The 57,671-nt window shown below is 73.1% G+C and carries 51 protein-coding genes (2 of these 51 running past the window's edge); 35 read left to right on the top strand and 16 right to left on the bottom strand.

Annotated elements, in window-relative coordinates; all coding sequences use genetic code 11:
* Positions 1–296 carry the 5' end (the start) of a magnesium and cobalt transport protein CorA gene (locus tag ACFY04_RS11145; protein WP_314243711.1) on the bottom strand. Its footprint begins 820 nt before the window's first position, so 296 of the gene's 1,116 nt are visible here — the first part of the coding sequence; its start codon is at positions 294–296; the stop codon falls past the left edge of the window.
* 395 nt (positions 297–691) lie between these two features.
* Between ACFY04_RS11145 and ACFY04_RS11140 the strand changes: the two genes are divergently transcribed.
* The 4 genes from ACFY04_RS11140 (at position 692) to ACFY04_RS11125 (ending at position 3,595) form a co-directional block, all read left to right on the top strand.
* A complete protein-coding gene (locus tag ACFY04_RS11140; RefSeq protein WP_389115718.1) occupies positions 692–1,276 on the top strand; it encodes a suppressor of fused domain protein in 585 nt (194 codons plus the stop codon).
* A gap of 60 nt (positions 1,277–1,336) precedes the next feature.
* The gene (locus ACFY04_RS11135; RefSeq protein WP_389115716.1) at positions 1,337–1,981 is read left to right on the top strand and encodes a DUF6758 family protein; all 645 of its coding nucleotides are present in this window, start codon (positions 1,337–1,339) and stop codon (positions 1,979–1,981) included.
* 69 nt (positions 1,982–2,050) lie between these two features.
* Positions 2,051–2,914 carry a PHP domain-containing protein gene (locus tag ACFY04_RS11130; RefSeq protein WP_389115715.1) on the top strand — a complete coding sequence of 288 codons (864 nt, stop codon included), beginning with the start codon at positions 2,051–2,053 and terminating at the stop codon, positions 2,912–2,914.
* A 75-nt stretch (positions 2,915–2,989) separates the two neighbouring features.
* On the top strand, positions 2,990–3,595 hold the full coding sequence (locus ACFY04_RS11125) for a MarC family protein (protein WP_389115713.1): 606 nt from the start codon (positions 2,990–2,992) through the stop codon (positions 3,593–3,595).
* A gap of 99 nt (positions 3,596–3,694) precedes the next feature.
* On the opposite strand, the gene ACFY04_RS11120 is transcribed toward ACFY04_RS11125, so the two are convergent.
* From ACFY04_RS11120 to ACFY04_RS11110, 3 genes are all read right to left on the bottom strand, one after another.
* On the bottom strand, positions 3,695–3,847 hold the full coding sequence (locus ACFY04_RS11120; RefSeq protein ID WP_167745535.1) for a hypothetical protein: 153 nt from the start codon (positions 3,845–3,847) through the stop codon (positions 3,695–3,697).
* Between the two features lie 97 nt (positions 3,848–3,944).
* A complete protein-coding gene (locus ACFY04_RS11115; protein ID WP_389115712.1) occupies positions 3,945–4,802 on the bottom strand; it encodes an alpha/beta fold hydrolase in 858 nt (285 codons plus the stop codon).
* A gap of 106 nt (positions 4,803–4,908) precedes the next feature.
* Positions 4,909–6,885 carry a DEAD/DEAH box helicase gene (locus tag ACFY04_RS11110; protein WP_389116027.1) on the bottom strand — a complete coding sequence of 659 codons (1,977 nt, stop codon included), beginning with the start codon at positions 6,883–6,885 and terminating at the stop codon, positions 4,909–4,911.
* A gap of 471 nt (positions 6,886–7,356) precedes the next feature.
* Between ACFY04_RS11110 and ACFY04_RS11105 the strand changes: the two genes are divergently transcribed.
* Positions 7,357–8,115 carry a ferritin-like fold-containing protein gene (locus ACFY04_RS11105; RefSeq protein WP_301366632.1) on the top strand — a complete coding sequence of 253 codons (759 nt, stop codon included), beginning with the start codon at positions 7,357–7,359 and terminating at the stop codon, positions 8,113–8,115.
* Between the two features lie 117 nt (positions 8,116–8,232).
* Here the strand turns inward: ACFY04_RS11105 and ACFY04_RS11100 are convergent, their stop codons facing one another.
* From ACFY04_RS11100 to ACFY04_RS11085, 4 genes are all read right to left on the bottom strand, one after another.
* Complete coding sequence (locus ACFY04_RS11100; protein ID WP_190620551.1) at positions 8,233–8,535, bottom strand: hypothetical protein; 303 nt, start codon at positions 8,533–8,535, stop codon at positions 8,233–8,235.
* A gap of 109 nt (positions 8,536–8,644) precedes the next feature.
* The gene (locus tag ACFY04_RS11095) at positions 8,645–8,872 is read right to left on the bottom strand and encodes a DUF3107 domain-containing protein (RefSeq protein WP_030011334.1); all 228 of its coding nucleotides are present in this window, start codon (positions 8,870–8,872) and stop codon (positions 8,645–8,647) included.
* A gap of 144 nt (positions 8,873–9,016) precedes the next feature.
* A complete protein-coding gene (locus tag ACFY04_RS11090) occupies positions 9,017–9,655 on the bottom strand; it encodes a TetR/AcrR family transcriptional regulator (protein ID WP_030011335.1) in 639 nt (212 codons plus the stop codon).
* A gap of 172 nt (positions 9,656–9,827) precedes the next feature.
* Entirely contained in the window at positions 9,828–10,043 is a 216-nt protein-coding gene (locus tag ACFY04_RS11085) for a hypothetical protein (RefSeq protein ID WP_389115708.1), read from the bottom strand.
* 133 nt (positions 10,044–10,176) lie between these two features.
* Between ACFY04_RS11085 and ACFY04_RS11080 the strand changes: the two genes are divergently transcribed.
* The 12 genes from ACFY04_RS11080 to moeZ all read left to right on the top strand — a co-directional run bounded on the left by ACFY04_RS11080 (position 10,177) and on the right by moeZ (position 24,606).
* Entirely contained in the window at positions 10,177–11,172 is a 996-nt protein-coding gene (locus ACFY04_RS11080) for an alpha/beta fold hydrolase (RefSeq protein ID WP_389115707.1), read from the top strand.
* A gap of 5 nt (positions 11,173–11,177) precedes the next feature.
* Positions 11,178–12,608, top strand: coding sequence for a DUF3152 domain-containing protein (locus ACFY04_RS11075; RefSeq protein WP_389115706.1), 1,431 nt, complete (start codon positions 11,178–11,180; stop codon positions 12,606–12,608).
* 81 nt (positions 12,609–12,689) lie between these two features.
* Positions 12,690–12,785: an Ms4533A family Cys-rich leader peptide gene (locus tag ACFY04_RS11070; protein ID WP_314243733.1), complete on the top strand. Its 96-nt coding sequence runs from the start codon at positions 12,690–12,692 to the stop codon at positions 12,783–12,785.
* Between the two features lie 172 nt (positions 12,786–12,957).
* Positions 12,958–14,715 (top strand): ABC transporter substrate-binding protein, encoded by a 1,758-nt coding sequence (locus ACFY04_RS11065; RefSeq protein WP_389115704.1) that lies wholly within the window; start codon positions 12,958–12,960, stop codon positions 14,713–14,715.
* Complete coding sequence (locus ACFY04_RS11060; RefSeq protein WP_389115703.1) at positions 14,712–15,710, top strand: ABC transporter permease; 999 nt, start codon at positions 14,712–14,714, stop codon at positions 15,708–15,710. The genes ACFY04_RS11065 and ACFY04_RS11060 overlap by 4 nt, the downstream gene beginning before the upstream one ends.
* Positions 15,707–16,699 carry an ABC transporter permease gene (locus tag ACFY04_RS11055; protein ID WP_389115702.1) on the top strand — a complete coding sequence of 331 codons (993 nt, stop codon included), beginning with the start codon at positions 15,707–15,709 and terminating at the stop codon, positions 16,697–16,699. The genes ACFY04_RS11060 and ACFY04_RS11055 overlap by 4 nt, the downstream gene beginning before the upstream one ends.
* The gene (locus tag ACFY04_RS11050; protein WP_389115701.1) at positions 16,696–18,435 is read left to right on the top strand and encodes a dipeptide ABC transporter ATP-binding protein; all 1,740 of its coding nucleotides are present in this window, start codon (positions 16,696–16,698) and stop codon (positions 18,433–18,435) included. The genes ACFY04_RS11055 and ACFY04_RS11050 overlap by 4 nt, the downstream gene beginning before the upstream one ends.
* A gap of 245 nt (positions 18,436–18,680) precedes the next feature.
* Complete coding sequence (gene pelF / locus ACFY04_RS11045) at positions 18,681–20,300, top strand: GT4 family glycosyltransferase PelF (protein ID WP_389115700.1); 1,620 nt, start codon at positions 18,681–18,683, stop codon at positions 20,298–20,300.
* Positions 20,301–20,551: 251 nt separating this feature from the next.
* Positions 20,552–21,454: a hypothetical protein gene (locus tag ACFY04_RS11040; RefSeq protein WP_389115699.1), complete on the top strand. Its 903-nt coding sequence runs from the start codon at positions 20,552–20,554 to the stop codon at positions 21,452–21,454.
* Between the two features lie 135 nt (positions 21,455–21,589).
* Positions 21,590–22,600 (top strand): NAD-dependent epimerase/dehydratase, encoded by a 1,011-nt coding sequence (locus ACFY04_RS11035; RefSeq protein WP_389115698.1) that lies wholly within the window; start codon positions 21,590–21,592, stop codon positions 22,598–22,600.
* Entirely contained in the window at positions 22,588–23,343 is a 756-nt protein-coding gene (locus ACFY04_RS11030) for a spherulation-specific family 4 protein (RefSeq protein ID WP_389115697.1), read from the top strand. The genes ACFY04_RS11035 and ACFY04_RS11030 overlap by 13 nt, the downstream gene beginning before the upstream one ends.
* Before the next feature lie 84 nt (positions 23,344–23,427).
* Positions 23,428–24,606, top strand: a complete 1,179-nt coding sequence (gene moeZ, locus ACFY04_RS11025; protein WP_030011110.1) for an adenylyltransferase/sulfurtransferase MoeZ — start codon at positions 23,428–23,430, stop codon at positions 24,604–24,606.
* Between the two features lie 104 nt (positions 24,607–24,710).
* Here the strand turns inward: moeZ and ACFY04_RS11020 are convergent, their stop codons facing one another.
* From ACFY04_RS11020 to ACFY04_RS11010, 3 genes are all read right to left on the bottom strand, one after another.
* Positions 24,711–26,303 (bottom strand): alpha/beta hydrolase, encoded by a 1,593-nt coding sequence (locus ACFY04_RS11020; protein ID WP_389115695.1) that lies wholly within the window; start codon positions 26,301–26,303, stop codon positions 24,711–24,713.
* Between the two features lie 73 nt (positions 26,304–26,376).
* Complete coding sequence (locus ACFY04_RS11015; RefSeq protein ID WP_389115694.1) at positions 26,377–27,636, bottom strand: SUKH-4 family immunity protein; 1,260 nt, start codon at positions 27,634–27,636, stop codon at positions 26,377–26,379.
* Positions 27,637–27,833: 197 nt separating this feature from the next.
* Entirely contained in the window at positions 27,834–30,794 is a 2,961-nt protein-coding gene (locus ACFY04_RS11010) for a YbhN family protein (RefSeq protein WP_389115692.1), read from the bottom strand.
* Between the two features lie 119 nt (positions 30,795–30,913).
* On the opposite strand from ACFY04_RS11010, the gene ACFY04_RS11005 reads away from it, so the two are divergent.
* From ACFY04_RS11005 to nudC, 5 genes are all read left to right on the top strand, one after another.
* On the top strand, positions 30,914–31,276 hold the full coding sequence (locus ACFY04_RS11005; RefSeq protein WP_373040959.1) for an MGMT family protein: 363 nt from the start codon (positions 30,914–30,916) through the stop codon (positions 31,274–31,276).
* A 195-nt stretch (positions 31,277–31,471) separates the two neighbouring features.
* Positions 31,472–35,005, top strand: a complete 3,534-nt coding sequence (locus ACFY04_RS11000) for an ATP-dependent helicase (protein ID WP_389115691.1) — start codon at positions 31,472–31,474, stop codon at positions 35,003–35,005.
* Between the two features lie 98 nt (positions 35,006–35,103).
* Complete coding sequence (locus ACFY04_RS10995) at positions 35,104–38,676, top strand: UvrD-helicase domain-containing protein (RefSeq protein WP_389115690.1); 3,573 nt, start codon at positions 35,104–35,106, stop codon at positions 38,674–38,676.
* 9 nt (positions 38,677–38,685) lie between these two features.
* Positions 38,686–40,092, top strand: coding sequence for a dipeptidase (locus ACFY04_RS10990; RefSeq protein WP_389115688.1), 1,407 nt, complete (start codon positions 38,686–38,688; stop codon positions 40,090–40,092).
* 54 nt (positions 40,093–40,146) lie between these two features.
* Positions 40,147–41,103, top strand: a complete 957-nt coding sequence (nudC, locus tag ACFY04_RS10985) for an NAD(+) diphosphatase (RefSeq protein WP_189732695.1) — start codon at positions 40,147–40,149, stop codon at positions 41,101–41,103.
* Positions 41,104–41,197: 94 nt separating this feature from the next.
* Here nudC and ACFY04_RS10980 read toward each other — a convergent pair whose 3' ends face one another.
* The gene (locus ACFY04_RS10980; protein ID WP_329379483.1) at positions 41,198–41,458 is read right to left on the bottom strand and encodes a mycoredoxin; all 261 of its coding nucleotides are present in this window, start codon (positions 41,456–41,458) and stop codon (positions 41,198–41,200) included.
* Between the two features lie 170 nt (positions 41,459–41,628).
* On the opposite strand from ACFY04_RS10980, the gene ACFY04_RS10975 reads away from it, so the two are divergent.
* From ACFY04_RS10975 to ACFY04_RS10955, 5 genes are all read left to right on the top strand, one after another.
* Complete coding sequence (locus ACFY04_RS10975) at positions 41,629–43,803, top strand: ATP-dependent DNA helicase UvrD2 (RefSeq protein ID WP_389115685.1); 2,175 nt, start codon at positions 41,629–41,631, stop codon at positions 43,801–43,803.
* 179 nt (positions 43,804–43,982) lie between these two features.
* Positions 43,983–44,294, top strand: a complete 312-nt coding sequence (locus tag ACFY04_RS10970; RefSeq protein ID WP_389116025.1) for a hypothetical protein — start codon at positions 43,983–43,985, stop codon at positions 44,292–44,294.
* Positions 44,295–44,473: 179 nt separating this feature from the next.
* On the top strand, positions 44,474–44,845 hold the full coding sequence (locus tag ACFY04_RS10965; RefSeq protein ID WP_314243770.1) for a WhiB family transcriptional regulator: 372 nt from the start codon (positions 44,474–44,476) through the stop codon (positions 44,843–44,845).
* Complete coding sequence (locus tag ACFY04_RS10960; protein WP_150259124.1) at positions 44,842–45,171, top strand: hypothetical protein; 330 nt, start codon at positions 44,842–44,844, stop codon at positions 45,169–45,171. Before ACFY04_RS10965 ends, ACFY04_RS10960 begins: the two co-directional genes overlap by 4 nt.
* Before the next feature lie 100 nt (positions 45,172–45,271).
* Positions 45,272–45,478 (top strand): hypothetical protein, encoded by a 207-nt coding sequence (locus tag ACFY04_RS10955; RefSeq protein WP_314243774.1) that lies wholly within the window; start codon positions 45,272–45,274, stop codon positions 45,476–45,478.
* Between the two features lie 13 nt (positions 45,479–45,491).
* Here the strand turns inward: ACFY04_RS10955 and ACFY04_RS10950 are convergent, their stop codons facing one another.
* Together ACFY04_RS10950 and ACFY04_RS10945 are read right to left on the bottom strand one after the other, a co-directional pair.
* Positions 45,492–46,820, bottom strand: a complete 1,329-nt coding sequence (locus ACFY04_RS10950; protein WP_389115683.1) for an ABC1 kinase family protein — start codon at positions 46,818–46,820, stop codon at positions 45,492–45,494.
* Between the two features lie 72 nt (positions 46,821–46,892).
* On the bottom strand, positions 46,893–48,026 hold the full coding sequence (locus ACFY04_RS10945) for a ThiF family adenylyltransferase (RefSeq protein WP_389115682.1): 1,134 nt from the start codon (positions 48,024–48,026) through the stop codon (positions 46,893–46,895).
* Positions 48,027–48,151: 125 nt separating this feature from the next.
* On the opposite strand from ACFY04_RS10945, the gene ACFY04_RS10940 reads away from it, so the two are divergent.
* From ACFY04_RS10940 to ACFY04_RS10925, 4 genes are all read left to right on the top strand, one after another.
* Positions 48,152–48,790: a M48 family metallopeptidase gene (locus ACFY04_RS10940; RefSeq protein WP_389115681.1), complete on the top strand. Its 639-nt coding sequence runs from the start codon at positions 48,152–48,154 to the stop codon at positions 48,788–48,790.
* A 137-nt stretch (positions 48,791–48,927) separates the two neighbouring features.
* A complete protein-coding gene (locus tag ACFY04_RS10935; RefSeq protein ID WP_389115678.1) occupies positions 48,928–50,565 on the top strand; it encodes a TerD family protein in 1,638 nt (545 codons plus the stop codon).
* Between the two features lie 20 nt (positions 50,566–50,585).
* Positions 50,586–51,266: an AIM24 family protein gene (locus ACFY04_RS10930; protein WP_389116023.1), complete on the top strand. Its 681-nt coding sequence runs from the start codon at positions 50,586–50,588 to the stop codon at positions 51,264–51,266.
* A gap of 17 nt (positions 51,267–51,283) precedes the next feature.
* Entirely contained in the window at positions 51,284–52,039 is a 756-nt protein-coding gene (locus ACFY04_RS10925; protein ID WP_150259129.1) for an AIM24 family protein, read from the top strand.
* Positions 52,040–52,131: 92 nt separating this feature from the next.
* On the opposite strand, the gene ACFY04_RS10920 is transcribed toward ACFY04_RS10925, so the two are convergent.
* Together ACFY04_RS10920 and ACFY04_RS10915 are read right to left on the bottom strand one after the other, a co-directional pair.
* A complete protein-coding gene (locus ACFY04_RS10920) occupies positions 52,132–52,662 on the bottom strand; it encodes an NUDIX hydrolase (protein ID WP_389115676.1) in 531 nt (176 codons plus the stop codon).
* The gene (locus ACFY04_RS10915; RefSeq protein ID WP_389115675.1) at positions 52,659–54,065 is read right to left on the bottom strand and encodes a zinc-dependent metalloprotease; all 1,407 of its coding nucleotides are present in this window, start codon (positions 54,063–54,065) and stop codon (positions 52,659–52,661) included. Before ACFY04_RS10915 ends, ACFY04_RS10920 begins: the two co-directional genes overlap by 4 nt.
* A gap of 192 nt (positions 54,066–54,257) precedes the next feature.
* Here ACFY04_RS10915 and ACFY04_RS10910 point away from each other — a divergent pair, with 192 nt between their 5' ends.
* The 4 genes from ACFY04_RS10910 to ACFY04_RS10895 form a co-directional block, all read left to right on the top strand.
* A complete protein-coding gene (locus ACFY04_RS10910; protein ID WP_301366578.1) occupies positions 54,258–55,424 on the top strand; it encodes an SDR family oxidoreductase in 1,167 nt (388 codons plus the stop codon).
* Positions 55,425–55,568: 144 nt separating this feature from the next.
* The gene (locus ACFY04_RS10905) at positions 55,569–56,030 is read left to right on the top strand and encodes a molybdenum cofactor biosynthesis protein MoaE (protein ID WP_030010759.1); all 462 of its coding nucleotides are present in this window, start codon (positions 55,569–55,571) and stop codon (positions 56,028–56,030) included.
* A 291-nt stretch (positions 56,031–56,321) separates the two neighbouring features.
* On the top strand, positions 56,322–56,537 hold the full coding sequence (locus tag ACFY04_RS10900) for a hypothetical protein (protein ID WP_030010758.1): 216 nt from the start codon (positions 56,322–56,324) through the stop codon (positions 56,535–56,537).
* Between the two features lie 144 nt (positions 56,538–56,681).
* On the top strand, positions 56,682–57,671 hold the 5' portion of the coding sequence (locus tag ACFY04_RS10895; RefSeq protein WP_389115673.1) for a PDZ domain-containing protein. It continues 96 nt past the right edge of the window; the window shows 990 of its 1,086 coding nt (coding positions 1–990); its start codon is at positions 56,682–56,684; its stop codon lies beyond the right edge, outside the window.

The raw sequence follows: 57,671 nt of genomic DNA, 5'->3' as shown, positions 1-57,671 counted from the left end.
TCCTCCACGGCCAGCGGGTGCAGCCCGAAGGTCGCGGCGATCCCCGCGAACTCGGCCTCCGTCGGCTCGTGCAGGCCGATCCAGGCGAACCCGCCGTCCTCGCGGACCCGGCGGATCGCCTCACGGGGCGTCAGACACGCCGGACCCAGCATCCGCCGCCCGTCGCGGTACACGGCGCAGTCGACCACCGCGCTGCTCGCCGACGGGTCGCGGGTGGTGTCGTAGCCGGGCTGTACGGGGGTGGCCCTGCGCAGGGCCGGGCGAACGGCCGCACGGAGGTAGGGCAGCATCGACATGGCAGGCTCCTTCTCGCGCACGGCTGCGGACCGTACGGGTGGGAGACCCTCCACCGCAGGCGGGCGGGCAGGCCCGGGCAGGGGGGAGGGAACAGGACGGAGGACAAACGTTCTGCCGTCGCTCTTCTACTGATCAGCGGATCAGATGGATCGAGCAGATCAAAGGGGGCGGGATGCGCCCGTCACAGAAGTGGAAGAGCGATTGGTACTGCACGATCGACTTCGGTCCACCGCAGCCCCACCTCCTCCGGCCGGTCCCCCGTGAGGGACGTCCTGTTGCCGGGGCACTGAAACACCGCTTCTGCGTGCGGCCCCGAACAGCTGTCAACACTATCAGCCGACGGATGGTCAAGACCCGCCCTTTACCCGCCTGATACGAGTTCTATGCTCGCTTCATGGCAGAAATTCTGGCCCTCGTGGAGGCCCGGCTGCGCACGGCGTTCGGTGAACCCGACGCACGCGCCGCCGTCACCTTCCTGGGCACCGACCGCATCGAGGTACTCCGTTTCGCCGAGGGCGACCTCGTGCGGTACGCGACCCTCGGGATGTCCGCGCACCCGATGACCGATCCGACCGCCGTGGTCGCCGACCCCGTACGGGGCCCGCGCGCCGAGCTCGTGCTGACCGTACGGGCAGGGCTGGCCGCCACCGACAAACTCCTGCGGCCGCTCGCGGTGCTGGCCGCGTCCCCCCAGGTCGAGGGGCTGATCGTGGCCCCAGGGGCCTCGCTGGACGTGGGCGAACCGCTCTGGGACGGGGCCCCCTTCAGCTCGGTCCTCGTGGCGGAAGCGGGCGGTCTGGTCGAGGACCTGGAGCTCGACGAGCCCATGGACCCGGTGCAGTTCCTGCCCCTGCTGCCGATGACGGCGAACGAGGCCGCCTGGAAGCGCGTGCACGGAGCGGCCGCCCTCCAGGAACGCTGGCTCGCGCGCGGAACGGACCTGCGGGACCCTTTGCGCAGCGCTGTCGCACTGGACTGAGGGCCCGGACGGGTGAGCGTGCCTTGACTGGGGGCCGGGCGGGGAGGAGCGTGGCATCTTATGAGGGGTGAACCAAGTTGCCCGAAGTGCGGTGGCCGGGTCAGGGCGCCCGGACTCTTCTCCGACTCCTGGCAGTGCGCGGTGCACGGCGCTGTCCACCCCCTGCAACCCGTCATCCCGCCGAGCGTCGAGGGCCTGAACGTGATGGTGCACCGGGCGCGGGTGCCGGTGTGGATGCCGTGGCCGCTGCCGGTGGGGTGGCTGTTCACGGGGGTCGCGTCCGCCGGTGACGACCGCAGCGGCGGCCGGGCGACGGCGGTGGCCTGTTCCGGCCCCGGCCCGCTGGGCGGGATCGGCGAGCTGCTGCTGATCGCGGAGGAGCTGGGTGTGGGCCTCGGCGCGCGGTACGCGGGCATCGACGGCGTCGACCCCGGCTCGTCCATCGACGTATCGGCGCCGCCCCACGCCAAGGTGGTCGCGGCGGGCCGCCCGACACCGCTGTGGCACGTGGCCGGCGGCCCCGACGACCGGGCCGTCTTCGCCGGCGAGGCGTGCGGCCTGTGGCTCTGGGCGATCGTCTGGCCGGAGCAGTCCGGCCTGCTGATGTACGACGAGCTCGTCCTCACCGACCTGCGCGACGCGGGAGCCGAGGTCGAGCTCGTTCCGTGCGGGGCCCTGAGCCCCCGCATCCTGGGCCCCGCCTGAGGCCGAGGGGGGTCCGCGGCCCGGTTATCCTGGAGTGTCCCCCGTACGTACGACCCATGGAGTCAGGCTGTGCGCATCGACCTGCACGCCCACTCCACGGCCTCCGACGGTACGGACACCCCCGCCGAGCTCGTGCGCAATGCCGCCGGTGCCGGGCTGGACGTGGTGGCGCTGACCGACCACGACACCGTGCGCGGATACGGCGAGGCCCTCGCGGCCCTGCCCGCCGGACTGACGCTGGTGACCGGGGCCGAACTGTCCTGCCGGCTCGACGGGGTCGGCGTGCACATGCTCGCGTACCTCTTCGACCCCGAGGAGCCCGAGCTGGCCCGCGAGCGGGAGCTCGTCCGCGACGACCGCACCCCGCGCGCCCGGACCATGATCGGCAAGCTCCAGGACCTCGGCGTCGGCGTCACCTGGGAGCAGGTGGCCAGGATCGCCGGTGACGGTTCGGTCGGGCGGCCGCACATCGCCACCGCCCTCGTCGAGCTGGGCGTCGTACCCACCGTCTCGGACGCCTTCACGCCCGACTGGCTCGCCGACGGCGGCCGCGCGTACGCCGGGAAGCACGAGCTCGACCCGTTCGAGGCCGTGCGCCTGGTCAAGGCGGCCGGCGGGGTCACCGTCCTCGCGCACCCCGCCGCCGTCAAGCGCGGCCGGTGCGTCTCCGAGTCCGTGATAGCCGAACTGGCGACCGCGGGCCTGGACGGCATCGAGGTGGACCACATGGACCACGACGCCGGCACCCGCACGCGGATGCGCGGCCTGGCGGCCGGCCTCGGCCTGCTGGCCACGGGGTCCAGCGACTACCACGGCAGCCGCAAGACCTGCCGTCTCGGGGAGTACACGACCGACCCCGAGATCTACGGCGAGATCACGCGCCGTGCCACGGGGGCCTTCCCGGTGCCGGGCGCCGGCGGACGCGAGCGCTGACCGGCCGGATCCGGCCCGCTCCACCCGTCCCACACTTCTTCTTCGCGACACCCCTCTCTTCTGCAAGGCATCACTGTGTTTGATTTCGCCGTCTTCGGATCCCTTTTCCTCACCCTTTTTGTGATTATGGACCCCCCGGGGATCACGCCGATCTTCCTCGCCCTGACCTCCGGCCGCCCCGTCAAGGTGCAGCGCCGTATGGCCTGGCAGGCCGTCTGCGTGGCCTTCGGCGTCATCGCGGTCTTCGGTGTCTGCGGCCAGCAGATCCTGGACTACCTGCACGTCTCCGTCCCGGCGCTGATGATCGCCGGTGGTCTGCTGCTCCTGCTCATCGCGCTGGACCTGCTCACCGGCAAGAACGACGAGCCGAAGCAGACCAAGGACGTGAACGTGGCCCTGGTCCCGCTGGGCATGCCGCTGCTGGCCGGGCCCGGCGCGATCGTGTCCGTGATCCTGGCCGTCCAGAAGGTCGACGGCCCCGCCGGGCAGGTCTCGGTCTGGGCCGCGATCGTGGCCATGCACGTCGTGCTGTGGATCACCATGCGCTACTCGCTGGTGATCATCCGGGTGATCAAGGACGGCGGCGTCGTCCTCGTCACCCGCCTCGCCGGCATGATGCTCTCGGCGATCGCCGTCCAGCAGATCATCAACGGCGTGCTCCAGGTGATCGACGGAGCCTGAGGCCCCGCCGCGCCCCCTGCCTGCCGCACGCGGCCGGCTCATGCGAACGCCCCCGCACCGGGACCGGTGCGGGGGCGCGAACGTTTTTCGTGCGATGCGTCAGCAGGACGCACTCTCGGCCGGTCGGATCAGGATGCGCTGGCCGACGGCTGCGGCCTGCTGCACGATCCGGTTGACGGAGGCCGCGTCGACGACGGTGCTGTCCACGGCGGACCCGTCGACGTCGTCCAGGCGCAGAATCTCGAAGCGCATGGGGCTTCTCCCTTCGTCAGTGTTTCTCCTTGCACTGGTCCAACGAAGTGTAGGCCGCAATAATTCCCTACGCTAAGGAAATTTTTTCACTGGCTAACTACACGCCGGTGCAGGAGTCCCAGAACGCGGCCAGCTCGCGCGCCGTCGTGGCCGGGTCCTCGGCGTTCGGGGAGTGATCCGTCCCCGGCACGATCACCCGCCGCGCACCCAGGCGCCGGGCCGTCTCGTCCAGCAGCGGCACCGGCCAGGCCTGGTCCACGGCCCCGGACAGGACCAGCTTCGGCAGGTCGACGCTGCTCAGCTCCGCCACCCGGTCCGGCTCGGAGATCAGCGTCCGGCCGGTGACGATCAGCTGCTCGGGGACGGTGGCCAGCCACCGCTCGCGCAGGAAGTGCGCGAGCTCGGGGGAGTCCGCGGCCGCGTCCTCGGGATCGTGGGCCCGCATCGCCGCCCAGATCCCGGGCATGTCGTCGCCCATCGCCTCCAGTGCGGCGACCAGCAGCTTCGTCCGGGCCTGCTGGTCCTCGGAGATCGCGGCCGGCCCGCTGCTCATCAGGGTGAGGGAGGCGAAGGGCGAGGGGTCGCGCAGCACGGCGGCGCGGGAGATCAGCCCGCCGAGCGAGTGGCCGACCAGGTGCACGCGGTCCTCGCCCAGCGCGCGGACCTGCGCGAGGACGTCCCGCGCCAGCTCCTCCAGGGCGTACGGGGCCTCCTCGCGCGGGCCCGGGGTCTCGTGCTGGCCGCGGCCGTCCACGGCGACGACCCGGTACCCGGCGGCCGCCAGCGGCTCCAGGAGGCCGATGAAGTCCTCCTTGCTGCCCGTGAAGCCGGGGACCAGCAGGGCGGTGCCGCGTACGGGCTCACCGGCCTCGTGCACGGCGAAGGACCCGCGCTCGGTGGTGAGGAGGTACGCGCGGGCGGCGGAGGGCGGCGTGAGACGCGGCGGCTTGCTCATGGCCCGAGGTTACCGGCCCGTACGGTGCCCGGCACGGCCCGGGCAGGCCGATGGCCCCGGCCCCTGGGAAGGGGGCCGGGGCCATCGGCGGGGTGCTGCGTGAGGCTTACGCCTCCGGCGCGGCCGCGACCTTGCGGGTGCGGGTGCGCTTCGGCTTGACCGGGGCCTCCTCGGCCACGGCGGCGGCCTCGGCGGCGACCGGAGCGGCCTCCGCGACCTTGCGGGTGCGGGTCCGCTTCGGTTTGACCGGAGCCTCCTCCGCCACCGCGACGGCCTCGGCGGCGACCGGAGCGGCCTCCGCCACGGCGGCGACCGGAGCCGCCTCCGCGACCTTGCGGGTACGGGTCCGCTTCGGCTTGACCGGAGCCTCCTCGGCGGGAACCTCGGCGACCGGGGTCACCGCGGCGGCCGGGGCAGCCTTGCGGGTGCGACGGGCCCGGACGGGCTCGACCAGCGGCGGCATCTGGAAGTCCGGCTCCGGCTCGGCCGGGACGACCTTGCGGGTACGGACGCGCTTCGGCCTGGCCGGAGCCTCCTCGGCGACCGGGGTCACCGGGGTCACCGGGGCGGCCTCGGCGACCGGAGCCGGGGTGACCGGCGCGGCCTCGACGACCGGTGCGGCCACGGGGGCCTGGACCGGTACCGCGGCCACACGGGTGCGGCGGCGGCGCGGACGGCGCGACTCGTCGGCGGCCGGGGCGGCCGGAGCCGCGGGGGCCTCGGGAGCCTGGGCCGGGGTCACCGCGGCGGTGGCCTCGGCGCCCTCGGCGAGCTCCGTCCCGCCCCGGGTACGGCGGCGCTGGCGCGGCGTACGGGTACGGGCCGGACGCTCCTCGGTCACCACGGCGGCGGCCGCCGGACCGGAGCGGCCGCCACGGCCACCGCGGCCGCCGGTCTCGCCCAGGTCCTCCAGGTTCTCGGCCTTCAGGCCGGCCCGCGTGCGCTCGGCGCGCGGCAGGATGCCCTTGGTGCCGGCCGGGATGTTCATCTGCTCGAACAGGTGCGGGGACGTGGAGTACGTCTCCACCGGGTCGTGGAAGTCCAGCTCCAGCGCCTTGTTGATCAGCTGCCAGCGCGGGATGTCGTCCCAGTCGACCAGGGTGACGGCGATGCCCTTGTTGCCCGCGCGGCCGGTGCGGCCCACACGGTGCAGGAAGGTCTTCTCGTCCTCCGGCGTCTGGTAATTGATGACGTGGGTCACACCCTCGACATCGATACCGCGCGCGGCGACGTCGGTGCACACCAGCACGTCGACCTTGCCGTTGCGGAACGCGCGCAGCGCCTGCTCGCGCGCACCCTGGCCCAGGTCGCCGTGGACGGCGCCGGACGCGAAGCCGCGCTTCTCCAGCTGCTCGGCGATGTCGGCCGCCGTGCGCTTGGTACGGCAGAAGATCATGGCCAGGCCACGGCCCTCGGCCTGCAGGATGCGGGAGACGAGCTCCGGCTTGTCCATGTTGTGCGCACGGAAGACGTGCTGCGTGATGTTGGCGACGGTCGCGCCCTCGCCGTCCTCGGAGACGGCGCGGATGTGGGTCGGCTGCGTCATGTAGCGGCGGGCCAGGCCGATGACCGCACCCGGCATGGTCGCCGAGAACAGCATCGTCTGACGCTTCGCGGGCAGGTACGCCATGATCTTCTCGACGTCGGGCAGGAAGCCCAGGTCGAGCATCTCGTCGGCCTCGTCCAGGACGAGGGCCTTGACGCGCGAGAGGTCGAGCTTCTTCTGCCCGGCCAGGTCGAGCAGGCGGCCCGGGGTGCCGACGATCACGTCGACGCCCTTCTTGAGCGCCTCGACCTGGGGCTCGTACGCGCGGCCGCCGTATATGGCGAGGACGCGGACGTTGCGGACCTTGCCCGCGGTCAGGAGGTCGTTGGTGACCTGGGTGCACAGCTCGCGGGTCGGAACCACCACGAGGGCCTGCGGGGCGTCGGTCAGCTGCGCGGGGGTGGCGCGGCCGGCCTCGACGTCCGCGGGGACGACGACCCGCTCCAGCAGGGGAAGGCCGAAACCGAGCGTCTTGCCGGTTCCGGTCTTGGCCTGGCCGATGACGTCCGTGCCGGAAAGGGCGACGGGGAGGGTCATCTCCTGGATCGGGAAGGGGGACACGATGCCGACGGCCTCAAGGGCCTCGGCCGTCTCGGGGAAAATCCCGAGGTCTCGGAACGTAGTCAGGGTGCTGCCTCTTCTGTGAGACGCGGCGCGAGGCGGCGAGGGGGGTCGTACCGTGCCGTGCTTGCAGTACTGCTACGTACGAAGCTGCGCGGGACCACTAGCCTTCGCTCAAGCGCATCTGCCGCTGAGGGGGCCCCTCGTGGTAGGCGGTACGCATGAACGTACGCACCGCACCGAGGGCGGTCGGTTGGAGCCGATCGGGCCACCGACCGGGCATCCTCATTCGGATGGCCCGCCGAGTATTCGGCAGGCGCATTACCACTGTACCCCGGAATCGCGCAGGTGTGTCGGGTGAATTCACCGGGTAGGCGCGTTTAGCTGGACAGGCAAGGAACCGGCGTGGTGACTTGGAGGGCCATTCGGCGGGCTATTCTGCGGAGCATGTCGACCGTAGAAAACGCCTCGCCCGCCGACGACAGCGCCCCCACCGAAGCCGTGGGCATCGCCTCCCAGGACTGGGCCGCCGCCTCTGCCTCGCCGCAGTACCGGGCCGCCGTCGTGGACCTGCTCGGCGCGCTCGCCTACGGAGAGCTCGCGGCCTTCGAGCGCCTGGCGGAGGACGCGAAGCTCGCGCCCACCCTGGACGACAAGGCCGAGCTCGCCGCGATGGCCTCCGCCGAGTTCCACCACTTCGAGCGGCTGCGGGACCGGCTCGCGGCGATCGAGGTCGAGCCCACCGCCGCCATGGAGCCCTTCGCGAAGGGCGTCGACGACTTCCACCGCCAGACCGCGCCGTCGGACTGGCTGGAGGGCCTGGTCAAGGCCTACGTCGGCGACTCCATCGCCAGTGACTTCTACCGTGAGGTCGCCTCCCACCTGGACACCGACACCCGCGCCCTCGTGCTCGGTGTGCTCGACGACACCGGCCACGGCAACTTCGCCGTCGAGAAGGTCCGCGCGGCGATCGAGGCGGACCCGCGCTGCGGCGGCCGGCTCGCGCTGTGGGCCCGCCGGCTGATGGGCGAGGCCCTCTCGCAGGCCCAGCGCGTGGTCGCCGAGCGCGACGCGCTCTCGACCATGCTGGTCGGCGGCGTCGACGGAATGGCGGCCGGCTTCGACCTGGCGGCCGTCGGCGAGATGTTCACCCGCATCACCAAGGCGCACACCAAGCGGATGGCGGCCCTCGGCCTCGCCGCCTGACCGCACGGCGGCCGCGAGGCTCCGTACCGCTCCACACGTCGGCCCCGGCGCGCACACCGCGCGCCGGGGCCGACGTACGTGGTTCAGGGGTCAGGGGTCAGGGTTCAGGGGTCGGGGTCAGCCCCGCGACGGGAGTGAAAACGGAGTCCTGTGGGACGGCCTGCGGGGCCCTGCGGCCGGACGGAGCAGCAGGGACAGGACCACGGCCGACACCAGCACCGCGCCGATGAGCGTCGCCGTCAGGGTGTTGTGCCCGGGCCCCAGCGCGAAGTGGGTGAGATACGCCCCGAACAGCGCCCCCAGCACCCCGCTGACCAGTACCACTGTGCGGGAAGGCAACCGGCGCGTGAGCACCCGGGCGGCTGTCGCGGACAGGGCGAGGCCCAGGAGTGCGGAGCCGAGCACTTCCATCAGCAGCATGAGGTCTCTCCCATACGTCAGGGCAAACCGGGTCACTGCGGTCCTACCCGAAGCGGAAGACACAGAAACGGCCCGGCGGGATCAACCGCCGGGCCGTTTCCAACAGTTCTCAGAGCGCGCCGAAACCGACCTTGCGCACGCTCGGCTCGCCCAGGTCGACATACGACAGGCGGTCGGACGGCACCAGGACCTTGCGGCCCTTGTTGTCGGTGAGGCTCAGCAGCGGCGCGGTGCCGGACAGAGCGGCGGTGACGATGCTCTCCAGCTCCTCGGCGCTCAGGTCGCTCTCCAGCACGATCTCCCGGGGTGCGTGCTGCACGCCGATCTTGACCTCCACGGCTTTGTCCCTCCGACGATCCGGTTCGCGCGATCAGCCGCGCCGTACGCGGTCCACATTAGCCCGATGAGGGGACGCGGACCGCGCAGAGCGGACACGCTCGCAGCGAACAGCGGCCGATGAGGGCCCGCGGAAGCCGGTTCCTCAGGACTCCGTGCCGTGCAGCGGGAAGCCGGCGATACCGCGCCAGGCGAGCGAGGTGAGCAGGCCGACCGCCGTCTCGCGGGCGACCGGGCTCTCGCTGGAGAGCCAGTAGCGGGCCACGACCTGCGAGACCCCGCCCAGGCCCACGGCCAGCAGCATCGACTCGTCCTTGGACAGGCCGGTGTCCTCGGCGATGACGTCGGAGATGGCCTCGGCGCACTGCAGCGAGACGCGGTCGACGCGCTCGCGCACCGCCGGCTCGTTCGTGAGGTCGGACTCGAAGACCAGCCGGAAGGCGCCGCCCTCCTCCTCCACGTACGCGAAGTAGGCGTCCATCGTGGCCGCCACGCGCAGCTTGTTGTCCGTCGTCGACGCGAGTGCGGTACGCACGGCCAGCAGCAGGGCCTCGCAGTGCTGGTCCAGCAGGGCCAGGTACAGGTCGAGCTTGCCGGGGAAGTGCTGGTACAGCACCGGCTTGCTCACGCCGGCCCGCTCGGCGATGTCGTCCATGGCCGCCGCGTGATACCCCTGCGCGACGAAAACCTCCTGGGCCGCGCCCAGCAGCTGGTTGCGCCGGGCTCGGCGCGGCAGTCGCGTGCCCCGCGGACGCGCTGCCTCGGTCTGCTCGATGGCTGTCACGCCGCCTCCCACTTTCTCTAAGAACACAGTGCGCTCTGCGCCGCGCCGCCATCGTACTTTTCGGTAACCGAATCTGGAGGGTTCAAGCCGAGTTTTCTCGCGGTACGGACGGCCCGGAGGCGCTGGTCAGCGGTTTGATCAGCGGTTTGGTCGGTGCTCGGTCAGCTGCGGGTCAGCGGTAGTCGTCCTCGTCCAGCGGCACCACCCGCGCCTGCTCGACGGCATCGCCGTCCGTGACCCCCTCCACCGCGCGCTCGGTGATCGGGTCGTCCTCGTCCGGCCGGAGGTCGGCCAGCTGCTCCGCCACATCCGCCTCGGGCGCCTCAGGATCGAGGGATTCCGGAAACTGCTCCCGGAAGGTGTCCGGCTCCGCAGGGTCGACAGTCATGCCGCTCCCCTCGCTTCCTTGTGCTCACTTACGAGCCTAGGAGGATCGCGGATGCACCGCTATATGGATCCGGCCTGTGTCTGTGACGGCGAACACAACAAGAGGAACGTGATCGTCTCGTAACATTGCCCGCATGTCTTCGACCGAGCTGCCGGGCGTACGGTCCACCGCCGAGCTGTCCTCCCAGACGGGAGCCGTTCGGGTGGCCGAAGGGGAGCAGCTGCGCACCGCCGTGCTGCCCGGCCTGGAACTGGCCGTCCGGGTCCGTCCGCCCCTGCGCACCGGGCTGCCACCCGCCCTGTTCGTGCACGGACTCGGCGGTTCCTCGCAGAACTGGTCGGAGCTGATGGCGCAGCTGGCCGACACCGTCGACGGCGAGGCCCTCGACCTGCCGGGCTTCGGCTGGTCCCCACCACCCGCCGACCGGGACTACTCCGTCACCGCCTTCGCCCGCGCCGTCATCCGGCACCTCGACGCCGCCGGGCGCGGCCCGGTCCACCTGGTCGGGAACTCCCTCGGCGGAGCCGTCTCCACCCGCGTCGCGGCCGTCCGGCCCGACCTGGTGCGCACCCTGACCCTGGTCTCGCCCGCCCTGCCCGAGCTGCGGGTGCAGAAGTCGGCCGTGCCGACCGCGCTGCTCGCCGTGCCCGGGATGGCCGCGCTCTTCAACCGGCTGACGCAGGGGCTCAGTGCCGAGCAGCGCACCCGCGGGGTGACGGAGCTCTGTTACGGAGACCCCTCCCGGGTGACACCCGAGGGATTCCGCAACGCCGTGGAGGAGATGGAGCGGCGGATGGCCCTGCCGTACTTCTGGGAGGCCATGACGCGCTCCTCGCGCGGCATCGTCGACGCCTACACCCTCGGTGGCCAGCACGGACTGTGGCGGCAGGCGCAGCGGGTTCTCGCGCCCTCGCTGCTGGTCTACGGTGGCCGGGACCAACTGGTCTCGTACCGTATGGCGCACAGGGCGGCCGCGGCCTTCCGCGGTTCGCGGCTGCTGTGCATGCCCGAGGCAGGACACGTGGCGATGATGGAGTACCCCGAGGCGGTGGCCGCCGCGTTCCGGGAGCTGCTGAGCGACACCGGAACGGGCGAGAGTGACCGATATACCGAAGACGGCAGAGGCTGAGGACCGTGGGACGACATAGTCGCAAGGGCCCTGCCCCGGCTCCGGCTCCGGCCGCCGCTCCGGCACCCGTCCGGCCGCAGCCGGAGCCCCTGCCGTACGAGGAACCGCCCGCCGCGTCCTGGCCCGAACCGACCGTCACCCACCAGGGGTACGTGTCCCAGGACCGGTCGTTCGCCGACGCGCGGACCGGGGGCCACCCCCAGCAGTACGAGTCCGGCGGCGCCTGGGGGGCCCGCCCCGACTCCGTGTACGGGGACTGGCACGGGGTGCGGCGCCCGCGCGACGCCGCCGCCACCGCGCCGGCCGCTCCGCCGCCCGCCGCCCGCCTGGACTCCGACACCCCGGCCTTCGGCACCCCCGCGGTGGGCTTTCCGCAGGTCACCCTGGTGCCGCCGGCGGCTTTCGACCTCGGCCCCGACTCCGACCCCGTCACCTCCACCGGTTCGCACCGCCGGGTGCCCGGGCCGCGCAAGCCGGTCGACCCGGTCGGTCCCGTCGCTCCCGTGGCTGCGCCGGATCCGTTCGATCCGGCCGATCCGTTCGATCCGGCCGATCCGGTGGATCCGGTGGATCCCGCCCCGGAGCCGTCCGGGTCCGGCCGCGGTCTGAAGGTCCGTACGTACACCGGCATGGCCGCCGTGGCCGTCACCACCGTCCTCGCCGTCGTCGTCGCCGGCCAGGTGACCTCCGACGGGGACGGCGCCAAGTCGGGCGCGCAGGCCGCCTCCGACGGCAGCCGGACCGACGCGGCCGCCTCCCGCTCGGACGGCCGCGCGACGCCTCCGGCGGCGGCCGCGCCCGCGGCGCCGTCCGCCGCCGCGCCCGCGCCGGAGCTGACCTACGAGCAGAAGATGGCCCAGCAGCTTCCGATCGACGCGAAACTCGCCGGGCCCGGGACCTTCGACACCGTGCCCGGTGTGGCCAAGGCCCCCGGCAAGGGCAAGCTCGTGCGCTACCGGGTCGACGTCGAGCAGGGCCTCGGCCTGGACCCGCAGCTCTTCGCCGAGGCCGTCCACCGCACCCTCAACGACCCGCGCAGCTGGGCCCACAACGGCGAAAAGACCTTCGAGCGGGTACCGGGCGGCGAGGCGGACTTCGTGATCACCCTGGCCAGTCCCGGGACCACCGGGGTCTGGTGCGCCAAGTCCGATCTGGACACCACCGTCGACAACGTCTCCTGCGACTCCGCGCGCACCGAGCGGGTGATGATCAACGCGTTCCGCTGGGCGCAGGGCTCCGCGACCTACGGACCGGACCAGATGTTCATCTACCGGCAGATGCTCATCAACCACGAGGTCGGACACCGGCTCGGACACGACCACGTGAACTGCCGCACACCCGGCGCGCTCGCGCCGATCATGCAGCAGCAGACCAAGTCCCTCAACATCAACGGCATCGAGTGCAAGCCCAACCCCTGGGTGTTCCCCGGAGGTTGACCGACGGACCGGATTCCCGCCCGGCGGCCGGGCGGGGATCCGCGTTGACAATCCGTCCGATCATCGGCAATCGTTCTCCGCATGTCGCACCACCACACCATGACCGCGAGCGCCGCCATTGAGCTGGCGCTGCTTGGTGTGACCGCGCACAGCGTGGCCGACATCTTCTGTCGCTGACGCCGACCCGCAAGCGCCGCGACACTTTTCGAGTTCCTTCGCCGCGCCCGGGTGCACGTACGCCCGCAGGCGCGGCTTCCTCGTGTTCCGGTACCCCATCGGTACCGCTGTCGACCGCTGCCCCTCGCGTGGCCCTTCCGCCCTTCCTTCACGCCGAGAGGTCTTCACACCCATGTCTTCCGCCGGACCCGACCGTCATCTCATAGCGCGCCGTGCGGCCGCCGTCACCGTCAGCCTCGTCCTGGCCGGGGGCGCCGTGGCCTGCGGCCCCAAGGACGGTGCGGACAAGGCCGGTTCGGGCGACAAGCCGGGCGCCGCGGGCGCGCCGCAGAAGGGCGGCACCCTGACCGTCCTCAACTCCGAGCCGCAGAGCGACTTCGACCCGGCCCGGCTCTACACCTCGGGCGGCGGAAACGTTCCCTCGCTGGTCTTCCGCACGCTGACCACCCGCAACCGCGAGGACGGCCCGGCCGGCACCAAGGTCGTCCCCGACCTGGCCACCGACACCGGAAAGCCCAACGCCGACGCCACCGAGTGGACGTACACGCTCAAGGACGGGCTGAAGTACGAGGACGGCACCCCGATCACCACCGCCGACGTCAAGTACGGCATCGAGCGGTCCTTCGCCGCCGAGCTGTCGGGCGGCGCCCCGTACCTGCGGGACTGGCTGGTCGGCGGGGAGACGTACGAGGGCCCGTACAAGGACGGCGGCAAGGGCCTCGACTCGATCGTCGTGCCCGACCCGAAGACGATCGTCTTCAAACTCCGCAAGCCCGAGGGCGAGTTCCCCTTCGTCGCCACGCAGACGCAGTTCGCGCCCGTCCCCAAGGCCAAGGACACCGGGGTCAAGTACGAGGAGCACCCCGTCTCCTCCGGCCCGTACAAGGTCGTCAAGAACGACAACGACGGCGAGCACCTCACCCTGGAGCGCAACGAGCACTGGGACAGGAAGACCGACGAGGAGCGCAAGGCCTACCCGGACAAGATCGACGTCCGCGCCGGTCTGGACGCCGCCGTCATCAACCAGCGCCTGGCCACCAGCTCCGGCCCCGACGCCGCCGCCGTCACCACCGACACCAACCTCGGCCCGGCGGAGCTCGCCCAGATCGGCGACTCCGCCGACAAGAACGAATTGGCCGCACGCGTCGGCACCGGCCACTTCGGCTACATCAACTACCTGGCCTTCAACCCGAAGGTGGCCCCCTTCGACAACCCGAAGGTGCGCCAGGCCATCTCCCACGCGATCAACCGCACCAGCGTGATCAACGCCGCCGGCGGATCCGCGCTGGCCGAACCGGCCACCACCTTCCTGCCCGAGCGCGAGGCCTTCGGCTTCACCCCGTACGACCACTTCCCGGCGGGCAGGACCGGCGACGCGGCCAAGGCCAGGCAGCTGCTGGCGGAAGCGGGCTTCCCCGACGGCATCACCGTCACCCTGACCCACTCCACCGCGCAGAACCGCCAGACCAGCCCCGAGGTCGCCACCGCCGTGCAGCAGGCCCTCGCCGCCGCCGGGATCACCGTCAAGCTGGAGGGCCTGGAGAACAACGCCTTCAACGAGAAGCGCTGGGACGCCAAGAACACCCCCGGGTTCTTCCTCTCCCGCTGGGGCGCCGACTGGCCCTCCGGCGGCCCCTTCCTCGCGCCGATCTTCGACGGCCGGCAGATCGTGACCAACGGCTCCAACTACAACCACGCCCAGCTGAACGACCCGGCCGTGAACGCCGAGATCGACGAGATCGCCAAGCTGACCGACCTCGCGGCGGCCGGCAAGCGCTGGGGCGCACTCGACAAGAAGATCGGTGAGCAGGCCCTGGACGTGCCGCTCTTCCACCCGGTCTACAAGCGGCTCGTCGGCAAGGACATCAAGAACGTCGTGATCAGCGACTGGACCGGCGTCCTCGACATCTCGCAGGTCTCCGTCAAGTGAGCGTCGCCCTCAAGCAGCAGGCGCAGCAGCAGCCGCCGCCCGCGCCCGGGGCCCTCGCCCCGGGCGCGGGCACCGCGCGCCAGGTCTGGCGGCGCCTGCGCCGCCGGCCCGCGGCCCTCGCGGCCGCCGGGGTCATCGCCCTGCTCGTCCTCCTCGCCCTGGCCGCACCGCTGGTCGCCCAGCTCACCGGCCAGGACCCGAACGCGTACCACGACGACCTCGTGGACTCCGCGCGCGGCGGGGTACCGCTCGGCTCCTTCGGCGGGATCTCCGCCGACCACTGGCTCGGCGTCGAGCCGGGCACCGGCCGCGACCTGCTCACCCGGCTGCTGTACGGGGCGCGGATCTCGCTGCTCGTGGCCCTGGGCGCCGTCGTCGTGCAAACGCTCGTCGGGGTGGGCGTCGGACTCGCCGCCGCGCTCGGCGGCCGGTTCGCGGGCCAGCTCATCGGCCGGTTCACGGACGTGATGATTGCGCTGCCGATGCTGGTGATCGGTATCGCCCTCACCGCCGTCGTCCCGCCCGACTTCCCGCGGCCGCTGCTGCTGATCCTCATCATCGGACTGCTCGACTGGGGCGGCACCGCCCGGATGGTGCGCGCCCAGGCGCTCGCCCTGCGCGGTCTCGACTTCGTCGACGCCGCCCGCCTTTCGGGCAGGGGCACGCTCGGCATCGCCCGCCGCGAACTGCTGCCCTCGCTGGCCGCGCCCGTCATCACCTTCGCCGCGATCAAGGTGCCCACCGCCATCGTGGCCGAGGCCTCGCTGTCCTTCCTCGGCGTCGGCGTGAAGCCGCCCACGCCCTCCTGGGGGCAGATGCTCTCCAGCGCGCAGACCTGGTTCCGCGCCGACCCGGCCTACGTCCTGCTCCCCGCCGGGCTGCTCTTCGTCACCGTGCTCGCCTCCACCGTGCTGGGCGACGCCGTCCGCACGGCCCTCGACCCGCGCGAAGGTTCCCGCCTGCGGGTCGGCACCAGAAAGGAGCGCACCGCGTGACCGGCTTCGTGCTCAAACGGACCGGCGGCGCACTGCTCGTGCTGCTCACCCTGTCCGTCGTCGTCTACGCCCTCTTCTACCTCGCCCCCGGTGACCCGGCCCGCCTCGCCTGCGGAGAACGCTGCAACCCGGCGCAGATCGCCCAGGTCCGCGAACAGCTCGGGCTGAACGAGTCCGCCACCGCCCAGTACCTGCACTTCCTCCAGGGGCTGCTGGCCGGCCGGGACTACTCCGGCGGCGCCGGGCTGGTCCTGCACTGCGACGCGCCCTGCCTGGGGTTCTCGTACCAGAACGACCAGCAGGTCACCGGGCTGATCCTGGACCGGCTGCCCGCCACCCTGTCGCTGGCGCTGGGCGCGCTGGTGATCTGGCTGGTGGTCGGCGTCGGCACCGGACTGCTGTCCGCGCTGCGCCGCGGCGGAATCACCGAGCGGGCCCTGACCGTCCTGACCCTCGCCGGGACCGGCACCCCCGTCTTCATCCTGGGGCTGCTGCTGCTCATGACCGTCTGCGCCTACCTTCAGTGGCTGCCGTTCCCGACGTACGTGCCGCTGACCGAGGACCCCGAGCAGTGGGCCTGGAACCTGCTCCTGCCATGGGTGACCCTCGGCTTTTTCGAGAGCGCCAAGTACGCCCGCCTCACGCGCAGTTCGACCCTGGAGACGCTCGCCGAGGACCACATCCGGACCTTCCGCGCCTACGGGGTGGGGGAGCGGGCCGTGGTCACACGGCACGCGGTGCGCGGCGCCGTGGCCCCCGTGATCGCGCTCAGCGCCGTGGACTTCGGCACGATGATCGGCGGCGCGGTGCTGACGGAGTCGCTGTTCGGCATCCCCGGCCTCGGCAAGACCCTCATCGACGGGGTACGGGTCGTGGACCTGCCCGTCGTCGTCGGAGTCGTCCTCACGATCGGCACGGCCGTGGTCCTCGCGGGCGCGATCGCCGACCTGCTGTACGCCGCCGCGGACCGAAGGGTGACCCTCGCATGACGCACTCACTGGTGGAGGTCACCGGCCTCGTCGTCGACTTCCCGGTCGGCGGGGCGGGGGAGTACGTACGGGCCGTCGACGGGGTCTCGTTCACCCTGGAGGCGGGCCACGCCCTCGGCGTCGTGGGCGAGTCCGGCAGCGGCAAGTCCACCGTGGCCGCGGCCCTGCTCGGACTGCACCGCGGTACGGGCGCCCGCCTCGGCGGCACCGTCCGGGTCGGCGGCACGGACGTGGCCACGGCATCCGCGGCCGAACTGCGCCGGCTGCGCGGCGGGACCGCCGCCATGGTCTTCCAGGACCCGCTGAGCTCACTGGACCCGTACTACGCCATCGGCGACCAGATCGCCGAGGTCCACCGGATCCACGCGGACGTCTCCCGGCGGGCCGCCCGGGCCCGCGCCGTCGAGGTGCTCGACCGGGTGGGCATCCCGGACGCGGTACGCCGCTCCCGCGCGCGGCCGCACGAGTTCAGCGGCGGCATGCGGCAACGGGCCCTCATCGCCATGGCGTTGGCGTGCGAGCCGCGGCTGCTGATCGCCGACGAGCCGACCACCGCGCTGGACGTCACCGTGCAGGCCCAGATCCTCGACCTGCTGCACGGGCTGCGCGAGGAGCGCGGGCTCGGGCTGCTGCTGGTCACCCACGACGTGGGGGTGGCGGCGGAGAGCGTGGACGAGGTGCTGGTCATGCGGGCCGGCTCCGCCGTCGAGCGGGGTCCGGCGGCTTCCGTGCTGGCCGCACCGGCGGAGCCGTACACCAAGGCCCTGCTGGCGGCGGTACCGAGGCTGGACGGGCCGCGCCCCGTCCGGGGGGCCGCGGGTGAGCAGGCGCGGCGCCGTTCCCGGGGCTCCGCCCCGGACCCCGCGCCTCCAACGCCGGCGGGGCCGGATCTGCCCCCGGCGGGGCAGGACTCGGCCCCGGCGGGGCTGGAGGCGGGGCTCGAAGTGCCGCCCGTCGTCGAAGCCTTTTCCCTGCGGCGGGAGTTCGGGCGGGGACGGCGCAAGGTCGCCGCCGTCGCCGGGGTGTCCCTCGCCGTGCACGCCGGGGAGACCCTCGGGATCGTCGGCGAGAGCGGCTCCGGCAAGAGCACGCTCGGGCGGATGCTCGTCGGACTGCTGGAGCCCGGCTCCGGGCAGGTGCGCCGGGACGGCGTCCCGGTCACCGGCATCGCGAGCGGTGTGCAGATGGTCTTCCAGGACCCGGTGTCCTCCCTCAACCCGCGCCGTTCCGCCGGCGAGTCCGTCGCCGATCCGCTGCGTGCGGCGGGGGAGCGCGACGAGGCGGCCGTCCGCGCCCGGGTGGAGGAACTGCTGCTGCGCGTCGGGCTGGAGGCCGAGCACTACGACCGCTACCCGCACGAGTTCAGCGGCGGCCAGCGCCAGCGGGTGGGCATCGCCCGGGCGCTCGCTCCCCGGCCACGGCTGATCGTCTGCGACGAACCGGTCTCCGCCCTCGACGTGACGACCCAGGCGCAGGTCACCGCCCTGCTGGCGGAGCTCCAGCGGGAGCTGGGCATCGCGCTGGTCTTCATCGCGCACGACCTGGCGGTGGTCCGGCAGGTCAGCGACCGGGTGGCCGTCATGCGGGCCGGGGAGATCGTCGAGGAGGGCCCGGTGGACGAGGTCTACGACCGCCCGGCCCACCCCTACACCCGGCAGCTGCTGGCCGCCGTACCGGCCCTGGATCCCGCGCTGGCTGCCGGTCGCCGCAGGACGCGGCAGGAGGTCTTCGCGTAGCCGGGTGCCGGCCGGCAGCGGTCCGGGGACCGGACCGGGGAGCTGTCCCGTCCGGGCCGGTTCCGAGGCTGTACTTCTAGCGTGCTCGAACGCGAACCGTACGGGAAAGTTACGACTCTTCACCCCTTCCGGTGGCGCGACGGACAACCGTCCGTCGCGCCTTCGGCATATCCGCTTGAGTTCTCCCGCGGCGGGTCGCCTGACCGAACGGCGACCGCCTGAACGGGAGATCGGGGGTGCCACTCGTGCGGATCGGACTGCTCACGGAAGGTGGTTATCCGTATGCGACGGGAGAGGCGAGGCTGTGGTGCGACCGGCTCGTGCGCGGGCTCCCGCAGCACGAGTTCGAGATCTACGCACTGAGCCGCAGCGCCGAGCAGGAACGCGCCCGGGTGCCACTGCCCGAGCACGTCACCCGGGTCCGGACGGCCCCCCTGTGGGCCCCCGCCGACGACGGGCGGACCTACTCCCGGCGGGAGCGCCGCCGGTTCGTGGACTGCTTCAAGCAGCTGGTCCACGGGATCTGCGCCGGAGAGGCGGAGCCCTTCGCGGCCGGGCTGTACGGGCTCGCCGGACTCGCCCGCGAACAGGGCGGGATGTACGCGGCCCTGCGCTCCGAGTCCGCGGTGCGGGCCCTGGAGTCCGCCTGCCGGGCGCCGGGCGCCGCACGGACCGTGCAGGCCGCGCAGGTGGCCGACCTGCTGGAGTTCGCGGACGAGCTGGAGGTGATGCTGCGGCCGTTGTCCCTCGACTGGTACGGGGAGAACGCCCAGGCCGGGGGCGGTCTCGGCGAGGCCGACATCTGCCACGCGGCCGCGGGCGGCGTGGCCGCGCTCCCCGGACTCCTGGCCAAACGCTTCTTCGGGGTCCCGCTGCTGGTCACCGAGTACGGGGTCCAGCTCCGGGCCCACTACCTGTCCCAGCTCGGCACCCGCGGCGAACCGGAGACCCGCCCCGCCGTACGGGCCCTGCTCGCGGCCTTCCAGCTGCGGCTGGCCACCGAGATCTACGCCCGGGCCGACTTCCTGACCCCCGGGAACGCGCACGCCCGGCGCTGGCAGGAGCGGTGCGGGGCCACCCGGGAACGGCTGCGGACCGTCTATCCCGGGATGGAGGCGGACCGATTCGCCACCGTCGGCGAGGCCCCGGACCGCGGGGACCCCGACACCCTGGTGTGGGTCGGCCGGATAGAGCCCGCCAAGGACCTCATCGCCCTGCTGCACGCCTTCGCCGAGGTCCGCCGGGCCGCGCCCGGCACCCGGCTGCGGATCTTCGCCACGGCCACGGCCCCCGGCTACCTCGCCGACTGCCGCTCCCTGGCCGCCCAGCTCTTCCCCGACGAGGCCGCCGACTCGGTCACGGTCGGGGAGAACCCGGTCACCTTCGAGGAGATCGGCGGACCCGACGCCCCCACCACGGCCGAGGCGTACGGCGCCGGGCGCGTCGTCGTCCTGTCCTCCGTGATCGAGGGCTTCCCGGTCACCCTCGCCGAGGCGATGCTCTGCGGGCGCGCCACCGTCTCCACCGACGTGGGCGCGGTCTGCGAGGTCATCGGGGGCACCGGGCTCGTCGTCCCGCCGCGCAATCCGCGGGCGCTCGCCGAGGCCTGCCTGTCCCTGCTGCAGGACCCCGAGCGGGCGCAGCGGCTCGGCGCCGCCGCCCGGGCGCGGGCCCTGGAACTCTTCACCGTCGAGCAGAACGTGGCCGCCTTCCAGGAGATCTATCTGCGGCTGCTGGCCAAGGGCTCCGAGCGGCCGGACGGCGAGATCCCCTTCGCCCGGCCCCCGGAGGCGCGGGTGCCCGGCCACTGGACCAGCCCGACGTGGGCTCCCGCCCCGGAGCCGTCCTCGGAGGCCGCCGTATGACCCCCGTAGACCCCCGAGTCACCGCCCCGCCGAATTCAGCCCCGCCGCAGGCATCTTCAGCGGCTCCGCCCAATCCAGCCTCGCCCGCAGCACATTCAGCCCCGCCGGCGTTTGAGGCGCGGGGGTCCGGGGGCAGCGCCCCTGGCAACGGCGCCGCGCCGGACCGTGCACCAGAGGCCGGCATCACACCTGCGGCGCCGCTGCCAGGGCTACGCACCGGACCCCGCGCCGCAAACGCAGGCGAGGCTGGAATGGCCCCCGGCGGGGCTGAACCGGCGGGCGGCGGGACGGCGGCGCGGCCGGCTCGGCGTCGGGCCGGCGGGGACCCCGTCAAGGCACTGCTGCACCGGCACCGGGAGCTGTGCGAGCGTGCCGTGGACCCGCTGGAGATCGCCGCCGGGCTGGAAGCCCACGGCATCACCGACCGCACCGCCGCGCGGTTCCGGCACCGGGACGTCTTCTCGCTCGCCGAGGAGCTGTACGCGCGCAGCCCCCACGAGGAGGTCACCGCCGCCGCGCCCATCCTGGTCCCGGCCGGCCCCGGCGCCTTCCGCGGCTTCGGCTACGCGCTGCTGCCCGGCGCCCTCGCCTGCGCCGCGGCCGCCGCCGGGCAGGCGTGGGCCGGGGCCGCCGCCGTGGCCGCCGTCGCCGCCGCCCTGGTGTGGCCCGGCCGGGCCGCCGGGGGCCGGTTCCCCTACGTGGCGCACGTGCTGGCGGCGGCCGTCGCCGGCTGGGCCGTGCACCGGCACGGCACCGCCCTCGCCGTCGGCCTCGCGCTGACCGTCGTCCCCGGGCACCTGGCCGCCGTCGCCTTCGCCGCCGGGGCGCGGGCCCGGCTCGACGGGAGCCGCGCACTGGAGGACTTCGCGGACCGGGCGCGTCCGCTGCTGCTGGTGGCCGTCGGCCTGTTCACCGGCGCCGCCGCCGCGGCCGCCGTGCTCGCCGGAACGCCGCTCCCGGTGGCCGTGCCCCTCGCGCTGCTGCTCTTCCTGACCCGGCTCCTGCTGCGGCACGGAGCCCACCGCGCACCCGTCGGCGCGGCCCTCGCCCTCGCCCTGGTCCCCGTCCCGGCGGCGGCCCTCGCCGCCGCGGCCGGACTCCTCGTACACGCCGTGCTCGCCCTGGCCCGCGCCTCCGCGCATGCGCGGCCCTGACGTCCCCGGGACGTCCCCAGACCTTCGGAGCCGACGCCGAGGCGCTTCATCCGTACCCCGCCCCACCCATCCGTCCGTCCGTCCGCAAGGAGAAACCGACATGACCGGCCAGCCAACCAACCAAGGGGTCACGCGATGAGGGTGCTGCTGATCGGAGCCAACGGATACCTCGGCCGCTACGTCGCCGACCGGCTGCTCGCCGACCCCGCCGTCCAGCTCACCGCGCTCGGCCGCGGCGACGACGCCGACGTCCGCTTCGACCTCGCCACCGGCAGCCCCGGCGCGCTCACCCGCTTCCTCGACGCCGTCCACCCGGGCGTCGTCATCAACTGCGCCGGAGCCACCCGGGGCGGGGCCCGGGAACTCACCCGGCACAACACCGTCGCCGTCGCGACGATCTGCGAGTCGCTGCGCCGCAGCGGCTGCGGGGCCCGGCTGGTGCAGCTCGGCTGCGCCGCCGAGTACGGGCCCAGTCAGCCCGGATCGTCCACGGCCGAGGACGCCGTGCCGAGACCGGGTGGGCCGTACGGGGTGAGCAAACTGGCCGCCACCGAGCTGGTCCTGGGCTCCGGGCTGGACGCCGTCGTGCTGCGGATCTTCTCGCCCGTCGGCCCCGGCACCCCCGCCGGATCCCCGCTCGGCCGGCTCGCCGAGGCCATGCGCCGCGCGATGCAGGCGGGCGACGGTGAGCTGAAGCTCAGCGGGCTCGGCGTGCAGCGCGACTTCGTCGACGTACGGGACGTGGCGCGGGCCGTGCACGCCGCCTCGCTGTCCGCCGCCCAGGGCGTGGTCAACATCGGCACCGGCCGCGCGGTCCGGCTGCGCGATGCGGCCGCGGTCCTGGCCCGGGTCGCCGGGTACGGGGGCGCCCTGCACGAGCTGGACGTCCCGCACGGCGGACCCCAGCAGATGCACGGGCATCCCGGCCGCCCGTCCGGACTGGCCGCCATCGGCTCCCCCCGCTCCGAGGCCACCGCCGAACAGATGGCCGCCGCGGCCCCCCAGCCGTACCCCTACCCGGACGGCTGCGGAGCCTGGCAGCAGGCGGACGTCCGTACCGCCCGGGACCGGCTCGGCTGGCGGCCCCGGATCAACCTGGAGGAATCCCTCGCGGACATCTGGATGGAGGCGGCGTGCCGCATCTGACGACGCCGCCGGGGGCGGTGACCGCCGCCGCGACCGAGGCCGGCCGCCTCGGCCTCGGCATCCCCGGCTACGCGCACCCGCTGCTCGCCCCCGTCGAGTGGGCCGAGCTGACCCGCCCCGGCACCCCGCTGCACTGGGCCGTGCTCAACGTCGCGGACGGCCCGGGCGGGCGGCCCGACCCGCACTGCACGGAAGCGGCCGCGAAGCTGCGCCGCGCGGGCGGCATGATCCTCGGACATCTCGCGATGCGGGACGGATCGCGGTCCTTCGGGGAGCTGGTCTCCGACGCCCACCGCTTCCGCGACTGGTACGGGGTCGGCGGTTTCTACCTGGCCGGGGCCCCGGCCGGCAAGGCGGAACTGGCCTCGGTGAGGCGGGTCGTGGACTCCCTGCGGGGCCTCAGTGCGGACCTGCGGATCGTGCTGGGGCACGGTACGCACCCCTGCGAGGGCTATGCGGAGATCGCCGACCAGCTGGTCACCTTCTCCGGATCCTGGGCCGACTACCGCTGGTCGCAGGTGGCGGAGTGGACGGCGGACCATCCGGCGGAGCGGTTCTGCCACCTCGTCCACGGGGTGCCGCGCGCGCACCTGGAGGAGGCGATGCGGATCGCCCGCTGGCAGGGGGCGGGCACGATCTGGTTCACCGACCGGCTCGGGACGCGCGGCAGCGACCCCTGGGCCTCAATGCCCGCGTACTGGGACGAAATCGTCTCAAGGATCGGGACAGGTGTCTTGGAATGAAGACGGGCGTGGCAGTGTTACTGGGAGAACAACCATCAGTTTGCTCCCTGCACCTGCGGGGATGCTCCCATCTTCGGAGTGCCCGTGTCGCTGCCACCGCTGGTCGAGCCAGCAGCTGAGCTCACCGTTGACGAGGTCCGTCGGTATTCGCGGCACCTGATCATCCCGGATGTCGGGATGGACGGCCAGAAGCGCCTGAAGAACGCCAAGGTGCTGGCCGTGGGTGCCGGCGGTCTCGGTTCGCCCGCCCTCATGTACCTCGCCGCGGCCGGTGTCGGCACGCTGGGCATCGTGGAGTTCGACGAGGTCGACGAGTCGAACCTGCAGCGCCAGATCATCCACAGCCAGGCGGACATCGGCCGTTCCAAGGCCGAGTCGGCCCGCGACAGCGTGCTGGGCATCAACCCGTACGTGAACGTGGTCCTTCACGAAGAGCGGCTCGAAGCCGAGAACGTGATGGAGATCTTCAGCCAGTACGACCTCATCGTCGACGGCACGGACAACTTCGCCACGCGCTACCTGGTGAACGACGCCTGCGTGCTGCTGAACAAGCCGTACGTGTGGGGCTCGATCTACCGCTTCGACGGCCAGGCCTCGGTCTTCTGGTCCGAGCACGGTCCGTGCTACCGCTGCCTCTACCCGGAGCCCCCGCCGCCGGGCATGGTCCCGAGCTGCGCCGAGGGCGGCGTACTGGGCGTGCTCTGCGCGTCCATCGGGTCGATCCAGGTCACCGAGGCCATCAAGGTCCTCACGGGTGTCGGCGAGCCGCTGGTCGGCCGGCTGATGATCTACGACGCCCTGGAGATGCAGTACCGCCAGGTCAAGGTCCGCAAGGACCCCGACTGCGCGGTCTGCGGTCCGAACGCGACCGTCACCGAGCTCATCGACTACGAGGCCTTCTGCGGCGTCGTGTCGGAGGAGGCCCAGGAGGCGGCCGCCGGTTCGACGATCACTCCCAAGCAGCTCAAGGAGTGGATCGACACCGACGAGCCCATCGAGATCATCGACGTCCGTGAGATCAACGAGTACGAGATCGTCTCGATCCCCGGCGCGAAGCTGATCCCCAAGGGCGAGTTCCTGATGGGCACCGCCCTCCAGGACCTGCCGCAGGACAAGCGGATCGTCCTGCACTGCAAGACGGGTGTCCGCAGTGCGGAAGTCCTCGCGGTCCTGAAGTCCGCGGGCTTCGCGGACGCGGTGCACGTCGGCGGCGGCGTGATCGGCTGGGTCCACCAGATCGAGCCCGAGAAGCCGGTCTACTAGGCCGGTCCACCGGGCCGGTCCGCCAGGTCCGCCAGCAGTGGTCCGAAGGGGCCGTACCCCGCGAACGGGGCACGGCCCCTTCGGCGTTCGTCCTGCGGACCGGATCAGGCGGCCGACGACTCCGGCGCCTCGGGCGGCGGCGTCGGGTCCGGTGCCGCGGTGCAGACGGTGCCCGCGGCCGGCGCCTTGCCGTCCAGCAGGTAGGTGTCGACCGCCTTCTGCACGCACGGGTCGCCGCTGTTGTACGCGCCGTGCCCCTCGCCCTTGTAGGTGAGCTCCACGCCCACGCCCGGACCGAGCCGCTCCACCATGTTGCGGGCGCCCTCGTACGGGGTGGCCGGGTCGCCGGTGTTGCCGATCACCAGGATCGGGTCGGAGCCCGGCGCCGAGACGTCGGGGGTCTCCCAGGTGCCGGGGACCGGCCAGCCGGTGCAGGACATCATGGCCCAGCCGAGGAGGTCCCCGAAGACCGGCGAGGCGGCGCGGAACTCCGCGAGCTTGGCCTTGGTCTGCTCCAGGGTGTAGCGCTCCTTGTCGTCCACGCAGTTGATGGCGGTGTTGGCCGCGCCGATGTTGCTGTAACGCCCTTGCTGGTCACGGCCGTTGAGCGCGTCGGACAGGGCCATCAGCAGCTGCCCCTGACCGCCCTCCGCCTCGTCGAGGCCCTGTTCCAGCAGCGGCCACAGCTCCTTCGAGTACAGGGCCTGCGCGATGCCGTTGGTCGCCTGGTTCTCGGTGAGCAGCCGCCCCCCGATGCCCGGGATGGGCTTGGCGGCCAGCGCCTTCTGCAACTTGATGACGCCGGCCTCGATCTCCTTGGGCGTGCTGCCCTGGAGCCGGCACTCGTCGCCGCGGTCCACGCAGTCCTGGGCGAAGTTGCCGAGCGCGAGCTGGAAGCCCTTCGCCTGGCCCAGGGCGCTCTCCTCGGCGGTCTTGGTCGGGTCCACGACGGCGTCGAAGACGGCCCGGCCGACGTTCTTGGGGAAGAGGTGGGCGTAGACCCCGCCGAGCTCGGTGCCGTAGGAGATGCCGAAGTAGTTCAGCTTCTCGTCGCCGAGGGCCTGGCGGATGCGGTCCAGGTCGCGGGCGGCGTTCTCGGTGCCGACGTGGGGGAGCAGTTCGGCGGAGTTCTTCTCGCAGGCCTCCTGGTACTTGCGGATGTTCTCGATGAAGGCCTTCTCCTCCTCCGGGGTCTCGGGGGAGGAGTCCTCGCCGAAGTACTGGTCCAGCTGCTTGTCGTTCTGGCACAGGACCGGATCGCTGCCGCCCACCCCGCGCGGGTCGAAGCTCACCAGGTCGTACCGGGCGCGCAGGGCCTCGTACTCCTTCGAGGCGCCCGGCAGCGTGCTGATCCCGGAGCCGCCGGGGCCGCCGAAGTTGAAGACCAGCGAGCCCAGCCGGTTCTTCTGGTCCCGTGCCTTGGCCCGGATCAGGGCGATCGGGATCGTCTCGCCCTCGGGCTTCGCGTAGTCGAGCGGGACGTCGAGCGTGGCGCACTGCCAGTCCTTGGGAGGGGCCTGACCACCGCCCTGCGCGGCGGTCGGGGCCTCGCAGTCGCCCCATTTCAGGGGCTTGACCTCCGGGGTGCCGTCGGCCGTCGTCTTCTTCCCGTCGCCGTCGCCGGAACAGGCGGCCGTGGCGAGCAGCCCGGCGGCGAGCGTGGCGGCGGCGGTGACCCGCCAGGCGTGTGTCGGCATGCCTCCATCCTGTGCGCCCCGTGCCGACCCCGCCCGCGCGCTGACCCGAACGGGGGGCGCGCCCGCCCGCAGGTCAGTAGCCGTACACGCTCAGCTCCGTGATCGCGGCGAACAGGTGCTCCCAGGTCTCGGCGGAGGGGGAGCCGGAGGCCAGCGCAGCGGAGTCCAGGGCCCACATCGCCTCGCGGAACGCCCCGATGCCGTCCTCGGCCGGGTACGGGGACCAGCAGGCGCCCATGTACCGGCGTATGCCGTCGAGGAGTCCGACGAAGGACGCCACGTCCCGGGCCAGCGGGATGACGGACTCCTGGTACATGTACACCGCCCCGGAGCCGCGGTGGACGCCCACCAGGCCCGGGTCCGTGTACCCGAAGCCGAAGGTCCCGAGGTGCAGGAGGTCCTCGTCGCCCGCCCCCGGGGCCGACGCGGTCAGCGGCCGCAGCAACTCCGGGGCGACGTCGAACGAGCTGACGCCCGCGGCCCAGTGGCGCGGCAGCCCGACCCCGCTGAGGAACTCCCGGGTGGCCGGGTGCTCCAGCGCGTCCGGGAGCTCGTCGCGGGGGATACGGGTGACCCACGCGTCGCCGAAGGTCCGGGCGAGCCCGGCCGCGGTGAGCGGCCCTGAGCCGCGCGTGCCCGGGCGGAACCACGGGGTGTCCTCGGCGGATTCCCAGGAGGAGGTGTCGGCGCCGCCCCGGGGCCGGCCGGCGAGCGCGGCGGCGTTCTCCTCCACCACCACGACCCCGCGGGCCTCCGCGTACAGGTAGCGGCCGCCGCCGAGCACGGCCGGCTCCTCCCAGGTGCCGGGGCAGTGCAGGGCCCAGCCCTCTTCCTCCGCGTCGAACAGCCAAGGGCCGTCCGGCTCCTCCGTCTTCCGCTCCACGGCCGCACCGCCGGCCGGTGCGGGCAGCCGGCGTCCCGTCTCCAGGTCGAACCAGGCGTCCTCGCACCACAGGGCCCACACCTTCACGGCCGCGCCCCCGTCGAGGTCGTACACCTCGGCGGTGTGGTCCCCGCTGAGGTTCGGCTCCGCCACGTAGGCGCCGACGGGCCGCCACCAGGCCCACACCGTCCGCCAGGGCAGCCCCGGTTCGGCCTCGGCGACGCGGGCGGCGTAGGCGTGGTGCCCGAGCACGGTCGCGGCGAAGTGCAGCCAGGAGGCGAACTCCGCCCGCCCCACGTCGGCCCGCCCGAAGACGGCCTCGGCCTGCGTGAACACCTCCCGCCCGATGCCCCCTTCACCGGTGGCCCCACCCCGCAGGGCCGCCCGGTCCGCGCGCAGCACCGCGGCCGGATCGTCGAACGGGCAACGGCGGTCCTGGTCTTCACTCATGGACGCATGCTGCCACCCGCCTCGGACATTGCCCCCGCCGGCCGGAACCTCCAGCCACGCCGGCGTGTGAGGCGCGGGCGCGAAGCGCCGTAGCGGGTACGGGAGCGACCCGGTGCCGCAGCCGTCGGCCGGTGCCGAATCCGCCGGCCGGTGCCGCAGCCGTCGGCCGGTGCCGAATCCGCCGGCCGGGCCGGAGGCTAGATGGCTTCCTTGCGGGTCAGGAAGTTGAACGAGATCCACCCCGGCAGCACCGGCAGCCAGAAGGTCATCAGGCGGAACAGCAGCACCGCCGAGATCGCGACCTCCTTCTCCAGACCCGCCGCGATCAGCCCGAGGGTCAGCGTGGTCTCCACCGCGCCCATGCCGCCCGGCGTCGGCGCCGCCGACCCCAGCGCGTTGCCCGCCAGGAACACCACCGCGATGCTCGCGTAGCTGATGGCCTCGCCGCCCCCGAACGCGCGGATCGACGCGTCCAGGCACATCACGAAGCAGCCCGTCAGCAGCAGCATCCCGCCGATGCCGGTCACCAGCTTCTTCGGCCGCTGGAGCACGTCCAGCATGCGCGGCACCACGCCCGCGAACAGCGCCCGTACCCGCGTCACCACGAACTTCCGCATGAACGGGACGGCCGTCACCACCAGCACCAGTACGGCCACCGTCAGCAGACCCGCGATGACCGCCCGGGACGGGGTCATCTCCGGGGTCTTCTCGGTCCCGGTCAGATAGCCGAAGGACAGCAGCAGCACGATGTGGCTGGCCAGCCCGAACAGCTGGGAGGCGCCCACGCTCGCGACCGCCAGCCCCGGCCGGACCCCCGCCCGCTGCAGGAACCGCGTGTTCAGCGCGACACCGCCGACGGCCGCCGGGGCCACCAGCTTCACGAACGACCCGGCCACCTGCGCGACCACCGTCCGCAGGAACGGCACCCGCTCCGGGACGAAGCCCAGCAGGCTCATCGCCGCCGCGAAGTACGTCAGCGCCGAGAAGGCGAGCGCCGCCCCGACCCAGCCCCACTGCGCCTCGCCGATGATGGTCGCGAAGTCCACGTGGGCGAGCTGCGTGAGCAGGAAGTACGCACCGAACGCGCCCGCGATGAACGAGACCAGCGTGCGCGGCCGGATCCGCTCCAGCCGGGCCGGCTCCACCGGCGCCTGCGGCCGGATCAGCAGCACCTGGTGGCGGATCTGGGTCAGCAGATCCTCCTCGCGGGCCCCGTCCAGCGCATCCTCCAGGGCCTTCTTCTCGGCCTTGCGGTCGGCGGCGGCCGACGCGGAGACCGGGGTCGCGGAGGCAGCGGACTCCGCCTCGCGCGCCGCCTTCGCCGCCCGCGAGGACTCCAGTACGGCCTCCCGCTGCCGCTCCGCCCGCTCCCGGGCCAGCTTGCGCAGCGTCGCCCGGGTGGAACGGCTCAGCGCGATCGGCTGGAGCAGCGGCAGACAGTCCGCCACCGCGTCCGGGCCGAGCACCGACACGGCCGAGGCCACCGCGCGCTCGGCGCCGACCCGCAGGCCGACCGTGGTCAGCAGCTGGGCGATGTCCATCCTGAGCACCAGGTCGCCGGCGGCGATCTCGCCGCCGCGCAGGTCGGTGAGGATGACGTTGCCGGAACGATCCACCACAAGGGCGTCACCGGTGAGCCGGCGGTGCGCGATCCGCCGCGACTGGAGGGCCCGTACCTGCTTCCACGTGTGGTGGATCAGCTCGTCGGTGATCTCCTCGTCGGCGAGCGCGTCGAGGGCCCGGACGTCCAGGTGCTCGTACACGAGCATCACCGCGTCCGGACCGAGCTCGGAGGTGGCGATCAGCTTCGGCGCGTTCGCCCCGGCCGCGATGGCCGCGTACGCGAGGAGCGCCTCCTGCTCCAGCGCCTGGCGCAGCGACTGCAGGCTGCGCCCGGTGGTGATGCCGCGCAGGGTGAGCCGACGCCAGACCCGGTAGAAGAAGCCGTGGGCCTGCTGCTCGCGGTCGACGATCGTGACGTCGAGCGGCGGCCCGTCCTCCAGGGTCACGTGGTAGCGGCGGCCCCGGTCGTTGGCCTCGGAGGGCTCGGGGCCCTCGGGCATCTCCGCGCGCATCGCGCTGACCGGCTGGAAGCCGACCCGGCGCAGTCCGGCGAGGAGGTGCTGCCCGGTGGGGCGCACGTTGGGCGAGCCGACGGCGTACAGGGTGCCGTAGGCGACGCTCCAGCCGATCAGCACGGTGAGGATGATCGAGAAGGGGGTGGTGTACCCGTTGACCAGCATGGCCAGGGCGTTGAGCAGCAGGACCACCCACAGGGCGACCCGCCAGTGGGGTCTGCGGGTCATCCCGACCGCGGTCATGTACGCGATGACGGGCGCGAGGTAGCCGTGGACCGGGTCGGTCAGGGTCCCGCCGGCCGCGGGGCGGGTGAGGGCGTCCTGGATGGTGTCGGGGGCGGCCTGCGAGACCCACAGGTCGGTGGCGAGGGTGACGCCGTGCGCGAGGACGGCCGCGAGCACGCCGTCGGCGATGCGCAGCCCGTCGCGTTTGATCAGCCGCTCGATGGCGAAGGCGACGGGCAGCAGCAGCACCGCGATGCTGGACACCAGCGCGGCGACCTTGATCAGCAGGGCGGGCGCCTGGCCGGTGCCCTTGCTGATGTCCTCCTCCAGGCCGACGGTGGTGCCGTGGGCGAAGGCGGCGATGGCGAGGAGGACGGCGATGCCGAGGATGCCGACGAGCAGGCGTACGAGGTCGGACGGACGGTGCACGCGGGCGGCGAGCAGCGGTTCGTCGACCTCGACCCGGTCGGCGTCCGTGGCGGTGTGACCGTGCGGGCCCGCGGCGGACGCGGTGGCCTTGGCCCTGGTCGCCTTGGCTTCGACGGCCTCGGCTTCGGCAGCCTCGGCTTCGACCGCCTTGGCTTCGCCGGCCTCGGTCTGGCCGGGCTTGGTCTGGCCGGGCTTGGTCTGGCCGGGCTTGGCCTCGCCGGGCTTGGCCCCGCCCGCCTCGGCCTTGCCTGTGCGGTCGGTCCGGCCGTCGGGGCGCGGGGGCTCCGGACGGGGCTCGGGGACGGGTTCGGGGCGGGCGGCGCGGCCGTCGTCAGGGCGTGCGCCGTCATCGGTCGCCGCGCCGTCCGGAGGGCTCACACCCTGCTCCTTCGTCGTCACATCCGTCTCTTCTTGATCACGTATCACCAGTCACCGCCCGGAAGATGGTGGCACGGACCGACGGGCCAGCGGGGCATCAGGGTGCGCGCCGGTGCGGAAGCGAGACTTCCGCCGGAGCGCGGCCGACGTACTGCACCATGTGCTGAATGAGTGAGGAGCTGCCCGCGTACGCGGAGCGCGTACTGGAGGTGGCCGAGCGTATTCCGCCCGGCCGGGTGATGACATACGGGGACGTCGCCGAGTGGCTCGGCGAGGGAGGACCGCGCCAAGTCGGGCGTGTCATGGCCCTGTACGGGGGAGCCGTGCCCTGGTGGCGCGTGGTGCGGGCGGACGGCCTGCCGCTGCCCGGCCACGAGGTGCGCGCCCTGGAGCACTACCGGACGGAGGCCACCCCGCTGCGCCTGACGGCGGGCGGCGAGCCGCGGCTGGACATGCGCCGGGCGCGCTGGGACGGGTCCCCCGGACAGGATGGCGGACAGGACGGCACGCGCGACGAGGCTCACATCTGACAGCTTCGGCCATGCGCGGCCCGGACGGGCGATCGGGCGACGGCCCGAACGCCCGTCCGGGGTACCCGGGGGGACTGCGCGGCGTCGGCCGGTTGCCGTAGCGTTGCCTCTTCGGCTTCCGCGGCGGCTTCCGCGCGGCCAGCCGGCACGGCAACACCGCCACACCCCGCAGACCCACCAGGACCGGCACCCCACGTGATCACCTCTTCCTCCGACCGCACCGAACGGCGGCGTACGCGGACCCCCGACGCGTACCGCCTCGTGCGCACCGGGCCGGAACGGGTGGATCCCCCTGTGCTGGACGCAGCGCAGCGTGCGGTGGTTGACCACACCGGCGGACCACTGCTGGTCCTCGCCGGACCGGGCACCGGGAAGACGACCACGCTGGTCGAAGCCGTCACCGCCCGGGTGGAAGCGGGCACCGACCCCGCCCGGATCCTCATCCTCACCTTCAGCCGCAAGGCGGCGGTGGAGCTGCGCGACCGGGCCGCCCTGCGCCTCGGCGGCGCGCGCGCTCCCCAGGCCACCACCTTCCACTCCTTCTGCTACGGACTCGTCCGCGCCCACCAGGACACCGACCTCTTCGCCGACCCGCTGCGGCTGCTGTCCGGCCCCGAGCAGGACGTGATGGTCCGCACCCTCCTGGAGGGCCAGCGCCGCATCCGCTCCATCCGCTGGCCGGACGACCTGCGGGCCGCGCTGACCACGCGCGGGTTCGCCGACGAGGTCCGGGCGGTGCTCGCCCGCGCCCGCGAACTGGGCCTGGGGCCGCAGGCCCTCTCCTCGTTCGCCGACCGCATCGGCCGCCCGGACTGGAAGGCGGCGGCGGCCTTCCTCTCCGAGTACCTCGACGTCCTCGACATGCAGGGCACGCTGGACTACGCGGAACTCCTGCACCGGGCGGTGCTCCTCGCGGAACGCACGCCGTCGCTCGCCTCCGCCTACGACGCGATCTTCGTCGACGAGTACCAGGACACGGACGCCTCGCAGCTGCGGCTGCTGCGCGCCCTGACCGGCCCGGGCGGCACGCTGGTCGCCTTCGGCGATCCCGACCAGTCGATCTACGCCTTCCGCGGCGCCGACATCAACAACGTCCTGGACTTCGACTCGGCCTTCCCCGGCGCGCGGGTCAGGGCCCTCACCGTCGGCCGCCGCTCCGGCGCGGCCCTGCTGGCGGCCACCCGGCTGCTCACCACCCGGATGCCGGTCCCGCGGCTGCCGGCCGACGCGGTCCGCGCCCACCGGAATCTCGCGCCGGTGCGGGAGGGCGGGCGGGTGGAGGTCTTCACGTACCCGACGGCGGGCGCCGAGCTGGACAACATCGCCGACATCCTGCGGCGTGCCCACCTGGAGGACGGGGTGCCCTGGCAGGACATGGCCGTCCTGGTCCGCGCGGGCGGCCGCACCCTCCCGGCGATGCGCCGCGCCCTGATCTCGGCGGGAGTCCCGGTCGAGATGGACGGCGCGGACACCCCCCTGCGCCACGAACCGGCGGTCTCCCCCCTCCTGACGGCCCTCCGCGTCTCGGCCGCCTCGGCCACCACCGACCCCGTCGCTGCCGAATCCACCGAAGCGGACCCGGCGCGACCTGCTGCCGCCGTGCCATCGGGCGACGAGACCGCGGGCGACCCTGCGCTGCCCCTTGCCGCCGATGCGGCGCAGCCCGACGGCCCGGCATCGTCCGACGCCGCGGTCGAGCCGGGTCCTGGCGACCGGGTCGGGGAGCTCGTTCGCACTGTCGGGGCGGGTGGGCGGGAGACATCCTCCGCCGGAGGCGACGCCGACGCCGACCCCGACCCCGACGCCGTCGAAGCGGGCCCGGGGCCGAGCCCCGGGGACTTTGCCGACCCCGCCGGAGGCGTCACCGTCGAGGCCGCCCTCACCCTGCTCGCCTCCCCCCTCGGCGGGATGGACGCCGCCGACCTGCGGCGGCTCGGCCGCGCCCTGCGTGACGAGGAGCGCGCCGCAGGCGTCAAGGTGCCCGCGCCCTCCGACGTACTGCTCGCCCGCGCCCTCGCCGAGCCGGAACGGCTCACCGCGCACGACCCCGCCTACGCCCGCGGCGCGCAACGCCTCGGCCTGCTCCTGCGCAAGGCCCGCGAGCTGCTCCAGGGCGGCGGCACCGCCGAGGAGGCCCTCTGGGTCCTCTGGGACGGCACCCCCTGGCCGCAGCGGCTGGAGCGCAGCGCCCGCCGCGGTGGCGCGGCCGGCCGCAACGCCGACCGCGACCTCGACGCGGTCTGCGCCCTCTTCGACACCGCCGCCCGCGCCGAGGAACGCACCGGCGGCCGCGGCGCGCTCAACTTCCTCGAACAACTGGAGGCGGAGGACATCGCCGCCGACACGTTGACGGCCCGCGCCACCCGCTCCGACGCCGTCCGGCTGATGACGGCCCACCGTTCCAAGGGACTGGAGTGGTCGCTCGTCGTCGTCGCCGGCGTCCAGGAGGGCCTGTGGCCCGACCTCCGCCGCCGCGGCTCCCTCCTGGAGGCCGACCGCATCGGCCGCGACGGCCTCGCCGAGCCCCTCACCCCCGGCGCCCTGCTCGCCGAGGAGCGCCGGCTCTTCTACGTAGCCGCCACCCGCGCCCGCGACCGTCTCGTCGTCACCGCCGTCAAGGCGCCCGCCGACGACGGTGACCAGCCCTCCCGCTTCCTCACCGAGCTCGGCGTCCCCCCGCGCGACGTCACCGGCCGCCCCCGCCGCCCCCTCGCAGTCGCCGCGCTCGTCGCCGAGCTGCGCGCCACCACCGTCGACCCCGACGCCTCGCCCGCCCTGCGCGACGCGGCCGCCCGCCGCCTCGCCCGCCTCGCCGCGCTCACCGACGACGAGGACCGCCCCCTGGTCCCCGCCGCGCACCCGCAGCGCTGGTGGGGCCTGTACGAGCCCACCCGCAGCAGCGTCCCCCTCCGCGACCGGGACCGGCCCGTCGCCCTGTCCGGCAGCGCCCTGGAGCAGCTCGCCAACACCTGCTCCCTCCAGTGGTTCCTCGGCCGCGAGGTCAAGGCCGACACCCCCTCCACCGCCGCCCAGGGCTTCGGCAACGTCGTCCACGTCCTCGCCGACGAGGTCGCCTCCGGCCGCACCCCCGCCGACCTGGCCGTCCTCATGGAACGCCTCGACTCGGTGTGGGACGCCCTCGCCTTCGACGCCCCCTGGAAGTCCCGCCAGGAGAAGGACAACGCCCGCGCCGCCCTGGAGCGCTTCCTGCGCTGGCACACCACCGACCGCGGCGGCCGCGAGGCCGTGGCCACGGAGCACGAGTTCGACGTCACACTCGAAGCCGGTGAGGTCGCCGTCCGCATCCGGGGTTCCATGGACCGGGTCGAATCGGACCCGCAGGGGCGGGCGTACGTCGTCGACTTCAAGACCGGCAGGTCGGCGCCCACCAGGGACGAGGTCGCCCGCCACCCCCAGCTCGCCGTCTACCAGCTCGCCGTGCGCGAGGGCGCCGTCGACGAGGTCTTCGACGGCCTGCGCCCCGAGCCCGGCGGCGCCGAGCTCGTCCAGCTCCGCCAGGGCGCCGCGATCCGCGAGGGCGGCGACGCGGTGCCCAAGGTGCAGGCCCAGCAGCCGCTCGACGGGGAGTGGGTCGGCGATCTGCTGGCCACCGCCGCGGGCCGGGTCCTGGACGAGCGGTTCGCGCCCGCCGCGGGCCGCCACTGCGACCACTGCTCCTTCCGCAGCTCGTGCAGCGCCCGCCCGGAGGGCCGCCAGACGGTCGAGTGAGCCCGGCGACCGGAGCCGGGCGGCAGGAGCCGGGCGGCAGGAGCAGGCGGCAGGAGCAGGCGGTCGGGGCTGTCGGTGGGGGCGGCTAGCCTTTTTACGTGCCCGCGCGTCCGCCCGCCCTCTCCGACCCCGAGCAGCTCAAGGAGCTCCTCGGGATCCCTTTCACGCCCGAGCAGATGGCCTGTGTCACCGCCCCGCCCGCCCCGCAGGTCGTCGTCGCGGGCGCCGGCTCCGGCAAGACCACCGTCATGGCCGCCCGCGTCGTCTGGCTCGTCGGTACGGGCGCGGTCGCGCCCGAGCAGGTGCTCGGCCTGACCTTCACCAACAAGGCCGCCGGTGAACTGTCCGAGCGCGTACGCAAGGCCCTCGCGCGGGCCGGCATCACCGACCCGGACCCCTCCCCGGCCGACGCGGAAGCGGTCGGCGGCGAGCCCCGCATCTCCACCTACCATGCCTTCGCCGGACAGCTCCTGAAGGACCACGGCCTGCGCATCGGCCTGGAGCCCAGCTCCCGGCTGCTCGCCGACGCCACCCGCTTCCAGCTCGCCGCGAAGGTGCTGCGCGAGGCCCCCGGCCCGTACCCCTCGCTCACCAAATCGGTCCCCGACCTGGTCGGCGACCTCCTCGCGCTCGACGGAGAACTCTCCGAGCACCTGGTCGAGCCCGAACAGCTGCGCCTCCACGACACCGAACTGCTCGGTGTCCTCGCCGGCACCAAGCTCACCAACGAAGACCTCCGCAAGGTCCCGGAGGCCGTGCGCGGCCGCCTCGAACTGCTGGAACTGGTCGCCCGCTACCGCGCCGCCAAACGCTCCCGCGACCTCTTCGACTTCAGCGACCAGATAGCCCTCTCCGCGCAGCTCGCCACCACCCGGCCCGAGGTGGGGGCGCTGCTGCGCGAGGAGTTCCGGGTGGTCCTGCTCGACGAGTACCAGGACACCTCCGTCGCACAGCGGCTGCTGCTGTCCGGCCTCTTCGGCGCGGGCTCCGGCCACGCCGTGACCGCCGTCGGCGACCCCTGCCAGGCGATCTACGGCTGGCGCGGGGCCTCCGTCGCCAACCTCGACGACTTCCCGGAACACTTCCCGCACGCCGACGGAAGCCCCGCCACCCGGCTCTCCCTCAGCGAGAACCGGCGCAGCGGCGGCCGCCTGCTCGACCTGGCCAACGGACTCGCCGCCCCGCTGCGCGCCATGCACGAGGGCGTGGAGGCGCTGCGCCCGGCGCCGGGGGCGGAGGCCGCCGGGCAGGTCCGCTGCGCCCTGCTGGAGACCCACGGGCAGGAGCTCGACTGGCTCGCCGACTCCGTCGCCCACCTGGTCCGCACCGGGACGGAGCCGCGCGAGATCGCCGTACTGTGCCGCTCCGCCGGGGACTTCGCGCAGATCCAGGCCGTGCTGGTGGACCGGGACGTCCCGGTGGAGGTCGTCGGCCTCTCCGGGCTGCTGCACCTGCCCGAGGTCGCCGACCTCGTCGCCGTCTGCGAGGTCCTCCAGGACCCGGGTGCCAACGCCTCCCTCGTCCGGCTCCTGATCGGCCCGCGCTGGCGGATCGGCGCGCGCGACCTGGCCCTGCTGGGCCGCCGGGCGCGGCTCCTGGTCAGCCGCGCGCCCGCCGGGTCCGACCCGGACGAACGGCTCGCGGCGGCCGTGGAGGGCGTGGACCCGGCGGAGATCGTGTCGCTGGCCGACGCCCTGGAGACCTTCCTCGACGGCGCCGGACAGGCCCCGGACGACCTCCCCTTCTCGGCGGAGGCCCGGATCCGCTTCGCGCACCTCGCCCAGGAACTGCGCGACCTGCGGCGCTCCCTCGCCGACCCGCTGATGGACGTCCTGCACCGGGTGCTGACCGCCACCGGCCTGGAGGTGGAGCTGTCGGCCTCCCCGCACGCGCTGGCGGCCCGCCGCCGCGAGACCCTGTCGAACTTCATGGACGTGGCGGCCGGTTTCGCCGCCCTGGACGGCGAGGCCACGCTGCTGGCCTTCCTGGCGTTCCTGCGCACGGCCGCCCAGTACGAGAAGGGCCTGGACCACGCGCTGCCCGGCGGCGAGAACACGGTCAAGGTGCTCACCGCCCACAAGTCCAAGGGCCTTGAGTGGGACGTGGTGGTCGTCCCGGACCTGTGCGCGGGCGCCTTCCCGAAGGAGAAGCCGCCGGAGGCCTGGACCTCGTACGCGAAGGTGCTCCCGTACGCGCTGCGCGGCGACGCCCCTACCCTGCCCGGGGACCCGGCCTGGACCTCGGCGGGCCTGAAGGCCTTCAAGGCCGCGCTCAAGGACCACAAGTCGGTGGAGGAGCTCCGCCTCGGCTACGTGACCTTCACCCGGCCGCGCTCCCTGCTGCTGGCCTCGGGCCACTGGTGGGGCCCGAGCCAGAAGAAGCGCCGCGGCCCGTCACCGTTCCTCGAAGCCCTGTACGAGCACTGCGCGGCCGGTTTCGGCGAGATCGAGGCCTGGGCGGACGAGCCCGACCCCACCGCCGAGAACCCGGCGCTGTCCGGCGAATCCACGCCGGACCACTCCTGGCCCCTCCCGCTCGACCCGTACTCCCTCACCCTGCGCCGCGCGGCGGCCGCCCTGGTGGAGTCCTACCTCGCGGCCCCGCCCCCGGAGGAGGACGAGTACCTCTGGCCCCCGGACTGCGAAGAGCCGTGGCCGGCCGAAGACGCCTGGGAACCACCGCTCGCCGACGACACGTGGCCTCCCGGGCCCCCGGTCGACGGCACCCGGCCCCCGGAGGCCCCTGCCGCCGGTATCCCCGACCTGTGGGCCGGGGAAGCCGCCACCGCCGCGAGCGCAACCGCGCCGACCCCCCGCGCGGAGGCCGGCGTACCCGCCGGGAGGCAGCCCCTCCCGGAGGGCGGGGACCTGTGGGCCGGTGAGGCCGTGGGCGCGGGCGTGCCGAAACCGCGTGCAGTGGCGGCGGGCCCCGGCGGAGCCGACCTGGTTCCCGAGGAGGCCCGCGCCGTCGCCTCCTGGGACCGCGATCTCGACGCCCTGGAGGGCGAGCTCCGCCGTGCCCGCGCAGCCGTCCGCGACGTCGAGCTGCCGTCCGCCCTGTCCGCCAGCCAGCTGCTCCGGCTCGCCGCCGACGAGCAGGGCTTCGTACGCGACCTCGCCCGCCCCATGCCGCGGCCCCCGCAGCCCGCCGCCCGCCAGGGCACCCGGTTCCACGCCTGGGTCGAGTCCCGTTTCGACGAGCTGCCGCTGCCGTTCCTCGACGTCCTCGACCCCGTCACCGACCTCCCCGGCGCCGGCTCCGACCAGGAGATCGCCGACGAGGCCGACCTCGACTCCCTCAAGGCCGCCTTCGAACGCAGCCCGTACGCGGACCGGCCCCCCCACCGCATGGAGGCCCCGGTCCAGCTCACCCTCGCGGGCCGGGTCGTGCGCGGCCGGATCGACGCCGTCTACCGGAACGACGACGGCTCGTACGAGATCGTCGACTGGAAGACCGGCCGCACCACCGAGGCCGACCCCCTCCAGCTCGCCGTCTACCGCGTGGCCTGGGCCGAGGCCACGAACACCCCGCTCGACCGGGTCTCCGCCGCCTTCCTGCACGTCCGCAGCGGCCGCGTGATCCGCCCCCGCAACCTCCCGGACCGCGCCCGCCTTGAGCGGATCCTCCAAGGCGAATCGGACCCGGACGGTGACCACCAGGCGGACGGCTAGGCTCGGGGCATGAGCGACACCCCGCCGGACAGCGTCGTCCGCACGTACATCGACACCCACCGCGCCGCCTTCCTCGACGACCTCGCCGAGTGGCTCCGCATTCCCTCCGTCTCGGCCCAGCCCGAGCACGCGGGCGACGTACGCCGCAGCGCCGAATGGCTCGCGGCCAAGCTCAAGGAGACCGGCTTCCCGGTCGCCGAGGTGTGGGAGACTCCCGGCGCGCCCGCCGTCTTCGCGCACTGGCCGAGCGAGGACCCGCACGCCCCGACCGTCCTCGTGTACGGGCACCACGACGTGCAGCCCGCCGCTCTCGCCGACGGCTGGCACACCGACCCGTTCGAGCCGGTGGTCCAGGGCGGCCGCATGTACGGGCGCGGCGCCGCCGACGACAAGGGGCAGGTGTTCTTCCATACCCTCGGGGTGCGGGCGCACCTGGCGGCCACCGGCGCCGCCGCTCCCGCCGTGCACCTCAAGCTCCTCATCGAGGGCGAGGAGGAGTCCGGCTCCCCGAACTTCCGCGCCCTCGTCGAGGCCCGCGCCGCCGAGCTGGCCGCCGACGTCGTGATCGTCTCCGACACCGGCATGTGGTCCGAGACCACCCCCACCGTCTGCACCGGCATGCGCGGCGTCGCCGACTGCGAGATCGACTTCCACGGCCCGGACCAGGACATCCACTCCGGCGCCTTCGGCGGGGCCGTGCCCAATCCGGCCACAGCCGCCGCCCGCCTGGTCGCGGCCCTGCACGACGCCGACGGGCGGGTCACGATCCCCGGCTTCTACGACAACATCGCCGAGCTGACGGACGCGGAGCGCGCTCTCATCGCCGAGCTGCCCTTCGACGAGTCCGAGTGGCTGCGTACGGCCAAGTCCCACGCGGCCGCGGGCGAAGCCGGGTACTCCACCCTGGAGCGCGTCTGGGCCCGCCCCACGGCCGAGGTCAACGGCATCGGCGGCGGCTACCAGGGCCCCGGCGGCAAGACCATCGTGCCCGCCTCCGCCCACCTGAAGCTTTCGTTCCGCCTGGTGTCCGGGCAGGACCCGTACGAGGTCGAGGCGGCCGTCAGGGACTGGGTCGCGGCCGGCATCCCGGACGGGATCCGCCACTCCATCACCTTCGGCGCACCGACCCGCCCGTGCCTGACCCCGCTGGACCACCCGGCCCTGCAGTCGGTCGTCCGGGCCATGGGCCGCGCCTTCGGCGAGAAGATCCGCTTCACGCGGGAGGGCGGCTCCGGCCCCGCGGCGGACCTCCAGGACGTCCTGGACGCGCCCGTCCTCTTCCTCGGCATCTCGGTACCGTCCGACGGCTGGCATTCACCGAACGAGAAGGTCGAGCTGGACCTCCTGCTCAAGGGCGTCGAGACGACCGCGTACCTCTGGGGAGACCTGGCCGCCCACCACCGAACCACCGCCTGACACCCGACGCACACACCTGCCGTACCGAGCCTGCCTGTCCCACCACCGGGGGAGTTGGAAGTACCTGTGAGCACCCATACCGAGCGCCCTCTCACCGAGCGCCCTCTTTCGCTCGCCGCGCCCAGCGGGATCGACCGCGCCGCGCACCACCGTCTCGACGAGGCGTGGCTGGCCGCGGCCTGGAGCCACCCGACGACGCGCGTCTTCGTCGTCTCCGGCGGCCAGGTCCTGATCGACGACACCCCCGACGGCGGTTCCGGCATCGTGATGACCCCGGCCTTCGAGGCCCCGGTCACCGAGACCCACCGCTACTTCCTGGGCACCGACGAGGACGGCGTACGGTACTTCGCGCTGCAGAAGGACGCGCTGCCCGGCCGCATGGACCAGTCGGCCCGCCCGGCCGGCCTGCGCGAGGCCGGACTGCTGCTGTCCCCGCGCGACGCCGGGCTGATGGTGCACGCGGTGGCGCTGGAGAACTGGCAGCGGATGCACCGCTTCTGCTCGCGCTGCGGCGAGCGCACGGTGGTCGCGGCCGCCGGGCACATCCGCCGCTGCCCGGGCTGCGGCGCCGAGCACTACCCGCGCACCGACCCGGCCGTGATCATGCTGGTCACGGACGAGCACGACCGTGCGCTGCTGGGCCGCCAGGTGCACTGGCCGGAGGGCCGCTTCTCCACGCTGGCGGGGTTCGTGGAGCCGGGCGAGTCGATAGAGCAGTCCGTCATCCGCGAGGTGTGGGAGGAGGCGGGCGTCCGGGTCGGCGAGGTCGAGTACGTGGCCAGCCAGCCGTGGCCCTTCCCGTACAGCCTGATGCTGGGCTTCACGGCCCGCGCCACCACCTCGGAGATCACGGTGGACGGCGAGGAGATCGAGGAGGCCCGCTGGTTCTCCCGGGAGGAGCTGCGCGCGGCGTTCGCGTCGGGCGAGGTGCTGCCGCCGTCGGGCATCTCCATCGCCGCCCGGCTGGTCGAGCTCTGGTACGGCGAGCCGCTGCCGAAGGCGGCCGCGTAACCTTCGTCACTTCCCCGCCTCGTGACAGCGGAGGGCCCCCGCCTCGGCGGGGGCCCTCCGCTGTGCTCCGGTCTCGCCCGGTCCTCGCGGCCGGTCAGACGGCGAGGGCCTGCTTGACCTGGGCCAGGCTCGGGTTCGTCATGACGGACTCACTGCCCGCGGCGGACTTCACGAGCACGGTGGGAACCGTCTGGTTGCCGCCGTTGGCCTTCTCCACGAACGCGGCGGACGCCGGGTCGAGCTCGATGTTGATCTCGTTGTACGCGATGCCTTCCCGGTCCAGCTGGGTCTTCAGCCGACGGCAGTAGCCGCACCAGGTCGTGCTGTACATCGTGACGGTGCCCGTGTCCTGCATGCTGCGCTCTCCTTCGTGAGGGCTCGGTGGTCCGAGTACTCGAACGTACGGGACCCGGCGGCCATTCCCGTACGGTCGCCCCCGCGCACCCGGTGTGACTGATACGACTGATACGTGCCGCCTGTGGACAGTTTTCCCGCCCGACTCACGAGACCTGGCAGCATGGCGGGGTGACAGCAGCAACGCACTCCTCATCGTTCCCGGGTGGCCCCGCCTCCGCCGACTCGGCCGACGCGGTGCTCCTGGGCCTCGACCCGGAGCAGCGCGAGGTCGCGACGACCCTGCGCGGGCCGGTGTGCGTGCTGGCGGGTGCCGGTACCGGCAAGACCCGCGCGATCACCCACCGCATCGCCTACGGCGTCCGGTCCGGGCAGCTCATGCCGGCCAGTGTGCTGGCCGTCACCTTCACCAACCGCGCCGCGGGCGAGATGCGCGGACGCCTGCGCACCCTGGGCGCGGGCGGGGTCCAGGCCCGCACCTTCCACTCCGCGGCCCTGCGCCAGCTCCAGTACTTCTGGCCGAAGGCGGTCGGCGGCGAGGTGCCCCGGCTGCTGGAGCGCAAGATCCAGTTCGTGGCCGAGGCCGGCGCGCGCTGCCGCATCCGGCTCGACCGCAACGAGCTGCGCGACGTCACGGGCGAGATCGAATGGGCGAAGGTCACCCAGACCGTGCCCGCCGACTACCCGGTGGCCGCCCTCAAGTCGGGCCGCGAGGCCCCCCGGGACCTGGCCGAGATCGCCCAGATCTACGGGACGTACGAGCAGCTCAAGCGCGACCGCGGCATGATCGACTTCGAGGACGTGCTGCTCCTGACCGTCGGCATCCTCCAGGACCGCCACGACATCGCCGAGCAGATCCGCACCCAGTACCAGCACTTCGTCGTCGACGAGTACCAGGACGTCAGCCCGCTCCAGCAGCGGCTGCTGGACCTGTGGCTCGGCGAGCGCGACAGCCTCTGCGTCGTCGGTGACGCCAGCCAGACCATCTACTCCTTCACCGGCGCCACCCCCGACCACCTGCTGAACTTCCGCACCCGCTACCCGCAGGCCACGGTGGTCAAGCTGGTCCGCGACTACCGCTCCACCCCCCAGGTGGTCCATCTGGCCAACGGGCTCCTGAACCAGGCCAAGGGCCGGGCCGCCGAGCACCGGCTGGAGCTGATCTCCCAGCGCGAGGCCGGCCCCGACCCCGTCCACTCCGAGTACGCGGACGAGCCCGCCGAGGCCGAGGGCGTCGCCCACCGGATCCGGGACCTGATCGCCGCGGGTGTCCCCGCGGGCGAGATCGCCGTGCTCTACCGCATCAACGCCCAGTCCGAGGTCTACGAGCAGGCCCTCGCCGACGCCGGGGTCCCCTACCAGCTGCGCGGAGCCGAGCGGTTCTTCGAGCGCCAGGAGGTCCAGAGGGCGATCCTCGCGCTGCGCGGAGCCGCCCGCTCCGGCGGGAACGACCCGCTGCTCGACGACGTGGTGGAACTGGGCTCCCAGGTCCGGGCGGTGCTCAGCTCCACCGGCTGGAGCACCGAGCCGCCCGCCGGCTCCGGCGCCGTGCGCGACCAGTGGGAATCGCTGGCCGCGCTGGTCCGGCTCGCCGAGGACTTCGCCCGCGCCCGGCCCGGGGCCACCCTGGCGGACCTCACGATCGAGCTGGAGGAGCGCAAGGCCGCCCAGCACGCCCCGACCGTCCAGGGCGTCACCCTGGCCTCGCTGCACGCGGCGAAGGGTCTGGAGTGGGACGCCGTGTTCCTCGTCGGCCTCACCGACGGAATGATGCCGATCACCTATGCGAAGACCGACGAGCAGGTCGAGGAGGAACGGCGGCTGCTCTACGTCGGCGTCACCCGGGCACGGATACACCTGAGCCTGTCCTGGGCGCTCTCCCGCGCCCCCGGCGGCCGGGCCTCCAGGCGCCCCAGCCGCTTCCTGGACGGCCTGCGGCCGGGCTCCGCGGCCCGGGGCGCCGGAGCGGGCTCCGCGGCCGAGCGAGGGGTGCGCAAGCGCCCGCGCCGCGGTCCGGCGCTGTGCCGGGTCTGCGGCAAGACCCTGACCGAGGCCGGCGAGCTGAAGCTGATGCGCTGTGAGGACTGCCCGTCCGACATGGACGAAGGCCTCTACGAGCGGCTGCGGGAGTGGCGCGCGGCCCAGTCGAAGGAGCAAGGCCTGCCCGCCTACTGCGTCTTCACGGACAAGACGCTGATGGCCATCGCGGAGGCCGCGCCGTCCGAGGAGGGGGAGCTCTCGATGATCTCCGGAGTGGGCGGCCGTAAGCTTGACCGGTACGGAGCCGAGGTCCTGGCCATCTGCGCAGGTCAGGAGGTTGGGGCCGGGCATTCTGACGACGCGTAGAAACTCGTCGGAAAAATAGTTTGCACATGCCCAGCGAAGACCCATAGGTTCTTAGCAACGGAAACGGTGGCTTCTCCGAAGCCCAGGATCCGTGCTGTACTTATCCGAATACGCATGGGACAGGCCCCCGGGCCGAGTCCCCGAGACGCCGAGAGGAGGCGAGACCAGTGACCAGCTTCATGACCTTCACCAAAATGACCGATCGCTCGGTCGACGCTTCCTGCCTGCTCGGTTCCGTCTCCATCCTGGGTACCGGTGTGTCCGCGATTTCCGCCGACCGCCCCGCCCTGCTGGCGATCCTTCCGGTCAGTGAGCGCAATGAGCGACCGACCAGGGCATCGGTGGCAGTACTGGCAGCAGAAGCGCAGACGCATGGCGCCTATGGATTCGCTGCCGCAGCCGGTGCCGGATCCCAGAAGAAGCAGACGAAGCAGCAGCACCACCTGATGTGGGCCTTCCGCGGGCTCGAACCCTGGAGTGATCCAGCCTGATCGCATGATCAGGCCGGCGCCTTCAGGGCCGCGGAACCCCACCCGGGATCCGCGGCCCTTCTGTTTGTCCCGAACAGGGACGACGCAGCGAAGGGGCCTCGGGACTGGCAGCCAGGTACCAGCCGAACCCGGCCGACCGGCCGGAACGACTAGCCGAACAAGACGAGGAAGAAACCACCGTGCAACTCGAAGCGCACGCCCCGTCCGTACCGCAGACCCAGATGATCTCCCCGCCCGCAGTCCCGGAGGACCACACCTTGACCCCGCTCACCGCGCTGACCGCGCTCGACGACGCCATCGAGAACCTCGGCGTGCCCGTCCCCTGCCGCACCTTCGACCCCGAGGTCTTCTTCGCCGAGTCCCCGGCCGACGTCGAGTACGCCAAGTCCCTCTGCCGCACCTGCCCGCTGGTCGAGGCCTGCCTCGCCGGAGCGATCGAGCGCCGCGAGCCCTGGGGTGTCTGGGGTGGCGAGCTCTTCGTCCAGGGTGTCGTCGTCGCCCGCAAGCGTCCCCGTGGCCGTCCGCGCAAGAACCCGGTTGTCGCGGCATGACCGCCATCGGAACCATCGACCGCCCCCTGACGCACGACCCCTTGAAGCAGGCCCTCATGACCTCCTACACCACGAGCGAGCAGCCCCACGGCGCCGCCCACGCAGACTTCATCACCACCGGCGCGATCACCTCGCGTCAGAACAGGACCCGCGAAATGCAACTCATCCCAGAAGCCCTGGCTCGTGCCCATATGGACGAGCGCATGCGTGAGGTGGACGCCGAGCGTCACGCCGTGCGCCTGGTCGCCGCCCGCCGCATGCAGCGGCGTGCCGAGCGCGTCTCCATGCGCGCCCGGCGTGCGCTGGCCATGGCCGTCATGCAGTAAGAGCCGACAGCAGAATCCCCGGGGGGACCGGTCCGCACGGACCGGTCCCCCCGGTGCGTTGCGCGGGCCTGTCCGCCCCGGACGGGGATATCGTCTGGAGGTGGACCAGCCGACTCCCCGCCCCGGCCCGTCGGGATCCGAGGCCCAGCCCGTCGTATGCACGGGCTGTGGCGCCAAGGCCCCGGGCGAGATCCCACCCACCTGGACCTGCTCGGTGGAGAACGGGACCAGACAGTACTTCTGCGTCGACTGCGCGCGCGCCAACCTCCGGGCGATCGAGGGCAGGCTCGACTCGTCCTGGTGGTGACGCGCCTGCGCGGTCACTGGGCGGGGGCGAACCCCGGCAGCCAGGTGTCCAGTTCGTCCCGCAGCCGCACCGTCGCGCCCAGCTGGCACAGCACCCCGATGGTGCTCAGCGTCACGCGGTGGATCAGCAGGTAGGACGGCGGCAGGTTGATCTGGCGGCCCAACTGGTGCGCGGGGGAGCGGGGATCGGCGATCCGCGACGCCTGGCCGCGCAGCCACGGCCGGGTGAAGGTGAACTCCTCGGCCTCGGCGGGCTCGATGATCGGCTTCAGGTAGTCCAGCACCGCGTCGGGATCGAGCTCGACGGACTCCTTCACGAACCCCTCGGCACGCAGGTGCCCGTAGACCCCCTCGGCGTCACCGTCCAGCGTCATCCGCAGCGACCTGCCGATGGGCTTGGGCCAGCCCCCGGGCAGCCGGTCGACCGTGCCGAAGTCCAGGACCCCCAGCCGCGTCCGGCCGTCCGCCCCCGGTATCAGCCGGAAGTTGCCCGGGTGCGGGTCCGCGTGCAGCAGGCCGGTGCGTGCCGGACCGGAGAACAGGAACCCGGCCAGCAGCTGTCCGGCGCGATCCCGTTCTTCCTGGGTCCCTTCGGCTATCACCTCCGACAGCGGGGTCCCTTCCATCCACTCGGTCACCAGCACCTGGTCGCCCTGGTGCACGACGTCCGGCACGACCACGTCCGGGTCGTCCACGAAGGCGTCCGAGTGCGTCCGCTGGGCCTCGGCCTCGAGCTCGTAGTCGAGCTCCTCCGCGACCCGGTCGCGCAACTCCTTGATCAGCGGCTTGATCTCCATACCGGGGATCAGCGGCCCCAGCAGGCCCGCGAACCGGCCCAGCTGCTTCAGGTCCGACAGCAGTGCCTCACCGGCCCCCGGGTACTGGACCTTGACGGCCACCTGCCGGCCGTCGTGCCACACCGCCCGGTGCACCTGCCCGATGGAGGCCGCCGCGGCCGGCTTGTCCTCGAACTCCTCGAACAGGTCCCGCCAGTCGGCGCCGAGACGGTCCGTCAGCACCTGGTGCACCGTCGCCGCGGGCAGCGGCGGTGCCGCCTCCTGAAGCTTGGTCAGCGCCGCCCGGTAGGGGCCCGCGACCTCCTCGGGCAGGGCCGACTCGAAGACCGACAGGGCCTGCCCGAACTTCATGGCACCGCCCTTCAGTTCCCCGAGGGTGCGGAACAACTGCTCGGCGGTGCGCTGCTGGAGCTCGCGCGCCACGATCTCCGCGGACTTGCCCCCGATCCGCTTGCCCAGCCCCCACGTGGCCCGTCCCGCTATGCCGAGCGGCAGCGCGGCCAGCTTGACGGTACGGGTGACCGCCTTCCGGGGAAGATCAGACATACGCCCCTCCAAGTCCCAGACAGCTGCGCCGCGAACGGCGGATTCAGGAAGGGCTCCGCCGACCCGACAGCCTCAACGCATCCTGTCATGGCCCTCCCGGCCGCGACCCGCCCGATCCTCCCCCGGTGACCCGCCCGCCCCGCAGGGGCAGTCGGGATGCGGGTGGACCGGCGTGGATTCCCAGTGCAGGGCGGGGAGGGCCGCCTCCCAGCGGGAGCCCGTGGACGCGGGCAGCTGTCCGTCGAGGAAGGCCAGCGCATGGGCCGCGGCCAGCCCGGCCACCGCCGTGGACAGGCCCAGGTCGCAGGCCGCACCCGCGCGGCGGCGGTGGGCCGAACGCCACTGCACGAGCATCCTCGGCCAGGCCGCGTCCCGGTCCACGCGGTCGTGCTCCATGCACCCCGCGCAGGCCGTCGACCCCGGCAGCACCAGCGGCCCCACCAGCCCCGTCCCCTCCAACACCCCCGCGTACAGGTGCGGGATGCCCGCGGCGATCCAGTCGGCCGCGGTGTCCGGATCCGGGGCCCAGGCGTGCAGCCCGTCCCGGGGCGCGACCACCACCAGGGCCAGCCCCGGCTCCGCCACCTCGTCCTCCCCGGCCCGCGGGGTGCGCCCCGGGGCCGCCCCGCGCACCAGCCTGCCCGCGGACTCGGCCCGCGGTCGGCCCACGCTCCCGGGGTCCAGCCCGCCCGGTGCCACGTCCGCCGGCTCCACCCGGCCCCCGTCGAGCACCTCCACCCGGCCCACGCCGGCTCCCGCCAGGACCGCGGCGATCACGGCCCCCACCCGGCCGCTCCCGCGCACCCGGACCCGTATCGCCCGGCGGGCGGCGATACCCCGTAAGTCCCCGCCGGGCTCCCGGTGGACCAGGGACAGCGAGCCCAGGTCGGGCCCCAGCCGCTCCACGGTCTCCGGATGCCCCCGCAGGGCCTGGGCCCGCGGGCCGCCCGCCGTGGCGTCGTCGAGCAGACCGGCCCCCGCCAGCGTCCTGACCACCTCGTCGGCCCGGCCGTCCGGCAGCCCCATCCCCGAGGCCTCGGCCCGCAGCAGCTCCATTCCCCGGGTGCCGTCGATCCGGTCGATCAGCGTGCCCGTCGCCGTGTCCACGGGGCCGAGCACCACCGCGTGGGCGGGCGTCACGCCGAACTGAACCGTCTGCAGATCCCGCCACGCCCGCGCCAGTGCCGGCTTCACCTTCGGATACATGTCCCGTCCCCCTCGATATCCCGTGCGCATGCGCACGGCCCGTTTCCCGCTCTTCCGCAACAGTGCCCGCCCGCCGGAATCCGTGCAGGAATTTGTCCACAGGTGCGAGGTATTAGGCATATGAGATGAAGGGAAATGGGGTTCCGGAAATCGGCCCCGAATCCCTCGTGTTCGAACCGCGGACGAGCGGGACTTCCGCCACCACGACCGGGTACCGTCGTGGCGTGTCCGCCGACCCACCACAGCGCGCCGTCGAAGTCCGCCGGAGCGCGCGCCGCCGCAGGACCGTATCCGCCTATCGCGAGGGTGACCGTACGGTCGTGCTCATCCCTGCCCGGATGTCCGAGGCGGAGGAGCAGCGCTGGGTGGGGGTCATGCTCGACAAGCTGGCCGCCCAGGAGAGCAAGCGCACCTTCGGGGACGCGGAACTCACCGAGCGGGCCGCGCAGCTGTCCGAGCAGTACTTCGACGGCCGCGCCCGCCCCCGCACGGTCCGCTGGGTCACCAACCAGAACACCCGCTGGGGCTCCTGCACCCCCGCCGAAGGCAGCATCCGGCTCTCGCACCGGCTCCAGGGGATGCCCGAGTACGTCGTCGACTACGTGCTCCTGCACGAGCTGGCCCACCTCCTCGTACCCGGCCACGGCCCCCGCTTCTGGGAGCTGCTGGAGGCCTACCCGCGCACCGAGCGGGCCCGCGGTTACCTGGAGGGCGTGGTCGCCGCCGAGCGGCTGCCGAAGGTCCCCGCCGCCCGCGAGGAATGACCCCGCCGGCCGCCCGCCGCCCCGCCCGCCGCACGCAGTGTTTTGTACCGGGTCGGTACCGGCTTGGCCGGATGTCGGCAATTGCCGTTAGCCTGAGCGCCACGCATTCACAGTCGGGATGGGGGACGGTCGTACGTATGGCCAGGGAATTCCAACGCGGCCACAAGGCCAAGATCAGTGATCTCACGGCGGGCACCGATCTGTACGTAGGCGTCCAGATCGCCGGATCCGGACTCGCCTTCGACATCAGCTGTTTCGGCCTCGACGCCAACGAGCAGCTGTCGGACGACCGTTACTTCGTCTTCTTCAATCAGCCGAAGTCGCCGGAAGAGTCCATTCAGCAACTCGGTGCGCAGTCGGGCGACACCGAATCCTTCCGGGTGACGCTGGACCGCATTCCGGCGTCCATCCACAAACTGTCCTTCACCGCCACCATCGACGGTGCCGGACAGATGTCGCAGATCGGCCCCGGCTACATCCGGATCGTGGCCGGCGGCGAAGAGGTCGTCCGGTACGCGTTCACCGGCGCGGAGTTCACCACCGAGCGGGCCGTGATGCTCGGCGACTTCTACCTGAAGGACGTGTGGCGCTTCGCCGCCGTCGGCCAGGGCTTCGACGGCGGGCTCGACGCGCTGCTGCGGAACTTCGGCGGCGAGGTCGCCGAGGACGCGCAGCCGGCGCAGCAGGCCCCGGCCGCGGCCTCGCCCGGGTTCGCCGCGCCGCCGCAGGCGGCCGCCCCGGCCCCGGCCTTCGGCGCGCCGGCCCCCGCGCAGCAGGCCCCGCAGGCCCCGGCCCCCGCGCCGTCCTTCGGTGCGCCCGTACCCGCGCCCGGCGTCGTCCCGCAGCCGCAGTACCAGCAGCCAGCGGCCCCGGCCCCGGTGCACGCCGCGCCCACCATGGCCGCGCCGCTCGCCCCGCCGGCCCCCGCCCCGTACGGCCAGCCGCCGCAGCCGCCGCAGCCGTCCTACGGACAGGTGCCGCCGCCCGCGCCGGCCCCCGCGCCCTACGGGCAGCCGCCGCAGCAGCCCTCCTACGGCCAGGTCCCCGGCCAGCCACCGGGCCAGTTCCCGGGCCAGCAGCCCGGCTACGCCCCGCAGGGCGTACCCGCCGCCGGCGCCGGACTCGCCGCCGCGCTCCAGCCGTACAAGGAAGCCCCCACCGGCACCCGCTGGACCCCGCAGAACCAGCAGCTCATGCGCGTCGACCTCGCGATGGGCGGCCAGGCCGTCCTCGCCCGCCAGGGCAGCATGGTCCTGTACCAGGGCAAGGTCGACTTCAGCTACAAGGGCGCGGGCTTCGCCGGCCGCATCGTCGGCAACGCCACCGGCCAGGAGATGCAGCTCATGCGCTGCACCGGCCGCGGCCAGGTCTTCCTCGCGGAGAACGGCGCCCACCTGCACGCCATCGAGCTCCAGGGCGACGGGATCTGCGTCTCCGCGGAGGCCGTCCTAGCCTTCGACGAGTCGCTCCAGCACGAGGTCCGGCGGATCGAGGGCCACGGCATCCCCGGCGGCGCCCTGTTCACCATGCAGTTCCAGGGCACCGGCACGGTCATCGTCAAGACGCACGGGGTCCCGGTGGTCCTGCCCGTCACCCCGACCACCTTCGCGGACAGCAACGCCATCGTCGCGTGGTCCTCCGCCTCGCAGGTGATCATCTCCAGTCAGGTCCGGCTGCGGCGCAACGCCTACCCCGGCCACAGCGGGGAGACCGTGAACCTCCAGTTCCGCGGCGCTCCCGGCAACTTCATCGTCGTCCAGCCGTACGAGGTCTGAGGGAGCCCGACATGAACGCAATGAACCAGCAACTCGCGGGCTTCGCCCCGACCCCCGTCACGGCCCGCATGGAGAACCACGGCCGGGCCATGCTCAAGGTCGCCATGCAGAGCGGCCAGGACCTCTTCGCCCGCACCGGCTCGATGGTCGCCTACGAGGGCTTCGTCCAGTACGAGCCCAACCCGCCGGCCGTCCGCCAGATGGCCTCGCAGTGGATCAGCGGTGAAGGCGCGCCGCTGATGAAGTGCACCGGCGACGGCCTGCTCTACCTGGCCGACTACGGCGCCGACGTGGTCGTCATCAACCTCAACAACGACTCGCTCTCGGTCAACGGCACCAACCTCCTCGCCTTCGACGCCCACCTCCAGTGGGGCGTCGAGCGGGTCAAGGGTCTCGCCAAGTTCGCCGGCCAGGGCCTGTTCAACGTGCAGATCGCGGGCACCGGGTGGGTCGCCCTGACCTCCCGTGGCACCCCGATCGTGGTCGACTGCGGCCGCGGCGAGGACGAGACGTACGTCGACCCCGACGCGCTCGTCGCCTGGTCGCCGAATCTCAAGGTCAAGGGCAAGCGCAGCTTCAAGGCCTCGTCGATGATCGGCCGGGGCAGCGGGGAGGCCTACCAGATGGCCTTCTCCGGCCAGGGCATCGTCGTCGTACAGCCGAGCGAGGACAGCACCGACCGGCTCCGGGCCCGGGGCTGAGGGGGAGCGGACACATCATGCAGAGCGCACTTTTCGCCCACGCCGAGGCGCAGTCCCAGGAGCGGTACGCCATCCAGAACCCGCAGCTGCTGCGGGTCTCTCTGACGGGCTCCGACGACGTACTCGCCCGTAAGGGCGCGATGGTCGCCTACCAGGGACTCATCGACTTCGACGGCGAGTACCAGACCACCAGCCAGCGCAACGCCCGCCGCCGCACCGGCGAGGGCCTGGACCTCATGCGCTGCTCCGGGCAGGGCACGGTCTACCTGGCCAACCTGGCCCAGTACGTGCACGTCGTGGACGTGGACCAGGAGGGCCTCACGGTCGACAGCAGCTACGTGCTGGCCCTGGACTCCACCCTGCACACCGAGGTCATCGCGGTGGACAGCCAGTACGGGATCTCCGGCTCGGGCAAGTACCAGCTCAACATCTCCGGCCGCGGCAAGGTCGCGCTGATGACCTCCGGACAGCCGCTGATGATGCAGGTCACGCCCGACAAGTACGTCAATGCCGACGCGGACGCGATCGTGGCCTGGTCCACCTCGCTGCGGGTCCAGATGCAGGCCCAGACGCACTCCAGCGGGGTGTGGCGGCGGCGCGGCAACACCGGCGAGGGCTGGGAGCTGAGCTTCCTCGGCACCGGCTTCGCGCTGGTGCAGCCCAGCGAGGTGCTGCCGCCGCAGAACGCCCAGCTCGGCCAGGGCGTCGCCGCGCAGTTCGGCATGGGCCAGCACGGCTCCCACGCGCAGAACCAGAACAACGCCTGGAACTGACGGTTCCCGGCACGGCGAAGGGGCGGTCCCGCCAGGGACCGCCCCTTCGCCGCGTCCGCGTCGGCGCGCTCGGGCCGCGCGCGCCGGTGTGCTCAGCCGCCGAGCCGGGCCAAGGTCGCCTCCAGCAGCCGCACGACGGACGTGTCGGCCACCGCCGCCACCTCCTCGTACGGGAACCAGCGCAGGTCCAGGGACTCCTCGCTGATCTCCGCCACCGCGCCGGCCGGAGCCAGCGCCGCGTACTGCACGTCCAGGTGCCAGTGGCACGGTGCCGGGATCGGATGCCGGTCCAGGCGCACCGGACCGCCTTCGAGCAGGGTCAGCCCCGACGCGATGCCCGACTCCTCACGGGCCTCGCGCAGCGCCACGTCGGCCAGGGTCGCGTCACCGGGCTCGCAGTGGCCGCCCATCTGGAGCCACATGCCGAGCTTCTTGTGCAGGGTCAGCAGGACGCGCCCCCGCACCGGGTCGATCACCAGCGCGCTGCCCGTGACGTGCCCGGCCCCGCAGGGCTTGTAGACCCCGTCCGGGTGGGCAGCCAGGTGCTCCAGGTAGAGATCGCGCAGCTCCGGCTGGTCCTCGTACGCCTTCAGGACGAGGACCGCGTCTTCGTGCAGGCTCACTTCTTCTCGTCGCCGTCCTGCTCGCGCTTCTCGGCGGCCTCGCCGAGCATCTTGTCGATCTCGGAGAAGTCCAGCTGCTCGCGGTGCACGAACCCGTCCGGGTCGTCCAGGTCGGAGGCCGTCGGGAGCATGTCCGGGTGCTCCCAGAGGCCGTCGCGGCCGTCCACCCCGCGCGCGTCCGTGAGGGAGGCCCACAGCCGCGAGGCGTCGCGCAGCCGGCGCGGGCGCAGCTCCAGGCCGATCAGCGTCGCGAAGGTCTGCTCCGCCGGGCCGCCCGAGGCGCGCCGCCGCCGCATGGTCTCGCGCATCGCGTCCGCCGAGGTCAGCCGGGGCTTGGCGGCCTCGTGCACCACCGCGTCGACCCAGCCCTCGACCAGCGCGAGCGCCGTCTCCAGGCGGGCCAGGGCGGCCTTCTGCTCGGGGGTGTCCTGCGGCTGGAACATGCCGCCCTGGAGCGCTTCCTGCAGCTGCTCCGGGTTGGACGGGTCCAGCTGGCCGACGACGTCCTCCAGCTTCGAGGTGTCCACCTTGATGCCGCGGGCGTAGCCCTCGACCGCGCCGAACAGGTGCGAGCGCAGCCACGGCACGTGGGCGAAGAGCCGGGCGTGGGCCGCCTCGCGCAGGGCCAGGTAGAGCCGCACCTCCTCCGGGGGCACGCCCAGGTCCTTGCCGAAGCTCTCGATGTTCAGCGGCAGCAGCGCGGCCTTCCCGGCCGGGCCCAGCGGCAGGCCGATGTCCGTCGAGCCGACGACCTCGCCCGCGAGGGTGCCGACGGCCTGGCCGATCTGCTGGCCGAACATGGCGCCGCCCATGGAGCGCATCATGCCGAGCAGCGGGCCCGCCATGGCCTGCATCTCCTCGGGCAGCACGCCGCCCATGGCCGCGCCGACCCGCTCCGCGACCGGGTCCACGAGCTCCTTCCACACCGGGAGGGTCGCCTCGACCCACTCGGCGCGGCTCCAGGCCACGGCCGTGGTGGCGCCCGAGGGCAGCGAGGTCACACCGTCCAGCCAGTGGTCGGCGAGGCGCACGGCCTCCTCGACGGCGGACTTCTCGGCGACGCCGACGCTCGTGTCCTTCACGCCGTCCGCGGTGCCCTGCGCGACGGTCTGGCGGGCGATGTCCTTGGCCATGTCCCAGTTCACGGGACCGCCCTCGTAGCTCAGCATCTGGCCGAGCTGCTGGAAGGCGGCACCGAGGTCGTTCGGGTTCATCGAACCGAACATCGCGGCGAACGGGTTGTCCGCTCCGGGAGCGCCCGCCCCGCCCGGCAGACCCATGCCGGGGAACCCGAAGGGATTCGCCGGGCCGCCCTGACCGCCCTGGTTGCCCTTCTTCTTGCCTTCGTCGCCGTCTTCCGGCTCCTCCGGCGGAAGGCCGAATCCGAATGGGGTGTCGCTCACGGGTTTCCTCGGCTCGTAGGGCCGCCGGCGGGAGCCGACGGGCAATGGTCCGACAACACCACCCAGCGTAGACACCGCGGCCGCATCCGGGCTCGGTGCTCCGCCGACTCCTGGGCTGCGGCAGGATGGACATCACCTGGTGGGTACGCGTCACGGCGCGCCCCTACTGAAGACAACCGCTGGAGACGCCCGGTGAGTTCCCCAGATCCGCAGTTTCGCGCGATGCACGACGACGAAAACAGCTCCGAGCACGGTGACAGCGCCCCCGGCGTTCGCCAGCCGCGAAACCCGGAGGGAATCCGCCGGCGCAGCCCGGTGATCGCCGTGACCGGCGCCGCCTCGGGCGTCGGCGCGGCCCTGGTGAGCCGCCTGGCCGCCTCCGACGAGGTCAAGCAGGTCGTCGCCATCGACGAGCGACGGGGGGACTGCGCTGCCGCGCAGTGGCACATCCTCGACGTACGCGACCCCGCGATCGCCGAGAAGCTGCGCGGCGCGGACGTCGTGGTCCACCTCGCGCTGGACCTCGACCTGGAGACCGACCCGGCCGCCCGTACGGCGTACAACGTGCGCGGCACCCAGACCGTCCTGACGGCCGCCGCCGCGGCCGGCGTGCACCGGGTGGTGCTCTGCACCTCGGCGATGGTCTACGGGGCCCTGCCGGACAACGACATCCCGCTGTCCGAGGACTCCGAGCTGCGGGCCACCGCCGAGGCGACCGGCGTCGGCGACCTGCTGGAGATCGAGCGCCTCGGCCGCCGGGCCCCCCGCGCGCACCCCGGACTGAACGTCACCGTGATCCGCCCGGCCGTCCTGGTCGGCGGCACGGACACCGCCCTGACCCGCTACTTCGAGTCCCCGCGCCTGCTCGTGGTGGCGGGATCCCGCCCCACGTGGCAGTTCTGCCACGTGGACGACCTGGTCAGCGCCCTGGAGTACGCGGCCCTGGAGAAGGTCGAGGGCGAGCTGGCCGTGGGCTGCGAGGGGTGGCTGGAGCAGGAGGAGGTCGAGGAGCTGAGCGGCATCCGCCGCATGGAGCTCCCCTCCGCGGTCGCCCTGGGAGCGGCGGCCCGGCTGCACCGGATCGGCCTGACCCCGTCCCCGGCCGGGGACCTCGCCTACACGATGCACCCGTGGGTGGTCAGCGTCAGCGGGCTGCACGCGGCGGGCTGGCGGCCGCGCTGGACCAACGAGGAGGTGCTCGCCGAGCTCCTCCAGGAGGTCTCGGGCCGCCACACGGTCGCGGGCCGCCGGCTGGGCCGCAGGGACGCCGCCACGGCCGCCGGTGCGGCCGGCGCGACGGTGGCCCTGCTGGGCGCGGCCGCGGCGGTCCGCCTGGCGCGCAAGCGCCGCGGGATCTGACCGGCCCCGGCGCCGCGCGCGCCGTCCGGCCGGGCGGACCGCGGGGTTCCGCGGGCCCGCCCTGTAGGAGGCTCCCAAGGCGGCGCCCCCGCCCCGGGCGAATCTGCTATTTCGCCGTGTCAGCGGCTAAGGCACGATGAAGGCATGGCACCGCACTTCGACCACCCCGGTGAGCAGGCCGCTTCGGACCCGATCCGGCTGCTCCAGATCCGCGAGACCGCCCTGTCGATCGACGAGGTCTTCCAGGCCGTCGGCGACGACGCGTCGGGCGGTACGACGCTCTTCGTCGGCACGGTGCGCAACCACGACAGCGGGGCGGACGTCGACTCGCTCGGCTACTCCTGCCATCCGACGGCCGAGGCCGAGATGCGCCGCGTGGCCGAGCGCGTCGTGGCCAAGTTCCCGGTCCGCGCCCTGGCGGCCGTGCACCGCGTCGGTGACCTGGCCGTGGGCGACCTGGCCGTCGTCGTCGCCGTGTCCTGCCCGCACCGCGGCGAGGCCTTCGAGGCCGCCCGGATGCTGATCGACGACCTCAAGCACGAGGTCCCGATCTGGAAGCACCAGACGTTCAGCGACGGCACGGAGGAGTGGGTCGGCGCCTGCTGAGGCTCGGGCCGCGCAGGCCGCAGGACGGAGTCCGGCACGGCCGGGCGAAGCCCGTGAGGCGCTCCGGCGCCGAGCGGTGCGAGTCCGGCCTTCGAGGAGGGCGGCGTTCGGCGACGGCACCGAGGAGTGGGCGGGCGCCTGCCGAACCCCCCGGTCACGGAGCGCCACCCGGAAGGCGGTAGCCTCGCACCCGTTCGGCCGCGCAACACGCCCTCGATTTGCGTAACCCCCCCACGGGCACGAGCGTTGAAGCCACCAACGAAACGTACTTCGGGGTAGGGAGGCACGCCCATGGCGTCTTTGGCGTGGTTGCTGATTCCGCTGTTCGCCGCGATCGGAGCGGCGATATGGGGCAGCTGGGCGGCACGCGACCGCACACAGGGTGACATATCCGAGCTCGCGGGTTACGCGCGATTCCGGGAAGCCATGGCCAATGCCGATCAGGCCAGGGTGAAGGCCGACGCCCACTCCTCCCCGTCCGCCCACTCCGCCTCCGACGCCGTCTGACCGCCCGCCGTCGTTCGACGCTCCGCGTCCGACCGGCTCCGGTCCGACGCGGTCGGTGAGATTCCGCTGAGAGTTTCGCGTGCGGACCCCGTACGGACCGGCCCCGAGGGCCGCCCGCCAGGGCCGTCCCGTACTGTCGGATCCATGCCACGCCGCACCGCGACGATGCTCGCTTCCACCCTGGTGCTGTTCGCGCTGCTCTGCGCAGGGGTGTTCATCAAGGTCCCGTACTCCGAGATGAGCCCCGGCCCGACCGTGAACACGCTCGGGGACTCGCACGGCGCGCCCGTCCTTCACATCGCGGGGCGCAAGACGTACCCGACCAGTGGTCACCTCAACATGACCACGGTCCGCGTCACCGGTGCGGACTACGACATGAGCCTGGTGGAAGCGGTCTACGGATGGCTGGCCGGCGACAACATCGTCGTCCCGCACGAGAACCTCTACCCGAACGGGAAGACGGAGGCGGAGTCCACCCAGGAGAACGCCGAGGAGTTCAGCCAGTCGCAGCAGAGCGCCAAGGTGGCGGCCCTGAAGCAGCTCGGCATCCCGGTCACCGCCCGGGTGATCGTCTCCACCGTGGTCAAGGACAGCCCCTCCGAGGGCCGGCTGCACGCCGGGGACGTGGTCAAGGCCGTGGACGGCACCGCCGTCACCGCCCCCGAGGACGTGGCCAAGCTCGTCACCAAGCACAAGCCGGGTGAGCCGGTGGAGTTCACGATCGTGCCCGCCAAGGACGCGGCCGAGGCGGCGAAGGCCGGCAACAACGACCCCTCCACCTCGAAGCTGACGATCACCGCGGGGAAGGCGGAGGGCGACGGTCACGCCATCGTCGGCATCCGGGCGGGCACCGACCACGCCTTCCCGTTCACGATCGACATCAAGCTCGCCGACGTCGGCGGCCCGAGCGCCGGGCTGATGTTCGCCCTCGGCATCGTCGACAAGCTCACCCCGGAGGACCTGACCGGCGGGAAGTTCGTCGCGGGCACCGGCACCATCGACGACGCGGGCAAGGTCGGCCCCATCGGCGGCATCCAGATGAAGACCATCGGCGCCCGCAACGCCGGTGCCGAGTACTTCCTGACGCCCGCCGAGAACTGCGCCTCCGCGGCCTCCCACGTCCCCGACGGGCTG

This window comes from Streptomyces sp. NPDC001549, from assembly GCF_042894025.1.
GTDB classification, from domain to species: Bacteria; Actinomycetota; Actinomycetes; order Streptomycetales; family Streptomycetaceae; genus Streptomyces; species Streptomyces kutzneri.
Note: the sequence above shows the minus strand (reverse complement) of the source record. Positions and strands in the feature narration are given on the sequence as shown.

Coding starts and splice junctions, on each gene's coding strand:
- ACFY04_RS11140 (WP_389115718.1), top strand. CDS start 692: ATGGCAGAAATTCTGGCCCTCGTGGAGGCCCGGCTGCGCACGGCGTTC.
- ACFY04_RS11135 (WP_389115716.1), top strand. CDS start 1,337: ATGAGGGGTGAACCAAGTTGCCCGAAGTGCGGTGGCCGGGTCAGGGCG.
- ACFY04_RS11120 (WP_167745535.1), bottom strand. CDS start 3,847: ATGCGCTTCGAGATTCTGCGCCTGGACGACGTCGACGGGTCCGCCGTG.
- ACFY04_RS11115 (WP_389115712.1), bottom strand. CDS start 4,802: ATGAGCAAGCCGCCGCGTCTCACGCCGCCCTCCGCCGCCCGCGCGTAC.
- ACFY04_RS11110 (WP_389116027.1), bottom strand. CDS start 6,885: ATGACCCTCCCCGTCGCCCTTTCCGGCACGGACGTCATCGGCCAGGCC.
- ACFY04_RS11105 (WP_301366632.1), top strand. CDS start 7,357: ATGTCGACCGTAGAAAACGCCTCGCCCGCCGACGACAGCGCCCCCACC.
- ACFY04_RS11100 (WP_190620551.1), bottom strand. CDS start 8,535: ATGCTGCTGATGGAAGTGCTCGGCTCCGCACTCCTGGGCCTCGCCCTG.
- ACFY04_RS11085 (WP_389115708.1), bottom strand. CDS start 10,043: ATGACTGTCGACCCTGCGGAGCCGGACACCTTCCGGGAGCAGTTTCCG.
- ACFY04_RS11080 (WP_389115707.1), top strand. CDS start 10,177: ATGTCTTCGACCGAGCTGCCGGGCGTACGGTCCACCGCCGAGCTGTCC.
- ACFY04_RS11070 (WP_314243733.1), top strand. CDS start 12,690: ATGTCGCACCACCACACCATGACCGCGAGCGCCGCCATTGAGCTGGCG.
- ACFY04_RS11065 (WP_389115704.1), top strand. CDS start 12,958: ATGTCTTCCGCCGGACCCGACCGTCATCTCATAGCGCGCCGTGCGGCC.
- ACFY04_RS11050 (WP_389115701.1), top strand. CDS start 16,696: ATGACGCACTCACTGGTGGAGGTCACCGGCCTCGTCGTCGACTTCCCG.
- ACFY04_RS11040 (WP_389115699.1), top strand. CDS start 20,552: ATGGCCCCCGGCGGGGCTGAACCGGCGGGCGGCGGGACGGCGGCGCGG.
- ACFY04_RS11035 (WP_389115698.1), top strand. CDS start 21,590: ATGAGGGTGCTGCTGATCGGAGCCAACGGATACCTCGGCCGCTACGTC.
- ACFY04_RS11020 (WP_389115695.1), bottom strand. CDS start 26,303: ATGCCGACACACGCCTGGCGGGTCACCGCCGCCGCCACGCTCGCCGCC.
- ACFY04_RS11015 (WP_389115694.1), bottom strand. CDS start 27,636: ATGAGTGAAGACCAGGACCGCCGTTGCCCGTTCGACGATCCGGCCGCG.
- ACFY04_RS11005 (WP_373040959.1), top strand. CDS start 30,914: ATGAGTGAGGAGCTGCCCGCGTACGCGGAGCGCGTACTGGAGGTGGCC.
- ACFY04_RS10990 (WP_389115688.1), top strand. CDS start 38,686: ATGAGCGACACCCCGCCGGACAGCGTCGTCCGCACGTACATCGACACC.
- ACFY04_RS10980 (WP_329379483.1), bottom strand. CDS start 41,458: ATGCAGGACACGGGCACCGTCACGATGTACAGCACGACCTGGTGCGGC.
- ACFY04_RS10970 (WP_389116025.1), top strand. CDS start 43,983: ATGACCTTCACCAAAATGACCGATCGCTCGGTCGACGCTTCCTGCCTG.
- ACFY04_RS10960 (WP_150259124.1), top strand. CDS start 44,842: ATGACCGCCATCGGAACCATCGACCGCCCCCTGACGCACGACCCCTTG.
- ACFY04_RS10950 (WP_389115683.1), bottom strand. CDS start 46,820: ATGTCTGATCTTCCCCGGAAGGCGGTCACCCGTACCGTCAAGCTGGCC.
- ACFY04_RS10945 (WP_389115682.1), bottom strand. CDS start 48,026: ATGTATCCGAAGGTGAAGCCGGCACTGGCGCGGGCGTGGCGGGATCTG.
- ACFY04_RS10940 (WP_389115681.1), top strand. CDS start 48,152: ATGAAGGGAAATGGGGTTCCGGAAATCGGCCCCGAATCCCTCGTGTTC.
- ACFY04_RS10935 (WP_389115678.1), top strand. CDS start 48,928: ATGGCCAGGGAATTCCAACGCGGCCACAAGGCCAAGATCAGTGATCTC.
- ACFY04_RS10930 (WP_389116023.1), top strand. CDS start 50,586: ATGAACCAGCAACTCGCGGGCTTCGCCCCGACCCCCGTCACGGCCCGC.
- ACFY04_RS10925 (WP_150259129.1), top strand. CDS start 51,284: ATGCAGAGCGCACTTTTCGCCCACGCCGAGGCGCAGTCCCAGGAGCGG.
- ACFY04_RS10905 (WP_030010759.1), top strand. CDS start 55,569: ATGGCACCGCACTTCGACCACCCCGGTGAGCAGGCCGCTTCGGACCCG.
- ACFY04_RS10900 (WP_030010758.1), top strand. CDS start 56,322: ATGGCGTCTTTGGCGTGGTTGCTGATTCCGCTGTTCGCCGCGATCGGA.